Below are 55,617 nucleotides of genomic sequence, written 5' to 3'. Positions count from 1 at the left end.
TTCGTCGACCGTGAACTTGACCGGGAAGCGTCCCGGCACCTGCGGAAAGGCGCCGGTCTGCGGCAGTTGGCCCGACTGAGCCACTTGGCCCTGGCCCTGCGCCCAGATGATGGAATCGACCTTCGCCGAGATGATGCGGCCCGGGTACGTCTTGAGCGTGAACTCCGCCGCATTTCCTGGCTCGACGAGCCGCAGTTCATTCTGGTCGTAGAGGGCGACCACCTGGTAGGTCTCTTCGACGAAGCTCATCGCGGGAGTCAGCGGTATCGAGACCACGTAGGAGCCGGGCCTCAACTGGACGTTGATGGCGTATCCATTGGCCGGTGCGTAGACGGACGTCTGGTCCAGGTTCCACTGCGCGTTGCTGAGGTCCGCACGACTGATGTCGACCTGCGCCTTGGCCGTTGCGAGTTGGGCCCGCGCCTGGGCGACCGAGGCCTGTTCACCGTTGACCCGCCCGGACAGCTTTTGAGCGACCTGTGCTTCATTCGCAGTGGCCGTCGCGATCTGGCCTTGCAGCTCGATCAGGTTGGATTCGGCCTGTTCAAGCGCGAACTTGTCACCGGCGCCGGTGGACACCAGTTCCTTGTTCTGCCGAACCCGCAATCGTGCAAGTTCGATCCTCGGCTGCAGCGACCTGACCTGTCCCGTTGCGGCCTTGAGTTGCTCCTGGAGCTGGCGTGCGCCGGCCGACGCGTCGACCAGGGCCGCCTCCGCCTGCGTGAACTTCGCCTCGTCCGCGACCAGCCGCGCCTTGGCGGCGTCGAGTTCGTTCTGGTACTGGGTCGGGTCGATGCGGAACAGCAGTTCACCCTTCTTCACCAGGCGATTGGGTTCGACTGGCACCTCGAGCACCTGGCCCCGCACCTGCGGAACGACCTGCACCACGTACTTGATGACGCGGACATCCGCCGTCGACGGGGCGACGACGTTGAGCGTGAGGATCAGCGCGGTCAGAAAGACGATCGGGATGATCACCACAATGACTTGCGTCGCGGTGTTCCATGGCAGCCACTTCAGCTTGATGAAGAAGAGCCAGACGAAGAAGGCGTAGATGCCAAGGAGCAGTGCTTCCATCAGGCGCTCGCATCTCTTGCAGCGGCGGCGATGCCCCCGCGGGCCGTGACGGCAGCCAGGTTCTTGCGGAGCACCTTGAGCTCGGCTGTCAGCGCGCCCTTGGCGTCCATCGCATCGAGCTCGTCGCGCAGGTGCTCGATCTCATGCTCCAGGAGTTCGCCCGTCAGCGCCTTTTCGCCCTTCTCGTGGAAGTAGTCCTCGTGCTTCTCGGTGCCATACGCCACCTGATAGCCGACCGGCTTGATGTAGGCCCACAGCCACGCGAGCGGCCAGAGCATGCCCCCGAACACCAGCGACAGCAGGCACAGCGTCTTGATGGCATCGCGCTGGGGATGGTGCCGGTTGTGCGCGATCTTCTCCGGCATGACGTGAACCATCCAGAACAGGACGATCCCGGCGATCGGCACCAGGAAGATGATGAACCAGGCCAGGTACGTTGCAGCCGTGCCCAGGTACTCGTGCGGAATGAACGATGCGTTCGCACTCGTCGGAGCGACCAGACTGGCCACGAAGAGCGCAAGGGACCAGAACCCAAGCCTCGCTGAAGTCCGTTCCCTCGGTGCGAATCGCATAAAGGCTCCTGAACATCCGTGATGATTGGCCGGATGCTAGAGGATGCTAGAGGACTCGTGAAGCGCCAAATTGAGAATCGTCAACTCCCGACAAGGAAGAAACACGCAGACTTGGCCGAAACAATCGTGGGGGAAGAGATGAGATGAATCGCCATGCCGCCGGGGTCGCAGTCGCGCTCGCCCTCGGCGGCGTTGGCGCTGGCACTGCGCATGCGCAGCCCGACGAGCCCCTTGTTCCGGAGGAAGGAAAGCCGGGTTTCGAGTTCTACGGACAGGCCATGCTCGACGCCATCTACGATGGCGGGCGCATGCACCCTGACTGGCGGGCCACGCTCCGGCCATCGCAGATTCCGGTCATCTGTCCGGGTTCACCCGGATGCAGCGGCGACGGAACAACGCTCTTGAGCGTGCGGCAATCCAGCCTGGGCTTCAAGACGTACATCCCGACGACGATCGGCCCGATCAAGACCGACTTCAGCATCGACCTGTTTGGCACCCATGGCAGCACGCAGGCCCACTTGCTCGATGCCTGGGTCGCGTCGCCCATGTTCGGCGTCGGGCAGACGTACTCGAACTTCATGGACATCGATGTGCTCCCGGACATCATCGACTACTGGGGACCGAGCGGCATGGTCTTCGTGCGCACGCCGCAGTTGCGCTACGTGCCATTCGACCCACAGGGAATGCAGGTGGCGATCACGCTGGAGTCACCCAGTTCGGCGATCGACGCCGGGAGGCTGGCCAGGGTCGACCCGGCGCTCGGCGAAGGCATCACCGGCCACAACCGCGTGCCTGACCTCGTCGCCTCGTTCAGGCTCGAGCGGGACTGGGGCCACTTCCGCTCCGCCGCCATCTTGCGCGAGCTGGGCTATCACAACACCGAGTCGATCACGGGGAAGCCGTCCGGCACGCGGACCGGCTACGGCCTGAACCTTGCCGGTGCATTCAAGGTCGCCGGCAAGGATCAGGTGAACTTGCAGCTCGCGGTCGGGCGCGGGATCGCCAGCTACATGAACGACGGCGGCGTGGACCTGGCACCCGGCGCCGACCTGCGGGCCGAGGCCGTCGGATCGGTGGGATGGCTGGCCTACTACAACCACGCCTGGAGCGACAAGTGGAGCAGTTCGATCGGCTACAGCGAGCATCGGCAGAACAACACCGGAGGGCAGATCGCCACCGCCTTCCACAAGGGCGGCTATTCGTCGGTCAACCTGCTCTACACCACGGCCAGGAACCTGACGATCGGTGCCGAGTTGCTCTGGGGCCGACTCGAAGACAAGATCGGTGCGTCGCAGGTCGACAACCGCTTGCAGTTCTCGACGAAGCTGACCTTCTGAAAGATGCCAATGATCAAAATAGTGGACTACCCACTGCTCGTCTTCGTCGCAAGCTTCCTCTTCCTCTCGTTCTGCATATGGTTCGGCGCGCGCGTGCTCAGAAGATGGTCGAGGCCCCAGGAGAGCACGCGGGACAACTTCAGCATCGTCGTCGGGGCCACGCTGACGCTTCTGGGTCTCCTTGTCGGGTTCGGCTTCTCGATGGCCGTCGGCCGCTACGACCAGCGCAAGAATCTCGAGGAAGCGGAGGCCAACGCGATCGGTACCGAGTACCTGCGGGCCCAGCTGCTGCCTGCAGCGGACGCGGAGAAGGTCCGCGCCCTCCTGCGCGACTATTTCGATCAACGCATCCTGTTCTACACGACACGCGATCTGGACCAACTCCGCGAGGTCGATGCACGCACGGCAAAGCTGCAGGCCGAACTGTGGTCGGCTGTGGTGGCCCCGGCGGCAGCGGCGCCGCTGTCGCCGTCGGTCGCACTGGCCGTCTCGGGCATGAACGATGTCCTGAACGCGCAGGGTTATACGCAGGCCGCCTGGTGGAACCGGATTCCCCGTGCGGCATGGCTCCTGATGCTGGGCATTGCCGCCTGTTGCCATCTGCTGGTCGGCTACGGCGTGCGAGATGCGCACGCGGAACGCAGCCAACTGCTCGTGCTGCCGCTGGTCCTGGCCATTGCGTTCTTTCTCATTGCGGACATCGACAGCCCGCGCGGCGGCGTCATCCGCGTGAGTCCGCAGAACCTGGTGAGCCTCGGGGATTCGATGCGCCCGCCCGACAAGAAATGATGCCGCCGCATTGACGTGCGTCATTGCGGGCAGCCTGCACCACGCCGACACTGCGGAAGCCGTGGATCGCGTTCAATGGAAGGGATCGCCATGTACCGACGAATTCTTGTCCCCCTGGACGGCAGCGAGGCGTCCACGCAAGGATTGGACGAAGCCGTCCGCATGGCCCTGTCCAAGGGGGCGACGCTGCGGCTCGTGCATGTCGTCAACCGGTTCAGGAGCACGGTCGGCTTTGCGAGCCACGCGTCGTTCAAGCAGCAGTTGCCCGTCATCAAGGAGGCGGGCGAGCGCCTCTTGCAGCAGGGTCGCGAGCGCGCGGAGCGCGAAGGCTGCCACGTGGAAACGACGCTTCTTTCCTCGTTGTCCGAGGATTTGTCGGACATGATCGCGCAGGAGGCCAAGGCCTGGAACGCCGACCTCATCGTGATCGGGACGCACGGACGCCGAGGCATCGAGCGGATTCTCTGGGGCAGCGACGCGGCACAGGTCATGCGTGTCGCCCCGGTTCCGGTGTTGCTCGTCCAGGAGACGAGCGATGAAGGCGATGCAGCCGCGCAAAACTGACGCGATGGCTGAAAGCAACGCCAACGAAGAGACCGCGCGAGAACCGGTTCTCAGCCCGGTGGACCGTGTCTCGGAGATGCTCTTCGGCCTGTTCATGGCGCTCACATTTGCCGGAGCCGTGTCGGTGGCCGACTCGGGGCGCGAGGATCTCCGGCAGATGTTCATCGCCGCATTGGGCTGCAACCTGGCCTGGGGCCTGGTCGACGCCGTCATGTACCTCGTCCGCACAGTCACCGATCGCGGGCGATGGATCACGCTGGTTCGCTCGGTTCGCGAAGCGGCGAATGCGGAAACCGGTCGCCGGCTTGTTGCCGGCTCCTTGTCGCGGGTCGGGGCGAAGTTCGTCATGACGGCGGAACTCGAAGCCATTCGCGGCCGAATCGTCGCCCTGCCCTCCATCCCGTCGCGCCCCACCCTGCTGTGGCGCGACGTGCTCGCCGCCGCGGCGATCTTCCTGATCGTGGTGACGGCGACATTTCCGGTGGTGCTGCCTTTTGCGCTGATCCAGGATGTCCGGACCGCCATGACCGTGTCCCGCATCGTCGCGCTCGCGATGCTGTTCGTCGGAGGCCTCGCCCTGGGCCGCTACGCGGGGTATGGCAGCTGGAAGGTCGGCCTGATGATGGTCGGGCTCGGCACTGCGCTGGTGGCCGCGATCATGGCGCTCGGCGGCTGAGCGCGCCCCCGTCGGGGCCGTCCGTGGGCGCCCCGATCCAGACTTTCCCTACCCCCCTGCCCCCTCCACCAAGGAGGGGGAGTCGAGGGTGCGCGAATCCCAGAATTCCGCCCGGTCCTTGCTCATAGGCAGGTGAGACCACCCACTCACAAACGAAGAAACTGGAAACACGTGCACCACTCCCACCAAAAGACGGGATCCACCGAAACCCGCTCGTCCTTTCGCCTCGCGGCCGTCGCCGCTGCCACCCTGCTCGTGACGCTGTCTTCGGGCGGCGCGCATGCATTCGAATTCGACACCGGGAAAGAGGACCTCTCGATCCGCTGGGACAACACCCTCCGGTACAACTACGCGAATCGCGTGGCCAACCGCGACCCGAAGATCGGCAATTCGGCGGTCTCGGACGAGGGCACCTACAGCTTCAACAGCGGTGACACGGTGGCGAACCGCCTCGACGTCCTGTCGGAGTTCGACCTCACCTACAAGAAGCGCTACGGTGCAAGAGTGAGTGCCGCTGGGTGGTACGACAACGCGTACGGCAGCACCAGCCAGTCCAATCCGTTCCCGCCGCTGGTCAATATCCCCAGCTACGTCAATCACCAGTACAGCGACTACACCCAGCGCTACTACGCCGGACCTTCGGGCGAGTGGCTCGATGCCTTCCTGTTCGGTGGCGTCGATATCGGCAACGTGCCGGTCAACATGAAGTTCGGGCGCCATTCGCTCTACTGGGGCGAGTCGCTCTTCGTCAACGGCAACCTGAACGGCATCGCTTATTCGCAGAATCCGCTCGACCTGCAAAAGGGATTCGCGACGCCCGGCGTGGAAGCCAAGGAGCTGTTCCGGCCGCTCAACCAGATCTCGATGCAAGCCCAGGTGACCGACACCGTGTCGGTGGCGGCGCAGTACATGCTCCAGTGGGAAGCGTTCCGCTACCCTGAGGGCGGCACGTACCTCGGTCCGGTGGACTTCGCGTTCAACGGACCGGACCGCCAGTTCATCTCGCCCGCGCTCGGCTTTGCCCAGAACGGCGGCGCGGTCAAACCGCCGAATCACGGCGAGGGTGGCCTGTCGACGCGCTGGAGCCCCGAGTGGCTCGACGGCACGATGGGCTTCTACTGGCGCAACTTCGCCGACAAGCTGCCGCAGACCTTCATCACGCGCGTCGGTCCGAACATCAGCCGCTACAACCTGATCTACGCCGACAACATCGACCTGCTCGGCGTGAGCCTGGCGAAGAACATCGGCGGCATCAGCTTCGGCTCCGAGCTCTCGTATCGCCACAACACGCCGCTGAACAGCACGGTGCTTGGCATTTCACCCGGCTTGCCTGCGTCGGGCGACACCAACGGACCGCGCGGAGACACCTTCCACGGCCTGGTCAATGCCGTGGGCGTGATCCCGAAGACCGCTGTGTTCGACACGGCGACCTACGGTGCAGAACTCACCTGGGCCACCTGGTCGAAGGTCACCAGCGGCAAGAACCTCTTCTTCGCCGAGGGCTTCGCGGCCTGTGCCGGCAAGGACAAATGGGACGGTTGCACGACGAAGAACTACTTCGGCGCCGGTCTCAACTTCACGCCCACCTGGTTCCAGGTGTGGCCGGGCGTCGACGTGTCGGCACCCCTCACATACGCCGTGGGACTCTACGGCAACGCGCCAACCGTGTTCGGCGGCAATCAGGCCAACGGCAACTACAGCGTCGGCGTCGGCTTCGACGTCCGGCAGAAATACCGCTTCGATCTGAAATACATCAACTATGTCGGCCGCTACCGCGACAACGGCTACGCCGTGACCAGCCAGAACGGCTTCACGACGCTGCTCGACGACCGCGCTTTCGTGAGCCTGACCTTCAAGACCACCTTCTAAGGACTCCACCATGAAATTCACCTACTCGCTGATTGCAGGCGTCGTCGCCGCAACGGCAAGCCTGGCCGCCCAGGCGGCCATCACCGCCGACGAGGCCAAGGCCCTCGGCACGACCCTGACGCCCGTCGGCGCGGAAAAGGCCGGCAACAAGGACGGCACCATTCCGGCCTATGAAGGCGGCCTGAAGACGGCTCCCGCAGGCTTCAAGGCAGGCGACGGCATCCGCCCGGACCCCTTCGCCGGTGAGAAGCCGCGCCTCGTGATCGACGCCAAGAACATGGCCCAGTACGCCGATCACCTGACCGACGGCACCAAGACGCTGCTGAAGACGTATCCGAGCTTCCGCGTGGATGTCTACCCGACGCATCGCACCGTCGCCTTCCCGAAGTTCGTCACCGACAACACGGCGACCAACGCGACCCAGGCCAAGACCACCAACGACGGCCGTTCGATCGAAGGCGCGCACGCCGGCTTCCCGTTCCCCATTCCGAAGAATGGCTACGAAGCCATGTGGAACCACCTGGTGCGCTTCAACGGCCAGAGCTATGAAGCCAAGTACCGCAACCTGAACGTCGATGCCAGCGGCCACTCGGCCCTGGCCACCGAAGGCGTCAGCGTGCAGGACTTCCCGTTCTGGGACCCCAGCAAGGCCACGGCGGATACCTACTGGCGCATCAAGCTGACCTACACCGGACCGGCACGCCGCGCCGGCGAGGCCCTGCTGATCGTCGACCCGCTCGACATCGGCAACAAGGATCGCCGCGCCTGGATGTACCTGCCCGGCCAGCGCCGCGTCAAGGTGGCTCCGGACCTGTCCTTCGACACGCCCAACCCGGGCACCGCAGGCGCCACGACCTTCGACGACACCTTCATCTTCAACGGCTCCATGGACCGCTTCGACTTCAAGCTGCTCGGCAAGAAGGAGATGTACCTGCCCTACAACGACTACGCCGCGGTATACCAGTCGAAGCAGGACGACCTGCTCAAGCCCAACCACCTGAACCCGGACCTGGTTCGCTGGGAACTCCATCGCGTGTGGGCCGTGGAAGCCACGCTGCGCGAGGGCAAGCGCCACGTCTACAGCAAGCGCACCTTCTACCTCGACGAGGACTCGTGGGCAGCCTTGGCATCGGATAACTATGACGCACGCGGCCAGCTCTACCGCTCGGGCTTTGCCTACATGACGCCCAGCTACGACCTCCCGGCCCCGTACACCGACATGTTCGGCCACTACGACTTCGCCGCGCGGGTCTATTCGCTGACCGGCTACATCGCGGAAACCGGCGGCCTGCGCCAGACCAAGGCGCTGTCCGACCGCGAGTGGACCGCCGACTCGCTCGCCGGTGCGGGCGTTCGCTGAACGAGGCCCATCGATGAACGCGAAGCGATTCACCCTCAGCGGCCTGGCACTCGCCGCGACGCTGGCCGCCACCTCGGCGTGGGCGGTACAGCCCGCCGGATGGCGTGACGTGCTGGACACGCCGGCCATGAAGAGCCCGCTCGCTTCGCGCACGTTGCTCAATGGGCTGGCCAGTGCCGGCAACCGCGTCGTGGCCGTGGGCCAGCGCGGACACATCGTCTATTCCGACGATGCCGGCAAGAACTGGCGGCAGGCCGAAGTGCCTGTCAGCTCGGACCTGGTGGCCGTGACCTTTCCGACCGCGACAAACGGATGGGCCGTGGGGCACGACGGCGTCGTGCTGCGCTCCAACGATGCAGGCCTGAGCTGGACCACCCAGCTCGACGGCCGGCGCGTTGGCGACATCATGGTCCGCTACTACCAGCGCGAAGCCGCCGCCTTGGCGGTCGATGATCCGAAGCGCGCCGGGCTGCTGGTAGACGAAGCCCGGCGCTTCGAGGTGCAAGGGGCGGAGAACCCCTTCCTCGACGTGTGGTTCCGCGATGCATCCGAAGGCTTCGTCGTCGGTGCATTCGGCCTCGTCCTGCACACCAGGGACGGTGGCGCGACCTGGGAGCCTTGGCTGCACGCCGTCGACAACCCGAAGGGCCTGCACCTCTATGCGGTGCGTGGCATCGGCGCCGACACCTACATTGCCGGCGAGCAGGGATTGCTGCTCAAGCTGGAGCACGGCGACACACGTTTCCGCGCACTCGAACTGCCCTACAAGGGCACCCTTTTCGGCATCACGGGCAATGCCCGTTCGCTCATCGCCTACGGCCTGCGCGGCACGGTGCTGCGCAGCACCGACGGCGGACGCAACTGGCAGCAGACGCCGACGGGCCTGCAGGTCGGCATGACCGCCGGCATGCGGCAGGACGACGGACGCATCGTCCTCGTCAGCCAGGCCGGCCACGTCCTGACCAGCACCGACGACGGCGCAAGTTTCAAGGCCGCCTCCGTCGAGCGCACCGTACCCGCCGCGGCAGTGGCGACACCCGCCAAGGGCGCGCTCGTCATCGCAGGGCCGCGCGGCGCCCAATCGCTTCAACTGCCCTGATCGGGCAGACGGATCTCGCACATGCACACCCCCACATCCGCGGACACGTCCGCGCCGAGTTCGCTCGAGCAATTCGACACCCGCTCAGGCTCGCGCCTGGAGCGGTTGATCTTCAATCACAGGTTCGCGGTGATGGTCTTCTGCGGCCTCATCACGCTGCTGCTGGGCTTCATGGCCATGACGCGGCTGACGCTGAATGCCAGCTTCGAGAAGATGCTTCCGCAGGGCCACCCCTACATCCAGAACTACCTGGAGAACCGCACGGAACTGCGCGGGCTGGGCAACTCCCTGCGCATCGTCGTGGAGAACACCAAAGGCGACATCTACGACCCCGCTTACCTCGCCGCGCTGAAGAAGATCCAGGACGAACTCTTTCTCACGCCCGGTGTCGATCGCGCGTGGATGAAGTCCCTCTGGGCACCCGCCGTGCGATGGACGGAAGTGACCGAGGAAGGCTTCCAGGGCGGCCCGGTGATGCCTGACAACTACGACGGCTCGCAGGCCTCCACCGAGCGGCTGCGCGGCAACATCGCGCGCGCCGGACTGGTGGGCAACCTCGTCGGCAATGACTTCAAGTCGAGCATGATCGTCGTGCCGCTGCTCGACTCGGACGCCACGCAGGGCAAGCGCCTCGACTACCGCGGCCTGTCGCAGGCGCTCGATCAGATGCGCGCGCGCTACGAGACCGACGCGCAAGGCAACCCCACCGGCATCCGCGTGCACAGCATCGGCTTCGCGAAGCTGGTCGGAGACCTGATCGAAGGCCTCTACCAGGTGGCGCTGTACTTCGGCCTCGCCGCGCTGGTGGCGACGCTCATCATCTATTTCTACACGCGATGTGTTCGAAGCACCGCGCTGGTGGTCGCGTGCTCGCTGGTGGCCGTGGTCTGGCAGCTGGGGCTGGTGGCCGGTCTCGGCTTCGAACTGGACCCCTACTCCATCCTCGTGCCCTTCCTCGTCTTCGCGATCGGCGTGTCGCACGGTGCGCAGAAGATGAACGGGATCATGCAGGACATCGGCCGCGGCGCGCACCGCCTGGTCGCTGCACGATTCACCTTCCGCCGCCTGTTCCTCGCCGGACTGACCGCGCTGGTCGCCGACGCGGTGGGATTCGCCGTGCTGATGATGATCGACATCCCGGTCATCAAGGACCTCGCGCTCACAGCGAGCATCGGCGTGGCGGTGCTGATCGTCACCAACCTGATCCTGCTGCCGGTGCTGCTTTCGTACATCGGCGTGAGCGCCAAGGCCGCACAACGCAGCCTGCGTGCGGAAAGCGGCGACGAAGCACGCGGCTTCAACCGCGTCTACACCTGGCTCGAACGCTTCACCGAGCGTCGCTGGGCCATCGGCACCGTCGCATCGGCCGCTGTGCTGGTGGCGGTCGGCTTCGCGGTCAGCACCCATCTCAAGATCGGCGACCTCGACCCCGGTGCGCCGGAATTGCGGCCGGACTCGCGCTACAACCGCGACAACGCCTTCATCACAGCCAACTACTCGCTGTCGAGCGACACCTTCGCGGTGATCGTCAAGACCGCCAAGGAAGGCTGCCTGAAGTACGAGACGCTCGTCGAAGCCGACCGCCTGGCCTGGACGCTCCAGCAGGTGCCCGGCGTGCAGACGACGAATTCGCTGGCGAACGCCGTGCGCCAGATCACCGCCGGCAGCAACGAAGGCAGCCCCAAGTGGCTGACCATCGCGCGCAACCAGGACGTGCTGAACTACGGCGCGCAGCAGGCCAGCGTGAACAACCCTGAGCTGTTCAACACCGAGTGCTCGGTCATGCCGGTGATCGCCTACCTGGCCGACCATCGCGCCGAGACGCTCGACCGCGTCGTGCAAGCCAGTGCCGCTTTCGCCGATGCGCACAGCAACGGCGACCGCAAGTTCCTGCTCGCCGCGGGCGGCGCCGGCATCGAGTCGGCCACCAACATCGTGGTCCACAAGGCCTGGACCCAGATGCTGATGCTGGTCTACGCCGCCGTGATCGTGCTGTGCTTCATCACCTTCCGCAGCTGGCGTGCCGTGGTGGTGGCCGTGGTGCCGCTTGTCATCACGTCGGTCCTGTGCGAAGCCCTGATGGTCTGCCTCGGCATCGGCGTCAAGGTGGCCACGCTGCCGGTGATCGCGCTCGGCGTCGGCATCGGCGTGGACTACGCGTTGTACCTGCTGAGTGTGCAACTCGCCCGTCAACGCGCCGGTGCATCGCTCGCGCAGGCTTACCGCGACGCATTGCAATTCACCGGCAAGGTGGTCGTACTCGTCGGCGTGACACTGGCTGCGGGCGTGCTGACCTGGGCGCTCTCGCCCATCAAGTTCCAGGCCGACATGGGCATCCTGCTGGCTTTCATGTTCATCTGGAACATGGTCGGCGCCGTGCTGTTGATCCCCGCCCTGTCGCACTTCCTGCTGCGCCCGCGTGCGCCTGCCGCCTTGTTGGTCGATGCACCCGCGGCCGAGCCTGCAGTGGCTGCCTGATCCGAATCTCCCGAAAGTCTCATGGCTCAACAAGAAACCTATTCCACATCGGCCCTTCCGGACCACGTCGGCCGTGACTTCGGGACGTCCACCGCCATCCTGCTCGACCAGACGCGCATCGATCGCTTTGCGCAATGCACCGGAGACACGCAGTGGATCCATGTGGACGTGGATCGCGCACGCTCGGAAGGACCGTTTCTGGGCACGATCGCGCACGGACTGCTCGTGCTGTCGCTGATTCCGGCAGCGCACTTCGAACTCGGCGTCTATCCGAGCGATGCCGTCAACGTCCTGAACTACGGATTCGACCGGGTGCGTTTTCTCGCGCCGGTGCCTTCGGGCACCCTCGTGCAATTGCGCGTGGAATTGACCGAAGTGACGACGAAGACCGGCGGCTTCCTGGTCCGGTGCAAGAACGCGGCGCACAGCCTCGTCGATCCCTCGCGACCCTTGATGGTGGCCGACTCGCTCGCGATGGTGACGGCATGATCGAAACAGAAAAGCCGGCAAGCACCTCGCGCCTGACCGATTCGCTCGGCGCGCTTTCCATGGGCGCGCTGATGCAGCCGTTCAAGTCGATGGAGGGCCTGCGCCGCGCCACGGCCGAGTTGATCAAGGTCACGACCGGTCAATCCACGATCAGTCCATCGCCGAACGACCGCCGTTTCGACGACCCGGCCTGGCAGGACAACGGCATGTACCGCCGCCTGATGCAGACCCACCTCGCCGTGGTCCGGGAGATCCATCGCATTGCCGGCGAACTGGACCTCCAGCCACGCGACGAGGCCAGGGCAAAGATGATGCTCGGGATGGTGACCGACGCGCTCGCGCCCACCAACACGCTGGTCGGCAATCCGGCGGCGCTCAAGCGCACCATCGAGACGGGCGGACTCAACCTCGCCGACGGTATCCGCCAGATGGCCGCCGACTGGCGCGACAACGGCGGCCTGCCCTCGTCGGTGGATGGCTCCGGCTTCGTCGTCGGCGAGAACCTCGCCGCGACGCCGGGGTCGGTGGTACACCGCGACGACCTGCTGGAGCTCATCCAGTACAGGGCGCAGACCGACACCGTACACGGCACGCCGCTCTTCATCGTCCCGCCGCAGATCAACAAGTACTACGTTTGGGATCTCGCGCCGGGCCGCAGCCTGATCGAGTTCCTCGTGCAGCAAGGCTTCACCGTCAATGTGGTGAGTTGGTTCAACCCCGAGGCCGGCCAGTCGGACTGGGGCCTGGAAACCTACGTGATGGCGCTGGAGCGGGCGATGGACGTCGCGCGCAGCATCTCGCGTTCCGAGCAGCTGCATGTGCTCGGCGCCTGCTCGGGTGGCATCACCTCGGCGGCGCTGCTGGGCCATCTCGCAGCCAAGGGCAGCGACTGGGCCCGCAGCCTGACCTTGCTGGTTTCCATCCTGGACATCGATGGCATTGCCGACAGCTCGATGGGCCTGTTCGCGCACCTGGAGACGCTCGACCTGGCACGCACGCTCAGCGGCGCGAAAGGCGTTCTCGAAGGCAAGGACCTGGCGAAGATCTTCGCCTCCCTGCGGCCGAACGAGCTCATCTGGAACTACTGGGTCAACAACTACCTGATGGGCCGGAAGCCCTCGGCGTTCGACATCCTCTACTGGAACGCGGACACCACGCGCCTGCCTGCCCGGCTGCACGCCGACTTCATCGCGCTGCTGGAATCCAACGCGCTGGCCAAACCCGGCGGACTGTCGATCGGCGAAACGCCGCTTTCGCTCGGCGACGTCAAATGCGACAGCTACATCCTCGCGGGCACGACCGACCACATCACGCCATGGGACGGCTGCTACCAGACGCGTCGCCTGCTCGGCGGCCACAGCGAGTTCGTCCTGAGCTCCAGCGGCCACGTGCAGTCGATCGTCAATCCGCCCGGAGGCAGTCGCAAGAGCGCCTTCCTCACGCATCCCGGAAGCCACGAGACGCCGGAGGAATTCGAAGCCGGCAGCATCCGCCACGAAGGCAGCTGGTGGCCCCACCTGGCCGCATGGCTTGCCAAACGTTCTGATCCGAAACGACGCGCTCCACGCCAGGAAGGATCGCGTGCCCATCCCCCGCTGTGCGCCGCACCCGGCACCTACGTGGGCAGCGGCACCTGATGGCGCCCAAGCATCTCCTGACCACCCAATTCATCGACCTCGACGGCCAGCGCGTGCGGATTGCCATCGGCGGAGCGCCGAAGGCGACCCGCACACTGTTGCTGTTCAACGGCATCGGTGCAAGCATCGAGACCATGGCGCCCTTCATCGAGTGCTTCGAGCGCATGCGCGTCGTTGCCTTCGACGTCCCGGGCGTCGGCGAATCGCCGGTGCCGTGGCTGCCCTATCGCCTGCCCGGCGTCGCGGATCTTGCGGCCCGGCTGCTCGATGCGCTCGGCATCGACCAGGCAGACATCTTCGGCGTCTCCTGGGGCGGCGCGGCGGCGCAGGAGTTCGCGATACGCCATGCGGCGCGCTGCCGCACGCTCACGCTGGCAGCCACCTGTGCCGGGTTCGTCATGGTGCCGGGACGGCCCGGCGTGCTGCTGAAGATGCTGAGCCCACGGCGCTATCTCGACCCGTCATACCTCGTGCGCATCGGCGGCGAACTCTATGGAGGTGCGCTGCGCTTCGAGCGCGACCTGCTGCAAATGCACGCGCAGGCAATGCGCGAACCGAGCCGACTGGGCTACCTCTACCAGTTGATCGCGACGCTGGGTTGGACCAGCTGGCATCGGCTTCACCGCGTCAAGGCGCCCGCGCTGGTGCTGATGGGCGCCGACGATCCCATCGTGCCGCCCGTCAACGGGCGCATCATCGCGAGCAGCCTCCGCGACGCGACGCTGGAAACGATCGATTGCGGCCACCTGTTCGTGCTGACGCAACCGGTTGCCACGGCGCGGCGCATCGAGCGATTCATCGATTCGCATCGTTGAGCCAAGCCATGGCGTTCCACGTACGTGGGAATAGGTAGCACCCGGGATTTGCCCTGCACGCTGACGGATCAAGAATCGAGCGTGCTCGGACACTTCACCCATCAAGGGGGCGAATCATGAACCTGAAGGGCAAAGTCGCCATCGTCACCGGCGGCAACAGCGGCATCGGCCTCGCCATCGTGCTGGAGCTCGCCAGACAAGGGGCCAACATCGTCATCGACTACGTCGTGCATCCCGAAGCGACCGAGGCGACCGAGCAGCAAGTCCGCGCGCTCGGCGACCAGGCGATCGGGGTACAGGCTGACGTGAGCAAGGTCGCCGACTTGCAAAGGCTGGTTACCACCGCCGTCGAGGCGTTCGGCCGCATCGACGTCATGGTCAACAACGCCGGGGTGGAGACGCGCACATCCGTGCTCGACACGTCCGAGGCGGACTACGACAAGGTGCTCGCCATCAATCTCAAGAGCGCGTTCTTCGGCACCCAGATCGCAGCGCGGCAGATGGTCAAGCAAGGCGGCGGCGGACGCATCATCAACGTCAGCTCCGTGCACGAAGACTGGCCGATGCCGGGCAACGCCGCCTACTGCCTGTCGAAGGGTGGAATGCGCATGCTCACGCGCACGGCGGGCGTCGAGCTGGCGCCGCACAACATCCTCGTCGTCGGCGTCGGCCCTGGCGCGGTGGCGACGCCGATCAATCAATCCACCATGAACAATCAGGTGTTGCTGGCGAAACTCGACGCGGCCATTCCGCTGGGCCGCATGGCCCGCCCGGAGGAGATTGCGAGCGTGGTGGCCTTCCTCGCGAGCGACGGTGCGAGCTACCTCACGGCCACGACGATCTTCGCCGACGGCGGAATCATGCAAAGCAGTCCTGGACTGTGATTGCGTCAGCGAAGCTTGGCCAGATCGGCGTAGAGCGATTCAGCGATACGCCTGCCCTTTTCGGTCTCGCCCACCTTGAAAGCCGCGAGCAATTCCTGGATTTTTCCATCCAGGCTCCTCGCGGCGTCCCCCGCGAGATGGGGCCGGATTTCGGACCAGAGTTCACCCGTCGCGGCCATGTGCGCCACGCTGCCGTCACTCCATGACGGGAATTGCTCAGGCGCAACATTCATCGCCACCGCGACGAGCGCCGAAAGCTCTTCCAGTTTTTCCTCGATATTCAAAAGACTTCTCCGCGGCGGCCGCGGACAACCATGTGGCCAGGTCCCATGTTCGAGATGCTTCGTATTGTTCGTGCGCCTAGCATAGCCGCACTTCAAGCTACGCGCGTGTCCGAGCTCGTCGATGAACTGACGATTGGCTGATAACGCCTCGCCCAATCAAGCAGGCACGGCCCAGCCGGGCGCCACCTACGTGGCGTTGCGTGGCGACCGGGATGGACGGGTTACATGTGCGCGCTCATCATCGGCTCGCGGGGCCGGCCGTTCTTGCGCCCGCGAAAGGAATGCCATCTGCAGAACATTGCCGGCGGCATGCGGTGTCGACTCGAAGCCGCCTCGTCAAAACATGCCTAACGTCGTGTATGTCGTCGTCGTTGACCCGCGCGATCGCGCATGGATCGAATCGGCGCTCGGGCGCAGCGTGGAACTGGTATTTCTCGAGGGCGGCTTCGACCTTCTCGCCAGAATGCCGCGCGGACCCGGTCATTGCCTGATCCTCTCGGGCGACGAGGACGAGACGGCCACGCTGCGACTGGTGCGCGATCTCAGGGACTCGGGCAATACCCTCCCGGTGATCGTCCTGGGGCCGCACACCGCGTTTCGCACCGCGGTGGCCATCGCGCGCCTCGATGCCACCGATTTTCTAGAGCGACCGGTCAGCGTACGCCAGTTGCTGACGGCCGTACGCCGGGTCTGCGCATCTGCCTAGGGCAAATACCAACAGGGTCATGACGGCACGATGCGACCCGATTGGGTGTTCAATGCGCAGGACGTCATCACATCAACAAAGGAATTTGCAGCATGAAGCCTGGAAGGATCGTTCTCGGGGCGCTGGCCGTCGTCGCCATTGCCGGTGCAGCGGGCTGGTTCAGTCTCGACAAGGAAACGCGCGGGTTGCTCGCCACGCTGCCGACCAATCGCGACGTGCTGTTCTGGAGCGAGCCGCAGCGCGATGCAGGGTTCCGGGCCCTCGACCGTCTGCCGGTGCTGGCCAAGGCGCGCGTCGTCGCCGCCGGCACCGCGCCATCGCCCTTGCCGCCGGGTCCACCGCTGGCGCTGCCGGTGGACGTCGACGCCTACATGGCGAAGCAAAGGACTGCCGCCCTTCTGATCCTGCACGACGGCAAGCTACGCCTGGAGCGCTACGGCCTGGGCTTCGACCGGGACGGGCGCTGGACGAGTTTCTCCGTGGCGAAGTCCATCACCTCCACGCTGCTCGGCGCCGCCGTCCGTGACGGCCATATCCGCAGCCTCGACGACAAGGTCAGCGACTACATCCAGGAGATGAAGGGCTCGGCCTACGACGTCGTCAGCATTCGCCAGCTCCTGACGATGACATCCGGCGTGCGTTGGAACGAGGACTATGCCGATCCGAATTCGGACGTGGCGCGCTTCAACAACCACAAGCCCGAAGAAGGCGTCGATGCGCTGGTGAGCTACCTTCGCCAGCTGCCGCGGGCAGCGCCGCCCGGGACCCGTTGGAACTACAGCACAGGCGAGACCAACCTGGTGGGCGTACTGGTGACGCGCGCAACGGGCAAGCCGCTGGCAAGCTACCTGTCGGAAAAGATCTGGGTGCCGGCCGGCATGGAGCAGAAGGCCACGTGGATCCTGAGCAGCACCGGCCAGGAAATCAGCGGTTGCTGCATCCAGGCGGCCACGCGCGACTTCGCCCGTTTCGGGCAATTCATCCTCGACGGTGCGCGTGCCGGCGGGCAGCCTGTCGTGGCCGACGGCTGGCTGGCCGAGGCCACCACGCGCCAAGCGGACATCGGGCGGCCGGGCCGCGGTTACGGCTTCCAGTGGTGGACCTACGACGACGGCAGCTTCGCGGCGCGCGGCATCTTCGGCCAGGGCATCTTCATCGACCCGAAGCGCAGGCTGGTGATCGCCTCCAACGGCGACTGGCCCGTGGCCACGGGCCGCGCCGAGATCGAGGCGCGCGAGGACTTCTACAAGGCGGTGCAGAAGTCCATCGACGACGAAGCGGCGCGAAAGCCTGGCGGCTAGCGCCGCGCCCCCTCCTGCCTTAGCCCGGCTGCTCGCCCGCGGCGCGGATTTCGACGCGCCGGTTCGGCTCGAAGCAGGCAATGAGCGCAGTGCGGTTCTTCGCCTTGCCTTGTTCCCTGCACTGGGCTTCAGTGATCTTCAGCTCCGAGAAATTGCGGCCCTCAGTCGTGATGATGTTGGCCGGCACACCTTGGGCTACCAGGTAGTCGCGCACCGAGTTTGCCCGCGCCAGGGACAGGCGCTGGTTGTAGTCGAGGCTGCCTATCGGGTCGGTGTGCCCGACGATGGAGATCGTGCGCAGCCGGATGCCCGAGGATTTGAGTTCCTGGAGCGTGCTGTCGATGCGGGCGCGGCCGGTAGGCGTCAAGTCCGCCTTGGCGAATGCGAACGTGCCATCGGCCTTGAGTTCAAAGTTGCGCGCTGCCGGGGGTGGCGGGGGCGGTGGCGGCGGCATCGCTGCCGGAGGCGCCGGGCGCGCCTGCGCTACAACCGGAGGCGCCCCGAAGGGGATCTGCAGGCCCACGGTGAACAGCCAGTCGTTCATGCTCTGCCGGTTTTGAGTCCTGGTGTTGTTGGCACTGTCGACATAGCGGTAGCGTGCGTCGGCCACCAGGCGCCCCCAGTTGGAAAACGGCCAGACGATGCCGAGGCCCGCGTTGGCCATGAAACTCGTGTGGCTGCTGCTGCTGAACAGCTGATCCACTTTGTTGTCTATGGCGCCAATGCCGCCCACCAGATAGGGCTGCACGGTGTTCGACTGCCAGCGGTTCAGCCCCTGGCGGCCCAGGAAGAACCACTGCGCGTCGAGCGTGCCGCTCCAGTTCTTGTATTTGTTGGTGTTGTTGAAAACGCCAAAGGGGTTCTCACGGGCGCCATCGAGTTCCTCGTACTGGCCGCGCAACTCGATGTTCCAACTGGGGCTGATCGGCTTGCCAATGGCTATGCCTCCGCCCCAGCCGTTGTCGGCGTTGCGGTCCCCGTCCGGGTGGACGTAGACGCCAAAGGGTGTGATGTACCAGCGGTTGTCGTAGTACTGATCCGCTGTCGCGAAAGTCGTCTGCGCAAGGCAGGCGCCATATGGGAGGGCAAGCACGCAGCAAGCTGCGAAGGTGCGTCGGTCGAACATGAAAGCCTCACTTTGTTGATGTTGATGAGTGCCTCAGCCGGATCCAGTCGAGGCCCACGATAGATGCGGCGACGGCCGCCGGTCCGCTTGTACGCAACCGAGTGTGTCGATCACCGGTAGGCGCACGCACTTTCGGTTTCAAATATTTCAGGGGTCGCATCACGGAATTGCGCGTTGGCAACACACAGCAATCGGGTTCAGAGGGGAAAGGACCAGCGAATGAAAATTATCTGGCCCTCACGAATGCGCGCATTGACGTTTGTCAGTTGGTGCACACAAGCAACACCGAAGAACCGAGCCGTGAATGCGCGTCCGGTGGTGTCCAACTGATCGTGTAGCATTCGCCTCCCCCGCGCCATGCCCCAGATCGTCGTCGACCAGTTGCGCAAGAGCTACCGCATCCACGAGCGCGACCCGGGCGTACGCGGTGCGATCCGCGCGCTGGTGCGTCCGCGTCACCGCACGATCGACGCACTGTCCGGTGTGTCCTTCGAACTGGAGCGGGGCGAGTTGCTGGGCTTCATCGGCCCCAACGGCGCGGGCAAGTCAACCACCATCAAGATCCTCGCGGGCATCCTGCGTCCCGACGGCGGCCGCGTCGAGGTCGACGGACGTGACCCTTTTGCCGACCGCGAGCGCCACGTGGGGCGCATCGGTGTCGTGTTCGGGCAGCGCACACAGCTCTGGTGGGACCTGCCGGTCAATGACGGCTTCGCATTGCTGCGCGACATCTACCGCGTCGACCCGGTGCGCTTCGTGCGCACGCGCGATGAACTGGTGGCGCTCTTGCATCTGGAGCGCCTGCTCGATCAGCCCGTGCGCCAGCTCTCGCTGGGGCAGCGCATGCGCGCCGAGATCGCGGCAGCGCTGCTGCACGAGCCTGACATCCTGTTCCTCGACGAACCCACCATCGGGCTCGATGCGCCCTCGAAGCTCGCGGTGCGCGACTTCGTGCTTCGTGCCAACCGCGAACATGGCACCACGGTACTGCTGACCACGCACGACATGCACGACATCGAGGCACTCGCCCAACGCGTGATCGTGATCGGCCATGGCCGCGTGCTGGCCGACAGCCCGGTCGAAGCGCTGCGTGCGCAGGTCATGGCCGCGCGCCGGCTCGACGATGGCCTGCCCGAAGACGCCGAGGACGAGGGCATGACCATCGAGGCCGTGATCGCGCGCTTCTACGCCATGCACGGCGCCGCAGAGGCCTGACCGGGATGGCGCCGCGCGAGCTTTTGCGCCCTTACGTCGCAGCCTTCGCGTCGCGTTTCCTCCAGATGCTGCAATACCGCGCGGCGGCCTACGCGGGCTTCGCCACGCAGTGCTGGTGGGGCGGCATCAAGGTGATGGTGCTGGCAGCGTTCTACGGCAGCGCGGCGGCCACTGGCGCGCCGATGTCACTGGCGCAGGCCATCACCTACACCTGGCTGGCGCAGGGCCTGCTCGCACTGCTGCCGTGGCTGGGAGACCCCGAGGTGGCGCAGGCCGTGCGTACGGGCGCCGTGGCGTACGACCGGTTGCGGCCGGTCGATCCCTATGCGCTGTGGTTCGCGCGCTCGGCCGGTTGGATCGCGGCGCGCGTCCTGCCGCGGCTGGCACTGATGGCGGCATTCGCTGGCGTCGTGCTGCCGCTCGCCGGCTTGGGCGAATGGGCCTGGCAACCGCCGGCAGGCATTGCGGCCGGACTGGGCTTCATCGCATCGGGGTTCCTCGCGCTGCTGCTGTCGACGTCGCTGGTGATGCTGCTCAACATCGCGGCGGCGGCAGCACTCAACGAGCGCGGCATCAACGCACTGGCCGCCCCTGTCGTCATCGTGTTCTCGGGCAACCTGCTGCCGTTGATATTGCTGCCCGATGCCTGGCAACCGATGCTTCTGCTGCAGCCGCTGGCCGGGGTCATGGACATTCCGGCGCGAATCTATTTCGGCCAGCTCGCGGGTGCGCAGGCGCTGGCAGCACTCGGCCTGCAAGGCGTCTGGATCCTGCTGCTGGTGGCAATCGGCCATGCGGCGATGGTCCGGACCATGCGCCGACTCCAAGTGCAGGGAGGATGAAACGCATGGGATCGCTGGCTCTGTGGAGTCGCCTGGTGGCTGCTTCGCTGGGCGGCCAGGCGCGCTATCCCGTCTCGGCACTGATGCTCACGCTGGGCCAGTTCCTGGGCACGGGCATCGAGATGATCGCCGTGTGGGCGTTGTTCCACCGGTTCGGCGACGTGCAGGGCTGGCGGCTTGGCGAGGTCGCGATGTTCTATGGCCTGGTGAACTGCATGTTCGCGATCGCCGACGCGCTGGGGCGCGGCTTCGACGCATTGGGCACGGACTTCCTGCGCACCGGTGCGTTCGATCGCCTGCTGTTGCGGCCCCGGCCGCTGGCGCTGCAGTTGATGGGGCATGACGTGCGCATCAGCCGGCTCGGGCGGCTCCTGCAGGGTCTGGGGGTGATGACATTCGCCACCGTGCAGGCGGACATCGCGTGGACGCCGGCAGCGATCGCGACCGCACTGTTCGCGGTGGCGGGCGGGGTCGCGCTGTTTCTCGGCATCCTCGTGCTGCAGGGCACGTTGTCGTTCTGGACGGTCGAGAGCCTGGAGATCGCCAACGTGCTGACCTATGGCGGCGTGCAAGCAGCGCAGTTTCCGCTGGCCGTGTATGCGCAATGGTTCCGGTACGCGCTGACCTTTGCGGTCCCCCTCGCCTGCGTCGCCTACTACCCTGTGCTTGCGATACTGGGCAGGACGGACCCGATGGGCGCACCCGCGTGGGTAGGGTTCGTCTCGCCACTCGCAGGCTTTGTGTTCCTCGCGCTTGCCTTCGGCGCCTGGCGCATCGGGCTGCGCCGCTACGCATCGACTGGCAGCTAGTTGCACGGCGAGGATGAGCAGATCTGCCCGTTCCCGACGACCGGCGCACAGTCGGTCAAGCTTCTGAAGCACGGGACGCTCAAATCCTATCCGGGGCTGCCGGACTGAGCTTTCCCCAATCGTTGATCGGCTTACCTTGCTATCGCCGTGCCATATGGGCGGCATGCATCTGCAAAAGCCCTGATTCAAATTGCTTGATTACCGGATCATCGCAACGGTATGCACTCATGATTTCGTGAATGCCGGTCTCGGTGCGTGCAACTGGGCTTCCATAACCCATGTCGCTGAGTGCGCCCCCAACCGTATCCGCAATCTCTCCGGTTGCCTTGAACGCTGCCGCGAACTCTGGGTTCACCCGATAAGACGTTTCGTTCATGGTGACGACAGCACCATCTCGATTGGTCATTGACTGCCTGATCGTGAATGACACCGCATCTTTGCGAAGGCACTGCCGGTAGGCGCTCTCATAGTTCTGCACATACGCCCGGATGGCCGCTTCAGCCAGCGTTGCCCTATCTACCTGCATCATGTCCATGATTTTTTTCCAGATTGGGTTGTCTCCGAATCGACCCTTGATATCGGCGACGAGCTTGCCAATGTATTTCTGATCTTGGCGGCGCACTTCTTCGCGATCCCCGTTGTAGATTGCATTGAAATAGTCCCCCATGGTGAAGCGGGTGAAGGGGCCTGATTTCGGCGAAGGCGGTGCGGATGTTGCGGCAGATTGCACCGGCTCGCTTTTCGGCGTCGCAAGCGCGCACTTCACGTTGAGCGCCTTTACCTCCTCGCGAGAAAGACCAAGCGTGCGCATGGTTGCCCAGTAGACGTTCTGATCCCCAGGCAGTTGACGCACCTCGGTAACAGGAAAGTCCCGCGAACCATCAGCGGACTGGCACTTATAGAGGATGCCAGGCAGCTGGCTCATTGGCGGCATGTGCAACTGCCGCCCTTGCGCCAGCACAACTGCTGGAAGCGCGAGAAGGGCGAAGATCAACACGAACAACCCGCGGGCCGGGTTCAAGCCAATCGGGTCAGTTGAAAGCGTCATGGCATTCCCTCGGAGCAGGCTGTCAAATCGAACGCTACGACGCTACAACCCACAATGGTTTCCCTTGGGAAGGGTTTTCCAGCGTGGATCGTCCTTTCGAACCGGGCACCCGCTGCGGCTGGTCGGAAACTGGTCAGAGTTGCTCTGTGTACCGGACGCCTGCCCCGTCGAAAGAGAGGCCGCCGGTGAAGGATTCGAAGGCGCGTGGCCAGGCGTCGGCGCTTGATTCGGAGTGCCCATAGCGTTGACCGCGCCGTTGACTGCATCACTCACCGATTTCTTGGCAGCGTCTCCAATGTCTTTCGCGAGGTCATCGAACGGGTTCGCGGCGAAGACTTGGGTTGCAGCGACACCAAAGATCAGCACGCATGTCAAAGCGATTGCCCATCTGATGGAGATGTGTGGCTGTCCCTGAGGCTGCGGGTCCTGAGCCGCCTGGCTTTGACTTGCGGTTCGCGGTGGATGTGCCTGCTGCGCCGCGACGGACAGAGCGCAGGCGCACAGCGCCAGCAAAGCTCGGCGCGCGATATGAATGACTTTCCGGTCCATGATTGATGATCCCGATCTCCGTGCGGATGCATCCAATCTATGGCCGGCGAGGCCGCTCGTCGTCTCCCAAACGGGAGAGAAACTACCGGGGAGGAGAGATGCCCGCGACGCTGCGGGCAGGGTCCTCTCCGAGACGGAGTTTCATGACGATCTCAAAGCGATCGACGTTCCAGTCCTGGTGATGCACGGACTGCCGGAAGGCGCCGCAGACGGCGGGGGCTGCATTCCCGAGTCGGAAAGCCGCTGGCGCCACGCAATCCAGCCGACGAAAATCGAAAGTGCTCCCACGACGAGTGGAGGTGCCGCGTGCCCATATTCGCCGTGGATCGTGACGGTACCGAGTGCCGCCAACATCACAGCGCAGCCGAGAGCGAAGCCCAGGAGGCGGGTCGGCGCCCGAGCAAGCAGAACGGCAGTGGTGAGTTCCAACGACCCCGTCACAAAATGGAACCAATGCGGATATCCCCACCTCAGGTATTCCTCGTAGATGGATTGAGGGGCAAAGAGATTGCTGAGTGCTCCCACGACGAAAAATGCGGCAAGAGCCAAAGGTGTGACTTGGCGCCAAGTAGTTTTAGACATTGGTCGGTCCTTCGGCCCTACTTCGCGGCGGCATTTTTCGCCGCCGCGAACACATCGCCGGATGCCGTCGTGCCCGCGACGCGCTCCGTACCTTCGACCCCGACGTCCATCAAGCCCAAGTTGACCGCCTCGTACATCGCTTCGGCCTGTCCCGTCTGCCCCTGGGGGATGCCAAACTGCTCTAGCGCTGCGGGCCACCCTGCCCGCGGAACGGCAAAAGCCTTGACGTCCCGCTGAAGGACCTTCCCCAATTGGGCGGCGACTTCATCGGCGCTGACCATCGAACCGAGCTCGATGACACGCTGCCCCGACCACGCAGGACCGGCCAGGAGGTTCGCCACCTCGGCGCCGATGTCGTCCGCCGCGACCATGGTTGATTTTCGATTGGTCGGGTTGTAGAAGACGGGGAGCGTGCCGCTCTGGGCGACGTCCAGGCCGAAGAGAAAGTTTTCGAAAAATCCGCCGGCGCGTACGAAGGCGATCGGCGCTGGCAGATCGCGCAAGCCGTGCTCCAGCAACGACAGCGCCGTGATCAACCCCGTGCCGTGGGTCTTGTGTGCCCCCATCGACGAAAGCGCGACGACACGTGGAGGCGCAATCTCGTTCAGCGCCTTGACATAGTTGGCGATGAAGCCCTTGGCTTCCTTGAAATCCGGCGAAGGGGCCCAGATCGACGGCAGCATGACAAAGGCGCCGCTGACGCCATCAAGCGCCCGCGCGATGGCGTCAGCATCGTGCCAATCACCGTCAACCAGTTCGACGCCTCGGGCCGACCAACTGGCCGCCTTCGCGCGATCTCGAACCAGCGCGCGTACTTTCTTGCCGCTCGCCAGCAGATGCCTTGCCGTTGCGCCACCGACTTTTCCCGTAATTCCCATAACTAGAAACATGAATGAACTCCTGACCCCGTAGGGTTTACGATTGAGGGAAGGTCTACCTTAGAGACCTCGCTCCTGCTGCACAAGGAGGCAGTTTCAAGTAACCAGGGAAGGCAAGAGGAACCCAGATGCGCACTACATCGAACGCGATCGAGAGATTCAGCCGTTTTCAAACGGACGACGCCCAGTCCGTTGACGGGGTGCACTGCCCAGTGCGAGACGTGCTCGACCGCATCGGCGACAAATGGAGCATCCTGATGATCATGACCCTCGCGACGCGGTCGCAGCGCTTCAGCGAGCTTCACCGCGCCGTACGCGACATTTCCAAGCGCATGCTCACCCAGACCCTGCGCGATCTGGAACGCGACGGACTGATTACTCGTCACGTCTTTCCGACCAAGCCCCCGAGCGTTGAATATCGTCTGACACCGCTAGGCCAATCGCTGCTGGACCCGATGGCGAGTCTCATCGATTGGGCCGATCGTCGCCATTCCGATATTCATGAGGCGCGTGCCCGCTTTGACAGCGAGCCCCGGGACATACCGACTTCGTTTGTTCGCAAATCTTGCGGATAGCTCCTGTTTCTGTCTGCTGGTTATTCAATCCGCTCGTAGGTAGTCGTGACGACCATTTCAGCGCCATCCATATTTGCCTTGAATGGAGCCGACACCATGGTCAATGTTTTGTCGGAGACTTCGTATTTGTCGATCTTGAATTTGGTGCCGACCCAACCCTCGTTCCACGCGTCTTCTACGGTGTCGACAATCTTGCCTCCCTCAACCTTGTAGGTCCCGTTGTAGGCGTACATGGTCTTGAACAAGGCAACGCTCTCGGCATCCGTTGGCTCGGCTGCCGCCGGCTTTGGACGCTGATCCTTGAATCCGGTCCACATGAAATGCCCATCCTTGGTATAGATCAGGTAACCGCCGGGATGCTCGCCAAACGGCTTGCCATCCTTGCCCGTGGCAACCTCATGTCGGGTCCAGGAAGTCATTTTCCAGACGCCGGGCAGCTTTGCCGAATCGTCAGCAAAGGCCGAAGTAACGACACCAAAGACGATGGAGGCGACAAGCAATTGGCGCATACGCTCATCCTTTCATGTTGATCGCGCCGGGGGATCCCTATAAGGGGTGGCCTGCGGGGCTGAGCCTGATCGTCTGCTGCTGACTGTCTGCTGACTTGGCAGGTTCTGGGCGATGGCCAACGCAGGCATGGAAGCGGCGCTCTATCCACGCCACTTCGAAACGCTACAGCCGAAGCGGCTCCCGAACCATCGTGAGAACGCGCTCGAGGACGAGAAGCCCAGCAGCGTCGCGACTTCGGACAGAGGGCGATCGCGGCTTTCCACATAGCGCGTCACGAGTTCCGAGCGCACCGTATCGAGGATCGACGAATAGCTTTCGCCGGATTGCGCGAGATGGCGTTGCACGGTCCTGGGTTCCACCCCCAGATGCTGCGCCACCCGTTCCACCGAGCACGCGCCCGATGGAAGGAGCGCCAGGATCAGCTTCCTGACCTGGTCGGACATCGTGGCATTGGACTGCGCCAGCATCGCGTCGAGGAATTGGCGCGTCTGCTGCGCCATGACCGGGTCGTAGGACGGGATCGCGGCGTCCAGGTCCGAGGCGAGGCACACGATGCCGTCGAAGTCCTGGTTGAATGCGATGGCCGAGCCGAAGACCCGCGTGTGTACCGCGAGGCTGGCCGGCGCAGCGTGCGTGAAGCAGATCCTGCGCGGCCTCCAGTCCGCGCCGACGATGATCCTCAGCATCCGGTGCAGAACGCCGAGCATGAGTTGCGTCGCCTGGCGCACCGAGCCGGGAAAGCCACCCAGCATGTCTTCGCGAATGATGGCCAGGCCCTCCGTCTCCTCGACCCTCAGAAAGACCGCCTCGTTCTGTAGCCGAAGGTAGTGCGCGATCGATGCGAGCGTCTTGCGCAGCGTCGGCTCTTCGCGTGCCACGAAGCCAAGGGGTCCGAGGTTGGAGAGTTCGCGGGTTTCGGCCATGCGAAGCCCGAAATCATCGATGCCCGCCGCCTGCGCGGACGCTTCCAGCAGGCGCCCCACCGCCTCGGCCGGAATCTTGATGTCCGGGTCCAGCAGCACCGACCGGTTGATGCCGGCAGCACTCAGTTGTCGATAGGGGTCGAGGCCCACCGATCGCGCTACTTCGACGTAATTGGTCAGGCTCGCGCTGCGAAGCAAGTAGGCCATCCGGGTTCCTGCGGTGTCGCGATATGCAAAACCATTGTCGCGTTTTGTCAAACCGGAATCCATGCGATCTCGATACTTCCCTGGCCCGCACAGCAACCATGCAGCGGGCAAATTCATTCTGAACCGACAACCCGAGAGGACGACAAGCCATGCATTTCCTAGACGACTCCCTGCTGCCTGAAAACCAGGAAAAACTCGTGATCCAGGTCGCGCCCTACGGCCCGCAATGGGTGCCGGGCGACTCGGACGATATTCCCGTGACGCTCGACCAGCAGGTCCAGAAGGCCGTCGATTGCTACAACGCCGGCGCCACCGTGCTCCATGTGCATGTGCGCGAAGAAGATGGCAAGGGCAGCAAGCGGCTGTCCAAGTTCAACGAGATGCTCGCCTGCCTGCGCGAAGCGGTGCCGAAGATGGTGCTGCAGGTCGGCGGCTCGATCTCCTTCGCACCGGAGAGCGAGGGCCAGGCCGCCAAGTGGATGAACGACGACAAGCGCCACATGCTGGCCGAACTGAATCCGCGGCCCGACCAGGTCACCGTCGCGATCAACACCAACCAGATGAACGTGATGGAGTTGATGACCGAGGCCGACATCGCCGGAACCTCGCTCACCAACCCGGCACTGCAGGCCGCCTACCGCGACATGATCGTGCCTTCCAATCCGTCCTGGCATGTCGAACACATCAGGCGCCTGGTCGCCAACGGCATCCAGCCGCATTTCATGCTGGGCAACCTCACCCAATTGGAAACGGTCGAACGCCTGATCCGCCGCGGCGCCTATACCGGCCCGCTGGTCCTCAACTACGTGGCCATCGGCGGCGGCGCAGCCGGGCTGAATCCGGCCGACATGATCGAGTTCGTCCGCCGCACGCCCAACGGCGCCGTGCTCACGCTGGAAACCCTGAACCGCAACGTGGTGCCGATGAACACCATGGCCATCGCGCTGGGCCTGCATGTGCGCGTCGGCATCGAGGACACGCTCTTCGGACCGGACGGCGAACGCGCGACCTCGGTGCAGCAGATCGAGAAGATGGTGCGCATTGCCCGCGAACTCAACCGGGACATCGCGACGGGCGAAGACGCACATCGCATCTATCGGATCGGCACTCAGTGGGAGTCCGCCGACGAGACCCTCGAATGTCTGGGCATGCCGCCCAACCGGGCGCCGGCACAGCGCAGCACGCAGCTGCGCAGGGTCGCCTGAGTCAGCACTCGGGATCGCCAATCCTCCCTGGGAGACACATGATGTTCTGGAAGAAAAGTCCCAACGCGGTCCTTGCATCGCTGCTGGTCATTCACGTGCTCGCCCACGTCGACCGCAACGTGCTGCTGGGCTTTTCGCCGCAGATCATCAGCGATCTCGCGCTCGACAATGCGCAGTACGGGTTTTTGGTCGGCTCTGTCTGGGTGCTCAGCTTCGGCTTCATGGCCATGTTCATGGGCGCGCTGGCCGATCGCTTCAGCCGTACGCGTGTCATCGCCGCGGGCGTGCTGATCTGGAGCGCCTGCACATGGGCTTCCGGACACGCCCGGACCTTCGAGCAAATGGCCGTCGCGCGCTTCTTCGTCGCCAGCGGCGAGGCGGCCCTTGTCCCGGCCGCGGTGGCCTTGCTGGCCGAACTGTTCTCCGAGAAGCGGCGGGGCACGGCGATGGGCGTCTTTTTCGTGGGCATTCCGCTCGGCATCGGATTGAGCTTCCTGTTGGCCGGCACGGTCGGGGCGAGCCTCGGCTGGCGTTCGACCTTCACGGTGCTCGGCATCGTCGGGGCGGCGATCGCCATTCCGTTGGCCTTCCTGCGCGAGGAGCGTGGACAGGGGCGTCACAAGCATGCCGACCCGTCGCGGGGCCAGCCGTTTGTCGCGCAGGTGCGCGCAGTGCTTGGCGTGGTCGGCCACAACCGCGCCTTGCAATTCGCCATCGTCGGCTTCGTGCTGGTGCACATGGTGTTCGCGGGCTTCTCGTTCGCCCAACTGTGGATGGTGCGCGAGCGCGGCTTCGATGCGGCCGGTATTGCCAAGACCATCGGCGCGTTGCAGATCGTGTTTGGCGTGCTCGGCGCGGTGGTCGGCGGCGTGCTGAGCGACCGCTTCGCCAAGCGCCTCCCGGGCGGCCATGCAAGCTTCATGGCGCTGCTGATCGCGCTGTGCGCACCGTTGATGATCGCCTACCGCTTCGCGCCGGCCGGCTCGGTCCTGTTCTATGCAGGCATGTGCGCAGGCTTCTTCCTGCCATTGGCGCTCTACGGGCCGGCCAACACGATGATCCAGGGATTGGCCCCGGCGCAGATGCGCTCGACCATCGCGGGCGTCACGATGCTGTTGATCAATGTGTTCGCCCTCGCGATCGGGACGCTCGCGGTCGGCATGGTGAGCGACCGCCTGGTCGACGCCGGCAGCACTCACGCGTTGACCACGGTGCTGCTCGCGACCGACATCCTGGCCATCGGTGCCGGACTGTTGTTCTGGCTTGCCGCGCGCCAGGTGCGCCTGGGCCGCGCGCGGCTCGACCTGTCGGCACGCCCGACGCTGGCGCACTGAGCCGCCCTATTCGACGATTCGACGATTCGACAATCTGAAGGAAACGATGAAATGAACAACGAGACAAACCGCAGCGCCACGCCGATCTGCGACCAATTGCGCGCGACCGGGAATTGGAATCCGGCCTGGGATGCCTTCGCGGAACTCGACCCGGCATGGGCCGAGAAATTCATGGCAATGGGCATGCACTCGATCATGTCGGGCGTGCTGGAGCCGAAGGTGCTGGAATTCATCGCCATCGCGGTCGATGCGTCGTGCACCCATATGTACGCGCCGGGCACGCGCCGTCACATCCGCAAGGCGCTCGAACTGGGCGCCACCCCGCGAGAGATCACGGCCGTGCTGCAGGCGGTCAGCGTTCTCGGCATCCATACCAGCAGCCTGGGCGCGCCGATCCTACTGGAAGAAATGGCGGCCATCGAGCAGGCCAGGACAGCCTTCAGACACCCATAGCTATACTTCGCCTGTCACGTCAACAAAGCGTGATCGGGATTGGCGTCCCACTGAAGTTTTGCGACGAAAGCCGCAGCCATTACCGCAGTAGTCCTGCGGCTTCGTCGTTCGTGCCACCATTTTTGGCGGCTCGAGCGGGGAGCCGCAAGGCTCGCCGGTTCTCGCAGGAACTTCCCGGTACGCCAACCCGTTCGAGTCGCCGCCCCTGATTGGCGTCGGGCGCGGCGGTTGTTGCAAACCGAAGTTCCTGGAGGCCACTCATGGTCCACCCTATTTGCGCGCCCGCGCGCCCCCCGAACCCTCCCCCACCGCCCCACGAATCCGAGGGCGGTCTCGCCGCGCTGGTCATGCGAGCCACCGCCGAAGTCAACGCATTGAAGCAGGCGTATCACGCCGTGGCATGCGTCCGAAGCCTTCTTCAGACTCAGCGATTGCGCGGGAGCGACGGCCACATCAGCCGCACCGAAGCGGAAGCCACCGTGGCGGTGGTCAGCGCAGAATTCGAGCGCCGCATGCAGGCCGCCAAGGCGACCATTGCGCTGATGCCAGCCGAAGCCGCTCCGATCAGGACATCCAGCGCATCATCACAAGCACGAGCACAATAAGAAACACCGTCTCGCCGACCATCAACGCGACCGGCTTCAGGCCGACGGTGGCCAGGTCGCGCAGTTGCGTCTTCATCCCGATCGCCGCCATCGCCGTCACCAGGCACCATTGCGAAAGATCGGTGCCCAGCTTGGTCAGGCCTGCCGGAATCCAGCCGGTGCTGTTGATCCCGACCAGCACCGCAAAGGCCACGGCAAACCAGGGCAACAACGGCGGCCGGGGTCCGCCGGCGCCCTTGCCGCCAGCGCGGGTGCACATCACCGCGAACACGATCACCGGCAGCAGCATGGCCACGCGCATGAGCTTGACCAAGGTGGCCACATCGCCGGTCTCGCGCGACATGCTGTAGCCCGCGCCGACCACCTGCGCAACGTCGTGGATGGTGCCGCCGAGGAAGATACCCGCCCCATGCGCGTCGAGGCCAAGGAGCTGGGCCAGCATGGGATAGACGATCATCGCCAGCGTGGACAGTGCCGATACGCCGACCACCGTGAACAGCGTGGCACGTTCCTTCCCCGGATGCGCGGGCAGAGCCGCAGCCAGTGCAAGCGCAGCCGATGCACCACAGATGGCCGTGGCGCCTCCGGTGAGCAGGCCGAACAGGCTCTGGAAGCCCATCAACTTCGCGACGATCATCGACACGCAGATCGTGACCACCACGCACACCACCACCAGGATCACAGGATGCCAACCCAGGGCCGCGACCTGCCCCAGGGTGATGCGGAGCCCGAGCAGCGCGACGCCACAGCGCAGCACCTCGCGCGCAGTGAACCCGATGCCGGCCCCGCACGCGCCGTCGCCCGACAGGAAGTTCATCGCCATGCCCAGGATCAGGGCAAACAACATGACGGGCGCGCCGTAGTGTTGCGAGAGGAACGTCGCGGCGACTGCCACCACGAGGCTGGCGAGTACGCCAGGAAAGAGCGTGCGGCCGCGCGTCGGCAGCGCCGCGAGTGTCGAGATCATGGTCGGTCAGGCCGCAGCCAGAAGGTGGTCCTGGAATACGTCCCGCAGCTTGTTCTTCTGAACCTTGCCGGTCGGGCCGAGCGGAATGCTGTCGACGAAGACCACGTCGTCCGGCGTCCACCACTTGGCGATCCTGCCGTCATAGAAGGCGATCAGTTCATCGCGCGTCACAGACTCGCCGGGCTTGCAGGTCACCACCAGCAGCGGGCGCTCGTCCCACTTCGGGTGGCGGGCCGCGATGCACGCGGCCAGTGCCACGGCCGGGTGAGCCATCGCGATGTTTTCCAGGTCGATGGAACCGATCCACTCGCCGCCGGACTTGATCACGTCCTTGCTGCGGTCGGTGATCTGCATGAAGCCGTCGGCGTCGATCGTCGAGACGTCGCCGGTGGGAAACCAGCCGCCCACCAGAGGACCATCGCCCTCCCCCTTGAAGTAGTTGGAGATGATCCACGGACCGCGCACCATCAGTTCGCCGGCGGATACGCCGTCGCGCGGCAGTTCATTGCCGTCTTCGCCGACGATCTTCATGTCGACGCCGAACACCGATCGCCCCTGCTTGGCCTGGATGGCAAGGCGCGCGTCGAGATCGAGCGCTTTCTGCCTGGGCTTGAGCGTGCAGACGGTGCCGACCGGGCTCATCTCGGTCATGCCCCATGCGTGCAACACCTGCACGTCGTAGCGTTCCTGGAAGGTGCGCATCATCGCGGGCGGGCAAGCCGAGCCGCCGATGATGGTGCGGCGCATCGTGCTGAACTCGAGGCCGTTGCCTTCCACGTGCGTCAACAGGCCTTGCCAGACGGTGGGCACGCCCGCCGACACGGTCACGCCTTCGCCCTCGAAGAGGTCGTGGAGCGACTTGCCGTCAAGCCACGGTCCCGGAAACACCAGCTTCGCGCCAACCATGCAGGCGGCGTACGGCAGGCCCCACGCATTGACGTGGAACATCGGGACGACCGGCAGGATGACGTCGTTCGCCGAGCAGTTCAGGGCGTCGGGCAGCGCGGCCGCATACGTGTGCAGCAGGGTCGAACGGTGGCTGTAAAGCGCGCCCTTCGGATTGCCGGTGGTGCCGGACGTGTAGCACAGCGACGAAGCAGCCTTCTCGTCGAACACGGGCCATGCGAACTCGGGCGAATGTTCCTCGACCAGTTCCTCGTAGCACAGCAGATTGGGCACCTTGGACGACGCCGGCATGTGCGCGCGGTCGGTCATCGCGACGAAGGCCTTGATGGTCGACACACGCGAGGCGATCGCCTCGACCAGTGGAAGGAAGGTCAGGTCGAAAAACAGGATTTGGTCTTCGGCATGGTCCGCGATCCACGTCACCTGGTCCGCGTGCAGGCGGGGGTTCAAGGTGTGCAGCACGGCGCCCGAGCCCGAGACCGCGTAGTAGAGCTCCATGTGGCGGTAGCCGTTCCAGGCCAGCGTGCCGACGCGGTCGCCGAAGGCGATGCCGCGCGCCGCCAGGGCGTTGGCAAGGCGCCGCGAGCGCTCTGCGAGTTCACGGTAGGTGTAGCGGTGGAGGTCGCCCTCGACGCGCCGCGAAACAATCTCCTGCTCGCCGTGATGGCGTTCCGCGTGGGTGAGGAGCGTCGAGATCAGCAAGGGCTGATCCATCATCGATCCGTTCATGGATGTCTTCTCTTTCAATTCGTCAATTCGTTGGATGGGGGGTGCAGCGGCTGCTTCAGGCCAATACCTGGCGCGGCTGCGATACGGGTGCGGCGGCCTGCGCATCTTCTTCGGCGATCTCTCCCGCACGCTTGAGATCTGCCTCGAAGGTGCGAGCAGCGATCAGCAAGCACGCGGCTGCCAACAGGCTGAAGGCAGGCACGATCATGAGTGCGGTCTGGAGCGACAAGGCGTCCGACAGGAATCCGGCGATGAGCGGTCCGGCGGCAAGGCCGAACAGGTTCTGGAAAAGCGACAGCACCGATGCGCCAGTGGCGCGAATGCCGGGGTGGATGACTTCAATCACCGCTGCCGCCACCGGACCCACGGTGCAGGTCATCAGGAAGCCGCCCAAGGCGAGCAAGGCGAACTGCGTATTGGCCGCGATCGCGAATCCCATGCTCGTGGCGCCGAAGGCCAGCATCAGAACGATCATGGAAGCGACGCACAACATTGCGGTGGTGTACAGCTTGAACTTCCGGCGACGACGTCCCGAGTAGTCGACCACGGCGCCCCAGACGACGCTGCCCAAGGCACCGCACAGAACGACCAGGGAAGCCTTGATGGCCGCTTGCTCCGGCGCCATGCCGTGAACGCGGTTGAGGAAGCTCGGCAGCCAGGACCAGATCGCCGACACGGCGATCAGCTGCGCCGGCGCGGCGAGGCACAGCCACAGCATGGTTTTCGAGCGAACCAGCGCGTGAACGATGGCGCTGGCAGCGCTGCGCGTCGAGCTGGTCGCACGGTCGAGTCGCGGGGTGAGCTTGACGGTCGGGTAGTCGCGCACCTTCAGGTACAGCAGCGCGAGAACCAGGCCCGGAATGCCGACCGCGCCGAACGCGGCCTTCCAGCCGAATTTGGCTGCGATCACACCGCCGAGCATCACGCCCAGCACGGAGCCGACCGAAGCCGTCGCAAAGAAGCCCGCGAGGACCGCACCGCGCAGCCGCGACGGAAAGTGGCTGGCGATCAGCGCGGCGCCGACGGAGCCGTAGCCCGCTTCGCCCAGCCCGACCATGGAGCGCGCCGCGAGCAAGCTGCCGTAGCCACGGCTGAACATGCAGGAGATCGACGCCAGGCTCCAGACCGTGGCCATCACGACCACGCTCTTGACGCGGCTCGCCCGATCGGCAAACAGCGCGACCGGGATACCGGCCAGGGCGACCGTCACCGACACCGCCGACACGAGCCCGCCGAGCTGCTTGTCGGAGAGGCTCCATTCGCTCTTCAGGTAAGGAAAGAGCGACACGATGACCTGGCGATCGATGTAGTCGAACATCATCAGGCCGACGGTCATGGCAAAGGCGAACCAGGCCTGCCCCCGGGTGAACAGGTAGCCGTCCCGAGCGGGCATTGCTTCTACTGCAGCGGTATTCATGATGTCCCCTTGTTGTTTGTCATGAACCGCATCAGGGCACCAGCACGGTGGCGCCGACGGTCTTGCGGGACTCCAGCGCACGGTGGGCGTCGGCCGCATCGGCCAGCGCGAAAGATTGCTTCGGTTCGCTGACGATGCCGCCGGACAGCACGTGGCCGAACAGCTCATCGGCCATCGAGAGCATGTGCGAGCGCGGCATGATGTAGTGCATCATCGCCGGCCGCGTGAGCCAGATCGATCCCTTGACGGCCAAGGTCATCGAGTCGATGACGACCGGCCCCGACGTCGTGCCGTTGCTGACCAGCACGCCGCGCGGACGCAGGCTGTCGAGCGAGGCTTCTAGCGTGTCCTTGCCCACCGAGTCGTAGACCACCGGCACACCCTTGCCGTCCGTGATTTCGCGCACGCGCTCGGCGATGTTCTCGCGCGAGGTCACGATGGTGTGCGCGCAGCCGTTCGCCTTGGCGATCTCTGCCTTTTCGTCGGAGCTGACGGTGCCGATCATCGTGACGCCCATCGCCCTCGCCCACTGGCAGGCGATCGAGCCCACGCCGCCGGCGGCTGCGTGATAGAGGATCGTCTCGCCGCCGTGCAGGGGGAAGACCTGGCGGAACAGGTACTGCACCGTCATGCCCTTCATCATCAGGGTCGCGGCCGTGCGGTCGGAGACGCCTTCGGGCAGCGGAATCAGCACGTCGGCCGGCATGACGCGAACGTCCGAATAGGCGCCCTGCGGCCCGATCAGGTAGCCCACGCGGTCACCGACCTTGACATCGGTCACGCCCGGGCCGACGGCCTCGACGACGCCCACGGCGTCCGAGCCGAGCCCGTTGGGCTTCGGCAAGGGATAGCGGCCGGTGCGGAAGTAGATGTCGATGAAGTTCACGGCCACGTAGGTGTGGCGCACGCGAGCTTGGCCTGGGCCGGGATTGCCGACTTCGACGTTTTCGAGCTTGAGCACTTCCGGACCACCGGTGTCGTGCAGGCGAATGGCGAGTGCCATGGTTTGTCTCCTTGGATCTTGAATCTGGAACGGGGGGCGCTCAGCCTGCCGTCCGGCCTTGTGCGGCGAGTTCTTCGATGAACTGTTCGGCGCGGGGCCACGGGCCGAAGCCGGAGGCCGGATTGAGGTGACCGACTTCACCGAGATCGACGAGGCGGCTGCCCCAGTCGCGCGCCATGTCGGCGACTCTCTCGTAGTCGGCGAGCGGATCGTTGCGGCTGCCGGCAACGATGCTCGGGAAAGGCAGACGCTCGCGCGGCACGGGCAGCCAGCCGCTGGCATCGAGCTGCTCCACCGTCGGATAGCCTTCGGGCATCGGCCGCTCGAAGTCCGGCGGCGCGGCCAGCAGTGCGCCGAGAACGGGGCGCCGCGTCTGCCGGGCCCAATGGGCCAGCATCACGACGCCGCCGCTGTGCGCGACGATCAACAGCGGGCCTTCGACGGCTTGCGCCTCGCGTTCGATGGCCTCGACGCGCGCTGCGCAATCAAGATCCTCGCGGCCCATCGGCGGCACCGACCTGACGCGCGGCAGCCGGTCCGCGAGCAGCGTCTGCCAGTGCGCGGGCACATGGTCACGCAGGCCGGGAACGATCAGGACGGTGGGAGCCATGGTGGAACTCATGGAAACCTCTGGGCCGCGGGGTGACTCAGGCTGCCTTGCGCAGGAAGCCCTGGTGGGCGCCGTTGCGGTTGGGCGCGAAGCCGTTGGCGAACAGCGACTCCTCGACGGTGTCGTAGAAGACGCCGATCTTGCAGATCTCGCGTGCTTGTTGGGCGGTCGCGATCGGGCGGCCGAACTCGCGAGAGATGCGCACCAGCTGCTCGATCTGCTCGACCGTGCTCGCCTTCTTCGTGCGCGACTGGTTCCAGAGGTTGTCCTCGGTACCGCAGCGAACGTGCAGGCCCATCGCGATGCCCATCATGTTGACCGGCAGCACGTTGCGCATCGAGCTTTCCACCGTCAGGATGGCGCCGTCCGGCGTGGCGCGCACGAAGTTCGCCAGGTTGTAGATGTTCGGCGCGTCCATGCCGCCGCTGATCGCCACCCAGTTCATGACCAGCGGGCCCTTGTAGACACCGCGGCGCATCAGGCGCTCGACCGACTCGAAGCTGTTGATGTTGTAGCACTGGAAGGCGCTCTGGATGCCGGCTTCGTTCAGGCGGCGGATGTGCTCCTCGGCCCAGCCCGGCTGCGCCGGCACCGTCATTTCCTTGTAGGCGTTGAAGACCGCCGGGTCTTCCATCGACGTGCCCTTGTAGTCCTCGTATTCCCAGTGCTCGACCACGTTCATCTGCGAGGTGTTGATGGTCACCGTGACCTGGTCGGGCTTGGGATCCAGTTCGGCCAGCATGTGGCGCGTGTCGTCGGAGAGCCACTTGGCGGCTGCGCCCTCGTTTTCAGGCGCGAAGCTGATCGAGCCGCCCACCTGGATGATCATCTCGGGCACTGCGTTGCGCACGCCGGCGATCAGTTCGTTGAACTTGGACAGGCGCTTGCTGCCCTTGCCGTCGAGTTCACGCACGTGCAGGTGCAGCACGGTGGCGCCTGCGTTGTAGCAATCGACCGCCTTCTGGATCTGCTCTTCCATCGTGACAGCGATGTCCTCCGGGAAGTCGGAGGGCACCCACGACGGCGCGTAGGGCGCGGCGGTGATGATCAGGGGTTGCTGGTTTTCGGGGTAGAGGGAGCCGTCGAGAAAGTTCATGGTGAAGACCTCGTGGAGAAAGTAAGGGGGACAGGAAGAAAAGGTGCTGCCTAGAAGGTCGCTTCACCGACGATGCCGGCGCGCTCCATCTTTCGGTGGCAAGGGGGGTAATCCATCACGGCGTAGTGCTGGGTGCTGCGGTTGTCCCACATGGCCACGCTGTTGGGCTGCCAGCGGAAGCGCACCTGGTATTCAGGGATAGCCGCCTGGCTGATCAGGTACTGCAGCAACTGGCTGGCGCCTGGCGCGTAGTCCTGGCCGTAGCGCACGTTGTCGGCATTGTGGAAATTGGTGAAGTGCGTCGTGAACGCGTTGACGAACAGGATCTTCTCGCCTGTCTCCGGATGCGTGCGCACCACGGGGTGCTCGGCATCCGGGAACTGCGCGTGCAGCGCGAGGCGCTTTTCCACCGGCATTGCGGCGCCGAAGCTGGCCTCGATGCTGTGGCGGGCGCGCAGGGGCGCGATCTGGTCCTTGATGATTTGCGGCAGCCTTTCGTAGGCCAGCGCCATGTTGGCCCACATGGTGTCGCCGCCGACCGGCGGGCATTCCACGCAGCGCAGCACGCAGCCGAAGGGCGGCTTTTCGCGCCAGGTGGCGTCGCAGTGCCAGGAGTTCTCGTAGCGATCGTTGGGGCTGTCCGGCGACTTGTAGATGCGCACCAGGCCCGGGTTCTCCGGGTCGCTGCCGGCCACCGGATGGTCTTCCAGCTCGCCGAAGTGGCGGGCAAAGGCCACGTGCTCGGCGCGCGTCATGTTCTGGTCGCGGAAGAAAAGCACCTTGTGCTTGAGCAGCAGCGCGCGGATTTCCGCCACCAGCGAGGCGTCGCGCGAGGCGGCGCCGAGATCTACATTGCTCAACTGCGCGCCGATGCTGCAGGTGAGTGGCTCGACCTTGATGGAGGTCTTCGGTTGGGTCGTTGAGTTCATGGGCCTGTTGTCTCCGTGTTGAGCCACCGTCATGGGACTGAACTCTTGTCGGTGGAACGGGCCGTGAAGAGGCGGCTCCGTAGGCCGTGAGAATAGGGAGCTGGCCCTCTCGGCGCCCCCTCCTTGCAGCAGGGGCCCCTACCGGTAGGGCCCCGCGGCGGCGTAACCGCTTGTCAGTCTGTCGACTTGATCAGCCCGAGAATCCGGGCGCGGAGGACGACCTGCTTGCGCGTGCCGGCGTCAAGCTTGGCGAAAAGATTCTTCACGTGCCATTTGATGGTGGTTTCGCCCACCTGCATGGCCCGGCCGATTTCCTTGTTCGACAGATTGTGTGCCAGCAGTTCCAGAACTTCGCGCTCCTTGGGCGTGAGCACCATGCCGTAGGGCGCGGCCGGTCGCGGCGCCTCCGGCTCCCTGACGCGCGACTCCGGCGAAGGCGTCGGTTCGGGTGCCCGGCTCTGGCGACCCGATCCCTCCGCGCCAACGTTTCGGACCCAGTCGCCCAGATCCGGATGCGCATCGGCAAACACCCGGCGGAGGCCATAGGTGTCCGCGAGATCCATGGCCTCACGCAACTGCTTCTGCGAATCCTCTCCGCACTGGTCGAGGGCAAAGGCCTGCAGCCCGAGAAGCTCGATCCGGAGGCGCCCCTGCTTGATCGCCCGCGCCAGTTCGCCGGCACGCGCCAGCGGCGCCTGCGCGCCGCGCCAGTCCTTTGCGGCAATCGCAGCGTAGCCGAGGGCGACTTCGCGGAGGACTTCCACGCTCTCTCGCCAGAGTCGCCCCTTGGGCGTCGCATCGTCCTCCAGCAGCGCGTCGATCTCGTCACAAAGCTGGCGGCAGCTCACCGAGCGATATCGCCCGGCATGCAGGCGCACCTGCTCGCACAGGCTGGCGATGCGCAGTCGCGGCAGGCCACGGGCCCTGCCGGCGGCGTCCAGGCCGCCGAGAAGCTCCAGTGCGCGGTTTTCGGCGCCCTCGGCCACCGCGATGCGCGCCATGGTCCGATAGGCCAGCAGCAAGGATTCAGGCAGGCCGCTGTGCTCGAGAACGTCCAGCCGATCAGCCAGCAGCGCCGCCGCTTCGCGGGGCCGGTCGCATTCCCAGGCCGCCGCGGCGAGCAGCCCCGCCAGCGAGCAGGTGAACCTGTTTCGCCGCCCCAGGTCGGCCTCCGCGCGCGCCACCGCCGGCTGCAGAAGGCTCTCGGCGAGCAGGACCTGCCCTTCCCAGATGTAACTGAGCCCGATGATGAATTCGCCCCAGCGCGCGGTGTACCCCACGCCCCCGAAATCGCCACGCGGCGCTTGTTGCTCGCGCAGGCGTGCCAGCGCCGGCTCGCCTGAGAGCAGCGCCCGGTACGCCGTGCGGTTGGCGTGAATCTGCAGCAAGACCGGATCGCGAAGCGCCGGCGCATCCGACCAGGGATCGTGCAGTGCCGCGAACCGATCCGGGTCGTCTGCGAACACTGCTGCTCCGCCGAGGATCAGCGCGCATTCGAAGCGAAGGTCATCGCTGACCTCTGGCTGGGCCAGGATGCGCGCCACCAGGCGCTCGGCTTCCTGGTGGCGCTCACTGACCGCCAAGGTCCACGCGGCAGCGAGCAAAAGGCGGGGCCGCCGATCGAGTTCGTCGGCCGGCACTTGCGAAAGCCATTCGAGCACTGCCCCCTGCCGGCCGTGCCTCATGATGGATTCGTAGAGGCTGCGCTCGGCCAGCCCATAGGCCTTCTGGTGCTCGCCCGCCGTCAATGCGTGCCGGGCCGCGTACTCGAGCAAGCCGTGCTCGGCGAGCCATTCGGCCGCGGATGAATGCAGCTTGGCTTGCTGCGTCGCGTCCAGGCCCGAGAAGAGCTTGCGCAGCACATCGCGCGCCAGCGTATGCATGCGCAGCCAATCACCGCCCTCGGCTTCGGCGAAGACGGGCGTATCCCGGCTCAGGCGCGCCAGTCGCTCGACCGCGTCGTCATAGCCGGTCACCGCGCGGCACAGGTCAGGATGGAGGTGGTCGAGGATCGAGATCCGAACGAGGAAATCGCTGTCGCCGGGATCGAGGTTGGCAAGCAGCAGCTTGACGAAATGGTCATGCAGCCTGCCGTCGAGCATGGCCATGCTCGCGACGTCCGCGTGTGCATCGACCCCGCGCGCGATGATTGTCATCGCGAGCTGCACGCCAAGCGGCCACCCTTCGGTCACTTCGTGCAGGCGGGCGGCGGTGTCGTTGTCGACGCGCGCACCCAGGCGGATGCGCACGAGCTCCATGGTCTCGTCGAGCCGGAACCGAAGCGCGGCGGGTTCGATGACGGTGCATTGCCCGTAGGCAACGAGATCGTCGATGTCCAGGTGGCAATCGGGGCGCGCTGCGACGATCACCCGCAGATTCGGCGGCGCGTTGCGCATGAGGTAGACAAGGGCTTCGCGCGATGCTGTCGGCAGGCGATCGGCCTCGTCGACGAACAGGACGACATCCAGCGCCGTCTGCGTCAGTTCGGCGAGCCAGACCGTGATCCCCTCCAGACCGCCGGGGCCTACGGCTTCGAGCAGGGTGTGTCCGAAAGTCGAGCGCCCGGAGCCGCGCCGGACCGCCAGGGCGAGGCTCTGCGCGAGGCGCTGTGGTTCGTCCTGCCGTTGGGCGAAGAGCCACGCGACCACGGCGCCGCGGGACAAATGCTCGAGCCGCCACTGGGCCAGCAAGGAAGTCTTTCCGAAGCCCGCCGGGGCCTGGACGACGATCGCGGGAATATCCCGGATGCCGCTCGCCGTCGACAAGAGTCGCGCACGGGAAACAAGATCACGCGGGACCCGAGGTGGCGAGACCTTGAGCAGCAAGTCATCGTCGACTTCGGCGGAAGCACGCGTCACAGACGTCCTCTCTTCGAGCATGCAGAGGTATGGAAGTCGGCTGTCCGGTGCGACACGGGTGGCTCGGAAATGCCCAAGCCTGCAACCCAGGTCTGCAGGCTGGAAGATTCTAGCTTTGCCAGTCAGGCCGGCCGGGGGGTGCTAACCCGCGCGATGGACGTCGGCGCACCGCCCGCCCGCCGGCGCTCGCGCGCTGCTACTTCTTGGCAGGCTCGACCGACAGCGCGACCGCCTCGGTGTAGACCGCATGGACCTGATCGCCCACCTTGATCATCTTCAGCTGCTCGGGGTCGCGGATATTCAGATCAACCTCGTACTCCGTCCCGCGCAGCGTGATCATGTGGGTCTTCCGGTTGACCGCAACAACGTTGGCGGTGACCTCGACCTTCTGGCCGATCGCGCCACCGGGGAGTTGACCTGCGTCGGTCCTGTCGCCAGCCGCGGTCTGGACCCTGCTGCGGATCTCGTCGCCGCCCTTCATCAAGGTCAACGTCAGCGCCTGCGCGTAACGGACGTTCACCCGGTCGCCCACCTTGACTTGATCGAAGTTGCGCGCCTCGGGTCCGATCCCGAAGACATGCACCTTGCCATGGGAGTCCTTGAGGGTCACATGACGCTTCTCGAGATCGATCGCCTGCACGACGCCTGTGGCTCGGATGACTTCCTTGACGGTTCCTGTGCCGGGGTTCGTGGAGGCCGTGACCTCATGGGCGGGTTTGTCCTCGGCGACAGCGGGCGCCATCAGCGTACCCAGCGCTGCCAATACTGTGATCGAAGCTGCGATCTTCATGGGAATCCCTTTCGCGGAAATGATGTGCTCAAGCATGGTCCCACGCCGGGCACCTCAGATTGACGATCGTCAAGCGCGCTCGATATAGCCGCCCCTCTGGCGTTGAGCCGAAATGTGCTCCGCCATGGGTTCGCGACACGAGCGCATACACACCAACGGACCTCTGTCCGGACGTGATTGACATTCGTCAACGAGCCCGACGAGCCTTGCGCGCATGCTCGCGTTTTTCAGGGTGGGTTGCTGTTCACATGGCACCAAAAGGAGAACCTATGAAACTCGCAGGACTCGCTTCGGCCGTGCTGGCCTTGTCATTGACGGCGCCGGTCGTTGTCGCGCAAACGGCTCCGGCGGCAGGCACGGCCGCGCCAGCCGCGCCAGCCGCGAATCCCGTCGATCCGGCCTCGATCCAGGCTCTCAAGGACATGGGCACCTACTTGCAGACCCTGGGGCGCTTCCGGACGTCCACGTCGCTGATGGGCGAGCGCGTTCTGGCCGACGGCCAGAAGCTGCTGCACACCGCATCGGCGACGGTCGACGTGCAGCGCCCGGACAGGATCCGCGCGCGAATGTGGAGCGTTCGCTCCGAGCGCGAAATCATCTATGACGGCAAGACGGTCACCCTCTTCTTCCCTGCGCAGAAGTACTACTCGTCGGTCGAGTTCTCGGGGACGAACGGCGAACTTGTGAAGAAGCTGGAAGAGCGCTACGGCTTCGAGGTTCCGCTGTCCGACCTGTTCCTGTGGGGCACGCCGGCCGCGCCGGTCGACAAGATCGAATCGGCCATGAATGCCGGGCAGGATCTGATCGGCAATGACCTCTGCGACCACTACGCCTTTCGCCAGGGAGATTTCGATTGGCAGATATGGATCGCAACCGGTGCCAAGCCCTTGCCGCGCAAACTCGTGATCACCAATCGTGGCGATGAGGCCCGGCCCCAATCGGTCAGCGTCATGGACTGGAACCTGAACCCGGCTTTCAAGGAGGCAACGTTCAGGTTCACGCCGCCCAAGGGGGCGACAAAGATCGAATTTGTCCCGGCGAAGACCAACTAGAGGAGAACGACCATGAAAGGATCATTCACCAGGTTGCTCGCGGTCCCTCTGGCCACACTCATTCTGGCCAGTTTCGCCATGACACCTGCGGCCGAGGCTCGGGAAGGCGGCGGCGGTGGTCGCGGCGGTGGAGGCGGTGGCGGTGCGCGTGCCRGGGGCGGCGGGGGTGGCGGTGCTCGCGCTGGAGCAGCAGGAGGCGGCGGCGGTGCGCGCGCGGGTGCGGCTGCAGGCGGGGGTGCAGCCGCGGCCGGGGGTGCCCGCGCGGGCGCGGGCGGCGGTGGCAGGCAGCAGGCCAACAACAGCAGGGCCGACACACGGACCAATGACGTTCGCAGCTCCAGCGTCAACAACGTCAACAATGCCAGCCGCAACACGAACGTCAACGCCAACCGGAACACCAACGTCAACGCGAACCGCAACACCAACGTCGTCGTGGCCGGCGGCAACAACAATTGCTGTGGCGGCTGGGACAACGACTATCACCCGGTCGCCGGCGCCGTAGCAGTCGGCGCCGCGGTGGCAGTGACGTCGGCTGTGATCGGCTCGATGGTCAATACGGTGCCGGCCAACTGTGCCCCGGTCAACTACGGCGGCATGGTCTACCAACAATGCGGAAGCACGTGGTACCAGCCGCAAGGGTCTCAGTACGTCGTGGTCAATGCCCCGTACTAGCCTCTGGCCTGCCGCCCTCGCCCGCTCACCACTTCCCGTCAGCGGGCTTCTTCGGCCGCATGGCTGCCGTCAGCATCTCCATGGCACCCGCCCGGTTGGCACGCTTCGCGAAGTCGGCGGCCGTCATGCCTTGCTCGTTCTTCATCAGCGGATCGGCGCCCTCGTCGAGCAGCAACTTGACCGCCGCATCGGACCCGTACATCGACGCCATCATCAACGGCGTGGTGCCGTTCGGCGACTGCGCGTTGATGAAGGCATCGTTGTCCAGCAACAGCTTCATGATTTCCAGATGACCGTTGGTCGTCGCATAGTGCAGCGGTGTCCAGCCAGGCTTGTTGACGTCGGCATCGCGCTCGATCAAGCGCGCGACGATGTCCTTCTGGCCCTTGATCGCCGCCAGCATCAGCGGACTTTCGTCCTTCGGATTGCGCGCTTCGACGTCGGTCTTCGGGAAGTCCAGCAGCACCTTGATGACCTTCGGCGAAGGCTCCCGCAGCGCGATCAGCAAGCCGGTCTGGCCGTGTTCGTCGCGGGTATTGGGGTCGAATCCACGGTTCAGGAGGTTCTGGACGCCGCCCGCGTTGTCCGCGCGCACGGCCCTGAAAAAGTCATTGAACGAATCCGCGTTTGCCGAAAAAGATGCAGCAATAACAATAAGATAAATGAGTTTCTTGAAGTAATTCTTCATGTGTTGACCCCAGTGAACAGGGCCTCGAAGTTGTCGCTGGTCACCTTGCCGATGGTCTCGATCGGCAGCTTGCGCAGTTCGGCGATCTGTTTGGCCACGTAGGGCACGTACGACGGATTGTTGGTCTTCCCGCGGTATGGCACCGGGGCCAGGTAGGGGCTGTCGGTTTCGATCAGCATGCGGTCGAGCGGGACGAAGGCCGCCACGTCGCGGAGGTCTTGCGCCTTCTTGAAAGTCAGGATGCCCGAGAAGGAGATGTAGAAGCCGAGGTCGAGGGCAGCGCGCGCCACCTCGGCCGTCTCGGTAAAGCAGTGGAAGACACCGCCGGCTGCCTTGGCACCGCCGTCCTCGCCCTCCTCCTTCAGGATGGCCAAGGTGTCCGCCGAAGCTTCGCGAGTGTGAATGATCAGCGGCTTGCGCGTCTGCTGAGCCGCCCGGATGTGGACTCGGAAGCGGTCTCGCTGCCATTCGAGGTCAGCGATGCTGCGGCCGCCCTTGCGCTCTTCCATCTGGTAGTAATCCAGGCCGGTTTCGCCGATGGCGACGACCTTGGGCAGCGCGGAACGCCGCACCAGATCCTCCACGGTGGGCTCGGCGATGTCTTCATTGTCCGGATGGACGCCTACGGAGGCCCAAAAGTTGTCATAACCAGACGCGAGCGCCTGCACATCGTCGAATTCCTCCAGCGTGGTGCAGATGCAGAGGGCCCGGTCGACCTGCGCGGCGGCCATGGCAGCGCGGATCTGCGGCATCTGGTCCGCGAATTCGGGAAAGGTCAGGTGGCAGTGGGAGTCGGTGAACATCGCGGAATGTTGAAGTGGCGGCGCATGGCGCGCCGCGTACGGTCCGCAGTCCGCGTCCAGCAGGACGGGATTTGGATCAGATGGTCTGGGTCGGCCGGTCGGACGCCATGGTGCCACCGAGCGCCTCTTCGATGCGCAACTTCAGTTGTCGCGACTTGTCGTCGGATGGGAAACGGATGCCCACGCCGGGCGCCCGGTTCCCGGCGGCGCGGGCCGGCGTGATCCAGGCCACCTTGCCGGCGACCGGATAGCGTTGCGGATCGTCGGGCAGCGTGAGGAGGACATAGACATCGTCACCGAGTCGGTATTCGCGCGAGGTGGGAATGAAGATCCCGCCTTCCGCGAACAAGGGAATGTAGGCCGCGTAGAGCGCCCCTTTTTCCTTGATGGCGAGTTGGATGACGCTGGGCCTGACAGGCGCGGACGGGGCGGGTGTGGCTGGTGTGTTCATGGGCGACGGCGTGCCGAGTTTAGGGTGGTTCGCGCTTCGCTCACAAGCGCCTCGATCATGAGTCCCGCATTGAATGGATGTTCTGCGGTTTTTGCCGCATTCGCGAGCGACCGCGACCAGCGGGCCAACGCGCCCCTGGACGGCGGAGGCGGCAGATCGGCAGCATCGAAGAATCGCGGAGCGGCGCCGCTGTCCGCGGCCATCAAATCGTGACAGAGCTTTTGAAGTGCGCCAATCGCCTGGGCCGGCGCGTGGTCGGCCAGCGCGCCGACGTCGCCTCGGGACATGGCCTTGGGAAGCATGCCCCAGGCTTTCGGCGATTGCCCCTGGCTCGCCAACCGCAAAGCGTCGCTGGGGCGACCGCCGGCTGCGCGCAGCAAGGCGACGGCATCGCCAGCAGGAATACCCTGCCCGACCAGCCAGTCACACGCCTCGCCCTCTTCCGGCCACGGCAGCGTGAAGCCCAGGCAGCGGCTGCGGATCGTGGGCAGCAATTGCCACGCTGCCTCGCTCGCGAGGACAAAGCGCACATCGCCGACAGGCTCCTCCAACGTCTTCAACAGCGCGTTGGCGGTGATCGTGTTCATGCGCTCGGCCGGATAGACGAACACCACCTTGCCCCGCCCCCGCGCGCTCGTGCGCTGGGCAAAGCCGACGGCGTCGCGCATGGCTTCGACGCGGATCTCGCGGCTGGGTTTTCGCTTCTTGTCGTCGATGTCGGCCTGCGCCTTTTCGTCCAGCGGCCAGCCCAGTTCCTGCATGGCCACTTCCGGCATGAGCACGCACAGGTCGGCGTGCGTGCGAACCTGGATGGCATGGCAACTCGGGCAGTGGCCGCAGGCACCGTGGCCCTTGGATTCGTCAGGCTGTTCGCACAACCACGCCGCGGCCAGCGCGAGGCCCAGCTCGTATTGACCGAGGCCAGAGGGCCCCTGCAGCAGCCAGGCGTGCCCGCGCTGGCGCAGCAGTTCGGTCAGCGGCTTGCGCAACCATGGAGACAGCGCATCCGCTTTCATTCGGCAACCTCCGCGCTACAGCGCTGCGGTATTCGCCTTGGGGCGGCCCGCCGGCTCATGGCGCGCCTCCGGTTTGCGAGGCGACCAGGCCTCGCTCAGCCAATGCTTCCTCGATCTGTTGCCAGACGCCGTCGCGGGATTGCCCGGCGTCTATGCGAACGAAGCGCGGCGCCCGCTCTGCGCGCTCGGCATAGCCAGCCGCGACACGCCGAAAGAACTCGACCGGCTGCGACTCGAACTTGTCCGGCAGTCGCGCACCAGCCAATCGCTCGGCGGCCGTTTCAGGCGCAAGGTCGAACCAGAGCGTGATGTCGGGCTGCAGCAGCGCGCCGTCGTCCGATGCCGGTTGGGATTGCACCCACTGTTCGAGCACCGACAGCACCGTTGGATCGAATCCGCGCCCCGCTCCCTGGTAGGCAAAGGTCGCGTCGGTGAAGCGATCGCACAGCACGACATCGCCTCGCGCCAGCGCGGGCAAGATCACCCGCACGACATGGTCGCGGCGCGCCGCGAACACCAGCAGCGACTCGGTCAACGCGTCCATCGGCTGTTCGAGGATCTGCGCGCGCAAGGTCTCGGCCAGCGGTGTGCCGCCGGGCTCCCGCGTGCGAGTGACCTGCCGGCCCTGCGCCTTGAACAGCGCTTCGAGCGCATCGATATGACTCGACTTGCCTGCACCGTCAATGCCTTCGAGTGTGAGGAAAAGCCCCTTCATTGCCCACTCCGCTGGTTCGGGTCGGTGGCGCCGCGCTGATAGCGGTTCACTGCCCGGTTGTGCTCATCGAGCGAACTGCTGAACTGGCTCGTTCCGTCCCCGCGAGAAACGAAATACAGCGACTTGCTTTGTGCCGGCTGCACTGCAGCCAGCAACGCGGCCTTGCCCGGCATCGCGATGGGCGTGGGTGGCAGGCCGTTGCGTGTGTAGGTGTTCCAGGGCGTGTCGGTCTGGAGGTCTTTCTTGCCCAACTTGCCGTCGAATCGCTGGCCCATGCCGTAGATGACGCTCGGATCGGTCTGCAGAGGCATTCCGATTCGCAGGCGGTTGTGGAAGACCGCGGCGACCTCGGCGCGGTCCTGGGCCTTGCCTGTCTCCTTTTCGACAATGCTGGCCAGAGTCAGCGCCTCATCGGGCGTCTTGACTGCGATGTCGGGCGCGCGGGCCGCCCAGGCGGCGTCGAGCTTCTTGTCCATGGCGCGCATGGCCCGTTGCAGGAGCGCGAAATCGGTCGAGCCCTTGGAGTAGGTGTAGGTATCCGGGAAGAAGCGCCCCTCCGGATGGACACCCGCCCTGCCGAGCCGGGTCATGATTTCCTCGTCGGACTGCCCCAGCGTGTCGGGTTTCAACTGGTCCGCCTTGGCCAGCGCGGCGCGCACCTGACGGAAGTTCCATCCCTCGACCAGCACCAGGCTGCGGGTCGCCTCCTCGCCGCGCACCAGCACGCCGAGCAGCGTGCGTGGCGTGATGCCGCGCTCCAGTTCGTAGCTGCCGGCACGCATCTGACGGTCCTGTCCCGAAAAACGGAACCACCAATAGAGCAATTGCGGCGGCACGTCCACGCCCGTGTCCGCGACGGCCTGGGCGATGCCGCGTGGCGTGGTGCCGGGCTCGATCGACAGATCGACGTTGGGCGCCGGTAGGCGCAGCGGCTGATTGAGCCACCAGAGGCCCGCCGCGCCGAGACCCAGGACGACAAACGCAGCGAGCAGAAAGAGTGTGAGGAAGAAGCGGCGCACGGATTCCGACGAAGGAAGCGAACAGAGAGAAATATGAGGAAGCCCTGCGGACCGAACGGAACGGAGCAGACCATGATAATTCAGCGATGACCTCTGTCGTTCTGAATGGCGTGACTGCCCTTTCCCACCTCGGTGTGATCCGCGCCGAGGGCCCCGATGCTGCCAGCTTCCTGCATGGCCAGCTCACCCAAGATTTCGCATTGCTCGATGCGTCCGAGGCGCGTCTTGCAGCACTTTGCACGGCCAAGGGGCGCGCGATCGCGAGCTTCATCGGCATCCGGCCGCAGCCCGAACGGGTGCTGCTCATCTGCAGCCGGGACATCCTCGCGGCAACGCTCAAGCGGCTTTCGATGTTCGTGCTGCGTGCGAAGGCAAAGCTGAGCGATGCGAGCGACGATTACGCCCTCTACGGCGTAGCGGGCATGGCCTTGGCCGCCAACGACGTCGATCCGGCCGCGCTTCCGGGCCGCGCCGCTGCCATCGGTGAGGCGCATGCCGTCACGCTCTACCCGTCCGACGGCGTTCCGCGTGCACTGTGGATCGCACCCGCCGGCCAGGCCGCACCCCAAGGCCCGGCGCTCGATCCTGCACTCTGGCAGTGGAGCGAGGTTCGCAGCGGCATCGTGACGCTGACTTCACCGGTGGTCGAGGCTTTCGTGCCGCAGATGATCAATTACGAATCGGTGGGCGGTGTGAACTTCAAGAAAGGCTGCTATCCGGGCCAGGAAGTGGTGGCGCGCAGCCAGTTCCGCGGCACGCTGAAGCGGCGCACCTATCTCGTGCAGGCCAGCGACGAGATTGCCGTCGGCCAGGAGGTGTTCGCCGCCAGCGATCCGGAACAACCGGTCGGCACCGTGGCTCAGGCGGCGCCAGCGCCGAACGGCGGCTGGGCCGCGCTGATCTCGATTCAGATCGCGGCCATCGACGCCGGTGGTCTGCATGCGCGATCGGCCGACGGCCCGGCGCTCACGGTCGAGCCCCTGCCCTATCCGTTGCTCGAAGACATCTAGGCCTGCCTGCCACGGCGATTGCCGAGGGAACGGGATTCACGCTGCAACCTTTACGTCTTCATGCAAGTGCCGCGCGCAATGTAGTACTAAGCTACTCGTCCCTTCACGGATCCGAGGAGCGAGGCCATGGGAAAACCAACTGAAGTCGCCAAGCAAGCCTATTCAGCCTTCGCGAGCCGAAACATACCCGCGCTTCTCGAAATGCTTGCCGATGACGTGGAGTGGCGCTTCCTCGCCAGCCCGGAGACCGGCACGCCTTATGGCGGAACCTTCAAGGGCAGGCAGCAGGTTGCAGGGTTCTTCATGAAGCTGGCGGAGTCGGTCGAGATTCTCGAATTCGAGCAGCGCGAATTCCTGGAGGGGCCCGATCACGTCACGGTCCTCGGCCGCACAAAAGCCCGGGCCCTCCCCGATGGCAAGGTTCACGACACGGAGTGGGTGCAAGTCTCTGTCGTGGACAGCAACTCCAAGATCAGCCGCTGGTTCGGCACCGAGGACAGCGCGGCGAGACTCGACAAGTAAGCCACGGCGACGGGCTGCGATTGCTGGGGGCCTGCAAAAAAACTTCAACACTGAATCCGCCTGCTCGTTCGGTGAGCATCGCAGCGGAAGCCAAGCAGGATGCGGCTCCGGCGAGATGCTCAGTCGGTTATCCACAGAGTCATGCACCGGCCAAGGGGAAAACAATCCCTTGACTTTCGTATTTTGGTGCAGCGCACAAGTCTCTTTTCTCATTGGGAGCGGCACGTTTTTCGTGCGCCGGCGCAGCGCAGTGCAGCACGCCAAATTGGTGCGGTGCACCCCATCTTTTCCACAGTGAGACGCGAGCGGTAACTCACTTGCCCATGGGTCGCGGACTGTCCGGGCGCGTTGATCAATGGAGCCCGCTGGCAGGGTTCGTCAAAACGTCGCGCGGCCTTCGTCGATTGGTCGGCCAACGATCGGCAGCGAGGCGGTGCGAAGGCGCGCGAGGCGACAAAAAGGGAACAGAATCCGCTCCAGCGGCCGCGCACGAATGGCCGAAGGCTTGATGCCGAGGTGGAGGGGTGAGAAATCCAACAGCGGACCGGGGCGCAGCCACGCACGAATCGTCCGGGGCCTTGTCCGGTGGCGGTACTACGAGATCGAGACAGCACGGGCCCGGCTCCCAGGCCACGAGAAGGACCCCCGGTGGACGCCATCGCACTCGGCATTCGTGACCTGGATCAAGGGAGCACCAAGGGAGATTTCGAGCGGGCCCGCCAACGGTTCGAGTTTGCGGCAAGCGCCGATCCGAATTCAGTCGAGGCGTCCGTCGGCTTGGGGGCGGCGCACCTGACGGAGTTCTATTCCCTCCAGAGCGAATCGCCGCGCGACGAGTTGGATATCGCCGAGAAAGCGCTTCGGCGAGCGCTCGACCTGGGACCGGACAATCCGCAGAACCTCGCGGCGTGGGCAGAGATGCTCCTGCTGCGGGGCCAGCCGGACGAGGCGTTCTGGCTATGGCGAAAGACACTCGACATCAGCCCCGACGACCAGATCGGGCACCTGCGCCTCGCCAACGCACTCATCAGGCAGGGGCGCTTCGCCGAGGCGCAGCAGCACCTCGACAAGGTCACCGACCTGCGGCCCTACCAGACGCGGCGGCGACAGATTCTCAACCAGAGCCTGGCCGATACCGCGTTTGCGCAGGGGCGGGACGATGAGGCCTACGACATCCTGAAGAAGTGGTCTGCCGAGTTTCCGAACAACGGCAAGCCCTACCTCATGCTCGCCGCGATCGATGCGCTGCACGGCAGGGACGCCGCCGCTGCGGCCAACATGGCGAGGCATCGTCGGATGCTGCCCTTGAGCAACATCGCCTACGTCGTTCTCACCTATCCGTCGAACGACCCGGCCTTTCTCGCACAGCGTGCGAGGCTGGTGGACGGCCTTCGAAAAGCGGGACTTCCGGAGGGCGGCAAATGAAAAAAACTCGAGCGATCGCAGTGCTTGGCGCGGCGCTTTTCGCCGTTGCTGCACACGCGCAGCCACAAATGCCGCCCGCCCCGGGGGGGTTTGCGTCGATGGTGTTTGCGCGCGACCTCTATGACGCACCCAAAGGCGGTGAGGCGGTGAGTGTCCGATCTCGCCAAGCGGGATCGACGGATCTCTTGATCCCGGCCATTCTCTTCAAGCCCGCCGGCACGCCCCTGGGCGCCGTGGTCATCGTCAATTCGCCGAGTGGATGGAGTGACGCGCGTGAGGGCCATTACGCCCGATCGCTGAGTTCGGCGGGATATGCAGCCCTCGCCATAGACACCTACGGCCCGCGCGGCATCGCGAACACGCAAGCCGACAACACGCAACTCAGCACCTCCGCACAGATGCGGGACGCCTTCGCTGCACGCAGATACCTGATCTCCATCGGCTACCCGGCCGACCGAGTGGCCATCATGGGGACCGGACGCGGCGGAACGATCGCGCTCCTGACTGCCGATCGAACTTTTCTCCAGGACGAAAAGGAGCGCTTCGCCGCGGCAATGGCCGTCAGCGCGGGATGCCTCTTTCACCCGCGGGAACCTCGGGCCGGCGCACCGATATTCATGGCGCTCGCGGAGAAGGACGACATCACGGGCGTCAAGTCCTGCGAAAAGCTGGCGAGCGAGTACGCCGCGGCGGGCGGCACCGTCGTCGTCAAGGTCTACAGCGGTGCATCGAACGGCTTCGACGGCCACCCGGTGATGAATCGCATGATTCACGATCCCGTCGTGGAAACCTTCGTGAACTGCTATGTCCCGGTCGAGCCTGACGGGCGATCGACCTACAACGGCAAGACCTTCGCCGAAAACGACTCCGGTTCGTTGATCATGGAGATGCGCAAGTCCTGCATCCAGCACGGCGGATCGGGGTGGACCAATGTCACGCGCAAGGCCAACGTCACGCTCGACCTGATCGAGTTCCTGGACGCCAACTTCCGCAAGTAGCCGCGACGGTCCGATCGTCGAATCTTCGTCATCGATCGGCCAAACCTCGTCCCCTGATCGGCGCGCGGACGTGCCGTACCGGGCCGGCACACATACCTTGAGCGGGTCGGCAACCAGGCGCTCCTGCATGGCCCGATGTCTTGACCCAGCAAAGGCCATCACCATGAAAACACTGCCCTACGTTGTCGGCACCGCCGTGCTCGTATTCGCCAGCAGCGGCCTGCGCGCCCAGAACGCACCCGCCGGAAGAAGCGCCGCAGAGGTTCAGGCCGAGGCCATCGCGGCGGCCCATGCCCCGGACCAGAACGGCGCGGCCGGAACACGCGGCTTCGGTCCTTTCACATCGACCGTCGATCCTGAAAAGGTGCGTCAGGACGCTGTCAATACGGCCAATGCACCCGACCAGAACGGCGCGGCCGGCACGCGCGGCTTCGGCGAATTCAAGGGGGCGACAGACCCGGCGGCCGTGGCTGCAGCGGCCAAGGAAGCCGCAGCCGCGCCCGACCAGAACGTGGCGAGCGGATCCAAGTTCAACAGCAAGGTGCCGCCCTCGACCCTTCCCAATCCCGCCACCGTGAGCGTGGGCAAATAGCGGCATCAAGCACCTCAGCCCGTTCACCCGGAGATGAACATGAAGAAAACATGGACTGCTGCCGCATTGGCAATCTGCGCGATGGCCTGGTGCGCGCCGGGCATGGCGCAACATGGGAATGCCGATCCGCCGAAATGCAACCTGCGGACCTTGAGTGGTTCTTATGTGCTGGCCGCGAGCGGCTTCGTGATCGTGGCTGGCGTGCCTCAGCCCAAGGCCCTCATCGAGCAGATCGACTTCAATGGCGACGGCTCCGCAGTCTCGCCCAATGCCGCGCTGGCCCTGAACGGCAACGCGCTCGCGTTCAGCTCGGGCGGCGCCGCGAGCTATGAATTCGATGGCGATAGTTGCTCGGGCAAGATCTCCTTTGCGAACGGGCCGACCCACAAGGTCTACATGGATCCGGACGGCGACAAGGGATGGACCCTCGTGTGGATGCCCGTCGGCAATGTGTTCCAGGGAACCCTCACCCGGGTCTGGCCCCCGAAGGGCCGCGACGAGCGGCACTGACGTTGCGGCGACGTATGCAGAGCTCGCACCATGATCACGGTTTCCTGGCGGATGGCCGTGATCATGGCCCGTCTTGCGGCGATGGCGTTGATGCCGTTCGCCCAAAGCTGCGGTGATGGAGGTCGCAACCCGCCGATACAGATCCTGAACGGCCTTTGGGAGAGATCCGTCCCCTCCTTGAAGAAGGGTCCGTTCGGCGCAATCAAGGTACACCATCGACGCATGAACCCCATCCTCCCTACGCTTGCCATCGATGTCAGCTTCGATCTGATCTGCCCCTGGTGCCTGATCGGCAAGCGACATCTGGACACTGCCATCGGCATGCTGCGCGAGCAGCGTCCCGAAGTGGCGGTCGAAATCACTTGGCGCTCGCATCCCCTGATCCCCGACATCCCGAAGCAGGGTGTGTCTTACGTCCAGTTCTATCTGCAAAGGCTCGGCAGTGCGGAGGCCGTGGCGTCACGCCAGGCACAGGTGCGCGAGGCGGCGCGCGCCGCCGGGGCCGAGATTGCATTCGACCGCATCAAGGTGTTTCCCAACAGCCTGGACGCTCACCGGTTGGTCGCCCAGGCGCAAAGCCAGGGTGGCTCGGCCCTGGCTGGCGCGGTGATCGACGCGCTGTTCGAGCGCTACTTCGTTCGCGGCGAGAACATCGGGGACGCCGGCGTGCTCGCCGAACTACGGGCCGAATGCGGGATCTCGCCTTCTGATGTTGCCGGGTCAGGTGTGCCGGCAGCGGCGCGCGGCATGCACGGCGTGCCGTATTTTCTGTTCAACGAAGCGGTCGCCGTCGAAGGCGCGCAGCGTCCTGCCTGGCTGATGGAAGCGATGCTTCACGCGCTCTCGCCTTCGGCCTGAACGTCTTATTCATCAACCCGAACGCCTGATTGCGCGACGGTGGCCGCCCATTTCTTCTGCTCTTCCTGAATCAGGTCGGCAAATTCCTTCGGCGTGCTGCTGGCGGGATCAAAGCCGCGGCTCGCCAGGCGTTGACGCACTTCCGGCATCTTGAGGATCTTCACGATCTCGCCGTTGAGCTTCGTCACGATCTTGTCGGGTGTGCCTGCAGGAACCACCACGCCATACCACTCGGTGAAATCGATATTCGGCACGCCCGCTTCAGCCAGCGTCGGCACGTTGGGCAGCAGCGCCAGCCGACGCTTGCTCACCACCGCGAGCGCCTTGAGTTGGCCGGACTTGAGCAGTGGATCCACCACAGGAAGGCCTGGGAACATCAATTGAACATGGCCGCCGGCCAGGTCTGCCAGCGCCGGCGGTGCTCCCTTGTACGGCACATGAACAATGTCGATGCCGGCCTGTCGCTTGAAGCCTTCGCCGATGAGGTGGAGTTGCGTTCCGGGTCCCGATGACGCATAGCTGATCTGCCCTGGACTCGCCTTGGCCTTCGCAATCAGTTCCTGCACTGAACTGGCTACCGAGGGATTGGCGACCAGGACGTAGCTCAGCGTGACGAGTTGACTGACCGGCGTGAAATCTCGCGACAGATCGAACGGCAGATTGCTGTAGAGACTGCGATTGATGATCATCGGCGTCGTCGCCATCAACAACGTGTATCCGTCGGGGGCAGCTTTGGCTACCGCGGCCGCCCCAATGTTCCCGGCTGCGCCGGGTCGGTTGTCCACGATCACAGGCTGCCCCAGATTGACAGACAACTGCTCGGCAATGACACGCGCAGCGATGTCCACGCTGCCGCCCGCCGGCCATGGCACGATCAATTTGACCGCGTGCTGCGGATACACGTCTTGTGCGAAGACGCCCGCACCGGCGACTGCCAGGCAGAGTGCGGCCAATGCCAGCCGCGCACAACGCATTGGGTTTCTCATGAAGTTGTCCCTTGTCTCTTGATCGTTGGTCTGCGCGTGGGCGTGCTCACTCGATCGCCTTGCCCATGTCCTCGACCACCTTCTTGGCGTCGCCGAAGACCATCATGGTCTTGTCCATGTAGAACAGCTCGTTGTCCAGCCCCGCGTAGCCCGCGGCCATGCTTCGCTTGTTCACGATCACCGTCTTGGCCTTGTAG

General features: G+C 65.0%; 57 protein-coding genes and 1 pseudogene (1 of these 58 only partly in view). 31 read left to right on the top strand and 27 right to left on the bottom strand.

Annotated elements, in window-relative coordinates; genetic code table 11:
- Both AC1DHL_RS18185 and AC1DHL_RS18180 read right to left on the bottom strand, forming a co-directional pair.
- Positions 1–1,077, bottom strand: the 5' portion of a protein-coding gene (locus AC1DHL_RS18185) for an HlyD family secretion protein (protein ID WP_478162865.1). The gene continues 144 nt to the left of window position 1, outside the view; only the first 1,077 of its 1,221 coding nucleotides appear in the window; it begins with the start codon at positions 1,075–1,077; its stop codon lies off the left edge, out of view.
- Positions 1,077–1,586 (bottom strand): DUF3302 domain-containing protein, encoded by a 510-nt coding sequence (locus AC1DHL_RS18180; RefSeq protein ID WP_478162864.1) that lies wholly within the window; start codon positions 1,584–1,586, stop codon positions 1,077–1,079. Before AC1DHL_RS18180 ends, AC1DHL_RS18185 begins: the two co-directional genes overlap by 1 nt.
- Before the next feature lie 206 nt (positions 1,587–1,792).
- Between AC1DHL_RS18180 and AC1DHL_RS18175 the strand changes: the two genes are divergently transcribed.
- From AC1DHL_RS18175 to AC1DHL_RS18120, 12 genes are all read left to right on the top strand, one after another.
- Positions 1,793–2,986, top strand: a complete 1,194-nt coding sequence (locus AC1DHL_RS18175) for a porin (protein WP_478162863.1) — start codon at positions 1,793–1,795, stop codon at positions 2,984–2,986.
- 9 nt (positions 2,987–2,995) lie between these two features.
- Positions 2,996–3,775, top strand: a complete 780-nt coding sequence (locus tag AC1DHL_RS18170; RefSeq protein ID WP_478103016.1) for a bestrophin-like domain — start codon at positions 2,996–2,998, stop codon at positions 3,773–3,775.
- Positions 3,776–3,865: 90 nt separating this feature from the next.
- Complete coding sequence (locus AC1DHL_RS18165; protein ID WP_478162862.1) at positions 3,866–4,339, top strand: universal stress protein; 474 nt, start codon at positions 3,866–3,868, stop codon at positions 4,337–4,339.
- The gene (locus tag AC1DHL_RS18160; RefSeq protein WP_478162861.1) at positions 4,311–5,015 is read left to right on the top strand and encodes a hypothetical protein; all 705 of its coding nucleotides are present in this window, start codon (positions 4,311–4,313) and stop codon (positions 5,013–5,015) included. The genes AC1DHL_RS18165 and AC1DHL_RS18160 overlap by 29 nt, the downstream gene beginning before the upstream one ends.
- Positions 5,016–5,186: 171 nt before the next feature.
- Positions 5,187–6,884, top strand: a complete 1,698-nt coding sequence (locus AC1DHL_RS18155; RefSeq protein ID WP_478162860.1) for a DUF1302 domain-containing protein — start codon at positions 5,187–5,189, stop codon at positions 6,882–6,884.
- A gap of 10 nt (positions 6,885–6,894) precedes the next feature.
- On the top strand, positions 6,895–8,244 hold the full coding sequence (locus AC1DHL_RS18150; RefSeq protein WP_478103021.1) for a DUF1329 domain-containing protein: 1,350 nt from the start codon (positions 6,895–6,897) through the stop codon (positions 8,242–8,244).
- Between the two features lie 13 nt (positions 8,245–8,257).
- Positions 8,258–9,343 carry a WD40/YVTN/BNR-like repeat-containing protein gene (locus AC1DHL_RS18145; RefSeq protein WP_478162859.1) on the top strand — a complete coding sequence of 362 codons (1,086 nt, stop codon included), beginning with the start codon at positions 8,258–8,260 and terminating at the stop codon, positions 9,341–9,343.
- A gap of 21 nt (positions 9,344–9,364) precedes the next feature.
- The gene (locus AC1DHL_RS18140; RefSeq protein ID WP_478162858.1) at positions 9,365–11,821 is read left to right on the top strand and encodes an efflux RND transporter permease subunit; all 2,457 of its coding nucleotides are present in this window, start codon (positions 9,365–9,367) and stop codon (positions 11,819–11,821) included.
- Between the two features lie 21 nt (positions 11,822–11,842).
- On the top strand, positions 11,843–12,310 hold the full coding sequence (locus AC1DHL_RS18135) for a MaoC family dehydratase (protein ID WP_478103026.1): 468 nt from the start codon (positions 11,843–11,845) through the stop codon (positions 12,308–12,310).
- A complete protein-coding gene (locus AC1DHL_RS18130; protein ID WP_478162857.1) occupies positions 12,307–13,947 on the top strand; it encodes an alpha/beta fold hydrolase in 1,641 nt (546 codons plus the stop codon). Before AC1DHL_RS18135 ends, AC1DHL_RS18130 begins: the two co-directional genes overlap by 4 nt.
- Positions 13,947–14,762, top strand: a complete 816-nt coding sequence (gene phaZ / locus AC1DHL_RS18125) for a poly(3-hydroxyalkanoate) depolymerase (RefSeq protein ID WP_478103028.1) — start codon at positions 13,947–13,949, stop codon at positions 14,760–14,762. Before AC1DHL_RS18130 ends, phaZ begins: the two co-directional genes overlap by 1 nt.
- A gap of 116 nt (positions 14,763–14,878) precedes the next feature.
- Positions 14,879–15,646 (top strand): SDR family NAD(P)-dependent oxidoreductase, encoded by a 768-nt coding sequence (locus AC1DHL_RS18120; RefSeq protein WP_478103030.1) that lies wholly within the window; start codon positions 14,879–14,881, stop codon positions 15,644–15,646.
- A gap of 5 nt (positions 15,647–15,651) precedes the next feature.
- Here AC1DHL_RS18120 and AC1DHL_RS18115 read toward each other — a convergent pair whose 3' ends face one another.
- Positions 15,652–15,930, bottom strand: coding sequence for a hypothetical protein (locus AC1DHL_RS18115; RefSeq protein ID WP_478103031.1), 279 nt, complete (start codon positions 15,928–15,930; stop codon positions 15,652–15,654).
- Positions 15,931–16,273: 343 nt separating this feature from the next.
- On the opposite strand from AC1DHL_RS18115, the gene AC1DHL_RS18110 reads away from it, so the two are divergent.
- Both AC1DHL_RS18110 and AC1DHL_RS18105 read left to right on the top strand, forming a co-directional pair.
- The gene (locus AC1DHL_RS18110) at positions 16,274–16,636 is read left to right on the top strand and encodes a hypothetical protein (protein WP_478162856.1); all 363 of its coding nucleotides are present in this window, start codon (positions 16,274–16,276) and stop codon (positions 16,634–16,636) included.
- A 92-nt stretch (positions 16,637–16,728) separates the two neighbouring features.
- Complete coding sequence (locus tag AC1DHL_RS18105) at positions 16,729–17,937, top strand: serine hydrolase domain-containing protein (protein WP_478162855.1); 1,209 nt, start codon at positions 16,729–16,731, stop codon at positions 17,935–17,937.
- Positions 17,938–17,956: 19 nt separating this feature from the next.
- On the opposite strand, the gene AC1DHL_RS18100 is transcribed toward AC1DHL_RS18105, so the two are convergent.
- Positions 17,957–19,063 carry an OmpA family protein gene (locus tag AC1DHL_RS18100; protein ID WP_478162854.1) on the bottom strand — a complete coding sequence of 369 codons (1,107 nt, stop codon included), beginning with the start codon at positions 19,061–19,063 and terminating at the stop codon, positions 17,957–17,959.
- Between the two features lie 357 nt (positions 19,064–19,420).
- Here AC1DHL_RS18100 and AC1DHL_RS18095 point away from each other — a divergent pair, with 357 nt between their 5' ends.
- The 4 genes and pseudogenes from AC1DHL_RS18095 to AC1DHL_RS18080 all read left to right on the top strand — a co-directional run.
- On the top strand, positions 19,421–20,278 hold the full coding sequence (locus AC1DHL_RS18095) for an ABC transporter ATP-binding protein (protein WP_478105469.1): 858 nt from the start codon (positions 19,421–19,423) through the stop codon (positions 20,276–20,278).
- A 5-nt stretch (positions 20,279–20,283) separates the two neighbouring features.
- Positions 20,284–21,120, top strand: coding sequence for an ABC transporter permease (locus tag AC1DHL_RS18090; RefSeq protein WP_478105471.1), 837 nt, complete (start codon positions 20,284–20,286; stop codon positions 21,118–21,120).
- A gap of 5 nt (positions 21,121–21,125) precedes the next feature.
- Positions 21,126–21,929 (top strand): ABC transporter permease, encoded by an 804-nt coding sequence (locus AC1DHL_RS18085; RefSeq protein WP_478162853.1) that lies wholly within the window; start codon positions 21,126–21,128, stop codon positions 21,927–21,929.
- Positions 21,930–22,025: pseudogene (locus AC1DHL_RS18080) on the top strand (alpha/beta fold hydrolase); the annotation flags it as partial.
- A gap of 43 nt (positions 22,026–22,068) precedes the next feature.
- On the opposite strand, the gene AC1DHL_RS18075 reads toward AC1DHL_RS18080, so the two are convergent.
- From AC1DHL_RS18075 to AC1DHL_RS18060, 4 genes are all read right to left on the bottom strand, one after another.
- Entirely contained in the window at positions 22,069–22,977 is a 909-nt protein-coding gene (locus AC1DHL_RS18075; protein ID WP_478105475.1) for a hypothetical protein, read from the bottom strand.
- A gap of 42 nt (positions 22,978–23,019) precedes the next feature.
- On the bottom strand, positions 23,020–23,526 hold the full coding sequence (locus tag AC1DHL_RS18070) for a hypothetical protein (protein ID WP_478162852.1): 507 nt from the start codon (positions 23,524–23,526) through the stop codon (positions 23,020–23,022).
- A gap of 141 nt (positions 23,527–23,667) precedes the next feature.
- Complete coding sequence (locus tag AC1DHL_RS18065; protein ID WP_478162851.1) at positions 23,668–24,108, bottom strand: DoxX family protein; 441 nt, start codon at positions 24,106–24,108, stop codon at positions 23,668–23,670.
- A 17-nt stretch (positions 24,109–24,125) separates the two neighbouring features.
- Positions 24,126–24,998: an NmrA family NAD(P)-binding protein gene (locus tag AC1DHL_RS18060; RefSeq protein WP_478162850.1), complete on the bottom strand. Its 873-nt coding sequence runs from the start codon at positions 24,996–24,998 to the stop codon at positions 24,126–24,128.
- Positions 24,999–25,114: 116 nt separating this feature from the next.
- Between AC1DHL_RS18060 and AC1DHL_RS18055 the strand changes: the two genes are divergently transcribed.
- Complete coding sequence (locus AC1DHL_RS18055; RefSeq protein WP_478105483.1) at positions 25,115–25,561, top strand: winged helix-turn-helix transcriptional regulator; 447 nt, start codon at positions 25,115–25,117, stop codon at positions 25,559–25,561.
- A 20-nt stretch (positions 25,562–25,581) separates the two neighbouring features.
- Here AC1DHL_RS18055 and AC1DHL_RS18050 read toward each other — a convergent pair whose 3' ends face one another.
- Positions 25,582–26,070, bottom strand: coding sequence for a lipocalin-like domain-containing protein (locus AC1DHL_RS18050; protein WP_478162849.1), 489 nt, complete (start codon positions 26,068–26,070; stop codon positions 25,582–25,584).
- A 141-nt stretch (positions 26,071–26,211) separates the two neighbouring features.
- Positions 26,212–27,201 (bottom strand): AraC family transcriptional regulator, encoded by a 990-nt coding sequence (locus AC1DHL_RS18045; protein WP_478162848.1) that lies wholly within the window; start codon positions 27,199–27,201, stop codon positions 26,212–26,214.
- 149 nt (positions 27,202–27,350) lie between these two features.
- On the opposite strand from AC1DHL_RS18045, the gene AC1DHL_RS18040 reads away from it, so the two are divergent.
- Genes AC1DHL_RS18040 through AC1DHL_RS18030 form a run of 3 tightly spaced genes read left to right on the top strand, consistent with a single transcriptional unit; the run spans position 27,351 to position 30,193 of the window.
- Positions 27,351–28,406, top strand: coding sequence for a beta-keto acid cleavage family enzyme (locus AC1DHL_RS18040; RefSeq protein ID WP_478162847.1), 1,056 nt, complete (start codon positions 27,351–27,353; stop codon positions 28,404–28,406).
- A 41-nt stretch (positions 28,407–28,447) separates the two neighbouring features.
- Positions 28,448–29,740, top strand: a complete 1,293-nt coding sequence (locus AC1DHL_RS18035) for an MFS transporter (protein ID WP_478162846.1) — start codon at positions 28,448–28,450, stop codon at positions 29,738–29,740.
- 51 nt (positions 29,741–29,791) lie between these two features.
- Complete coding sequence (locus tag AC1DHL_RS18030) at positions 29,792–30,193, top strand: carboxymuconolactone decarboxylase family protein (RefSeq protein WP_478162845.1); 402 nt, start codon at positions 29,792–29,794, stop codon at positions 30,191–30,193.
- Between the two features lie 564 nt (positions 30,194–30,757).
- On the opposite strand, the gene AC1DHL_RS18025 is transcribed toward AC1DHL_RS18030, so the two are convergent.
- The 9 genes from AC1DHL_RS18025 to AC1DHL_RS17985 form a co-directional block, all read right to left on the bottom strand.
- Positions 30,758–31,765, bottom strand: coding sequence for a YeiH family protein (locus AC1DHL_RS18025; RefSeq protein ID WP_478162844.1), 1,008 nt, complete (start codon positions 31,763–31,765; stop codon positions 30,758–30,760).
- 6 nt (positions 31,766–31,771) lie between these two features.
- Positions 31,772–33,400, bottom strand: a complete 1,629-nt coding sequence (locus tag AC1DHL_RS18020; RefSeq protein ID WP_478105500.1) for a 3-(methylthio)propionyl-CoA ligase — start codon at positions 33,398–33,400, stop codon at positions 31,772–31,774.
- 55 nt (positions 33,401–33,455) lie between these two features.
- On the bottom strand, positions 33,456–34,817 hold the full coding sequence (locus tag AC1DHL_RS18015; protein ID WP_478162843.1) for an MFS transporter: 1,362 nt from the start codon (positions 34,815–34,817) through the stop codon (positions 33,456–33,458).
- 31 nt (positions 34,818–34,848) lie between these two features.
- Positions 34,849–35,820 carry a quinone oxidoreductase family protein gene (locus AC1DHL_RS18010; RefSeq protein WP_478162842.1) on the bottom strand — a complete coding sequence of 324 codons (972 nt, stop codon included), beginning with the start codon at positions 35,818–35,820 and terminating at the stop codon, positions 34,849–34,851.
- Between the two features lie 40 nt (positions 35,821–35,860).
- A complete protein-coding gene (locus AC1DHL_RS18005) occupies positions 35,861–36,442 on the bottom strand; it encodes an RBBP9/YdeN family alpha/beta hydrolase (RefSeq protein WP_478162841.1) in 582 nt (193 codons plus the stop codon).
- A gap of 25 nt (positions 36,443–36,467) precedes the next feature.
- Entirely contained in the window at positions 36,468–37,526 is a 1,059-nt protein-coding gene (locus AC1DHL_RS18000; protein WP_478105509.1) for a beta-keto acid cleavage family enzyme, read from the bottom strand.
- Between the two features lie 50 nt (positions 37,527–37,576).
- Positions 37,577–38,425 carry a TauD/TfdA dioxygenase family protein gene (locus tag AC1DHL_RS17995; protein WP_478162971.1) on the bottom strand — a complete coding sequence of 283 codons (849 nt, stop codon included), beginning with the start codon at positions 38,423–38,425 and terminating at the stop codon, positions 37,577–37,579.
- A 203-nt stretch (positions 38,426–38,628) separates the two neighbouring features.
- Positions 38,629–41,313 (bottom strand): helix-turn-helix transcriptional regulator, encoded by a 2,685-nt coding sequence (locus AC1DHL_RS17990; RefSeq protein WP_478162840.1) that lies wholly within the window; start codon positions 41,311–41,313, stop codon positions 38,629–38,631.
- Between the two features lie 196 nt (positions 41,314–41,509).
- Positions 41,510–42,103, bottom strand: a complete 594-nt coding sequence (locus AC1DHL_RS17985; RefSeq protein ID WP_478162839.1) for a hypothetical protein — start codon at positions 42,101–42,103, stop codon at positions 41,510–41,512.
- A 269-nt stretch (positions 42,104–42,372) separates the two neighbouring features.
- Here AC1DHL_RS17985 and AC1DHL_RS17980 point away from each other — a divergent pair, with 269 nt between their 5' ends.
- Together AC1DHL_RS17980 and AC1DHL_RS17975 are read left to right on the top strand one after the other, a co-directional pair.
- Positions 42,373–43,155: a DUF2092 domain-containing protein gene (locus tag AC1DHL_RS17980; protein WP_478162838.1), complete on the top strand. Its 783-nt coding sequence runs from the start codon at positions 42,373–42,375 to the stop codon at positions 43,153–43,155.
- A 12-nt stretch (positions 43,156–43,167) separates the two neighbouring features.
- Positions 43,168–43,827 (top strand): hypothetical protein, encoded by a 660-nt coding sequence (locus tag AC1DHL_RS17975; RefSeq protein WP_478162837.1) that lies wholly within the window; start codon positions 43,168–43,170, stop codon positions 43,825–43,827.
- Between the two features lie 25 nt (positions 43,828–43,852).
- On the opposite strand, the gene AC1DHL_RS17970 is transcribed toward AC1DHL_RS17975, so the two are convergent.
- From AC1DHL_RS17970 to mltG, 6 genes are all read right to left on the bottom strand, one after another.
- The gene (locus AC1DHL_RS17970) at positions 43,853–44,515 is read right to left on the bottom strand and encodes an ankyrin repeat domain-containing protein (RefSeq protein ID WP_478162836.1); all 663 of its coding nucleotides are present in this window, start codon (positions 44,513–44,515) and stop codon (positions 43,853–43,855) included.
- Positions 44,512–45,318, bottom strand: a complete 807-nt coding sequence (locus AC1DHL_RS17965; RefSeq protein WP_478162835.1) for a TatD family hydrolase — start codon at positions 45,316–45,318, stop codon at positions 44,512–44,514. Before AC1DHL_RS17965 ends, AC1DHL_RS17970 begins: the two co-directional genes overlap by 4 nt.
- A 76-nt stretch (positions 45,319–45,394) precedes the next feature.
- A complete protein-coding gene (locus AC1DHL_RS17960; RefSeq protein ID WP_478105523.1) occupies positions 45,395–45,769 on the bottom strand; it encodes a PilZ domain-containing protein in 375 nt (124 codons plus the stop codon).
- On the bottom strand, positions 45,766–46,785 hold the full coding sequence (locus AC1DHL_RS17955) for a DNA polymerase III subunit delta' (RefSeq protein ID WP_478162834.1): 1,020 nt from the start codon (positions 46,783–46,785) through the stop codon (positions 45,766–45,768). Before AC1DHL_RS17955 ends, AC1DHL_RS17960 begins: the two co-directional genes overlap by 4 nt.
- Before the next feature lie 55 nt (positions 46,786–46,840).
- Complete coding sequence (gene tmk / locus AC1DHL_RS17950) at positions 46,841–47,500, bottom strand: dTMP kinase (protein WP_478162833.1); 660 nt, start codon at positions 47,498–47,500, stop codon at positions 46,841–46,843.
- Positions 47,497–48,519, bottom strand: a complete 1,023-nt coding sequence (gene mltG / locus AC1DHL_RS17945) for an endolytic transglycosylase MltG (protein WP_478105529.1) — start codon at positions 48,517–48,519, stop codon at positions 47,497–47,499. Before mltG ends, tmk begins: the two co-directional genes overlap by 4 nt.
- Positions 48,520–48,605: 86 nt before the next feature.
- On the opposite strand from mltG, the gene ygfZ reads away from it, so the two are divergent.
- From ygfZ to AC1DHL_RS17910, 7 genes are all read left to right on the top strand, one after another.
- Positions 48,606–49,529, top strand: a complete 924-nt coding sequence (ygfZ, locus tag AC1DHL_RS17940; RefSeq protein WP_478162832.1) for a CAF17-like 4Fe-4S cluster assembly/insertion protein YgfZ — start codon at positions 48,606–48,608, stop codon at positions 49,527–49,529.
- Positions 49,530–49,655: 126 nt separating this feature from the next.
- Positions 49,656–50,051 (top strand): nuclear transport factor 2 family protein, encoded by a 396-nt coding sequence (locus AC1DHL_RS17935; protein WP_478162831.1) that lies wholly within the window; start codon positions 49,656–49,658, stop codon positions 50,049–50,051.
- 648 nt (positions 50,052–50,699) lie between these two features.
- A complete protein-coding gene (locus tag AC1DHL_RS17930; protein ID WP_478162830.1) occupies positions 50,700–51,476 on the top strand; it encodes a tetratricopeptide repeat protein in 777 nt (258 codons plus the stop codon).
- A complete protein-coding gene (locus tag AC1DHL_RS17925) occupies positions 51,473–52,474 on the top strand; it encodes a dienelactone hydrolase family protein (protein WP_478162829.1) in 1,002 nt (333 codons plus the stop codon). The genes AC1DHL_RS17930 and AC1DHL_RS17925 overlap by 4 nt, the downstream gene beginning before the upstream one ends.
- Before the next feature lie 163 nt (positions 52,475–52,637).
- Positions 52,638–53,066, top strand: coding sequence for a hypothetical protein (locus tag AC1DHL_RS17920; RefSeq protein ID WP_478162828.1), 429 nt, complete (start codon positions 52,638–52,640; stop codon positions 53,064–53,066).
- Between the two features lie 39 nt (positions 53,067–53,105).
- The gene (locus tag AC1DHL_RS17915; protein WP_478162827.1) at positions 53,106–53,576 is read left to right on the top strand and encodes a hypothetical protein; all 471 of its coding nucleotides are present in this window, start codon (positions 53,106–53,108) and stop codon (positions 53,574–53,576) included.
- A 30-nt stretch (positions 53,577–53,606) separates the two neighbouring features.
- Positions 53,607–54,434: a DsbA family oxidoreductase gene (locus AC1DHL_RS17910; protein ID WP_478162826.1), complete on the top strand. Its 828-nt coding sequence runs from the start codon at positions 53,607–53,609 to the stop codon at positions 54,432–54,434.
- Between the two features lie 5 nt (positions 54,435–54,439).
- Here the strand turns inward: AC1DHL_RS17910 and AC1DHL_RS17905 are convergent, their stop codons facing one another.
- The gene (locus AC1DHL_RS17905) at positions 54,440–55,420 is read right to left on the bottom strand and encodes a Bug family tripartite tricarboxylate transporter substrate binding protein (RefSeq protein WP_478162825.1); all 981 of its coding nucleotides are present in this window, start codon (positions 55,418–55,420) and stop codon (positions 54,440–54,442) included.
- A 46-nt stretch (positions 55,421–55,466) separates the two neighbouring features.
- Positions 55,467–55,617 (bottom strand): NAD(P)(+) transhydrogenase (Re/Si-specific) subunit beta (locus AC1DHL_RS17900; RefSeq protein ID WP_235507861.1); only part of this gene is annotated, 151 nt, incomplete at its 5' end.

The organism is Variovorax sp. 10L426 (assembly GCF_056395305.1).
This window is presented reverse-complemented; position numbering and strand designations above follow the sequence as displayed.

Excerpts from the sequence above, each read along its gene's own strand:
- AC1DHL_RS18175 (WP_478162863.1), top strand. The coding sequence starts at position 1,793 with ATGAATCGCCATGCCGCCGGGGTCGCAGTCGCGCTCGCCCTCGGCGGC.
- AC1DHL_RS18170 (WP_478103016.1), top strand. The coding sequence starts at position 2,996 with ATGATCAAAATAGTGGACTACCCACTGCTCGTCTTCGTCGCAAGCTTC.
- AC1DHL_RS18165 (WP_478162862.1), top strand. The coding sequence starts at position 3,866 with ATGTACCGACGAATTCTTGTCCCCCTGGACGGCAGCGAGGCGTCCACG.
- AC1DHL_RS18160 (WP_478162861.1), top strand. The coding sequence starts at position 4,311 with ATGAAGGCGATGCAGCCGCGCAAAACTGACGCGATGGCTGAAAGCAAC.
- AC1DHL_RS18150 (WP_478103021.1), top strand. The coding sequence starts at position 6,895 with ATGAAATTCACCTACTCGCTGATTGCAGGCGTCGTCGCCGCAACGGCA.
- AC1DHL_RS18145 (WP_478162859.1), top strand. The coding sequence starts at position 8,258 with ATGAACGCGAAGCGATTCACCCTCAGCGGCCTGGCACTCGCCGCGACG.
- AC1DHL_RS18140 (WP_478162858.1), top strand. The coding sequence starts at position 9,365 with ATGCACACCCCCACATCCGCGGACACGTCCGCGCCGAGTTCGCTCGAG.
- AC1DHL_RS18135 (WP_478103026.1), top strand. The coding sequence starts at position 11,843 with ATGGCTCAACAAGAAACCTATTCCACATCGGCCCTTCCGGACCACGTC.
- AC1DHL_RS18130 (WP_478162857.1), top strand. The coding sequence starts at position 12,307 with ATGATCGAAACAGAAAAGCCGGCAAGCACCTCGCGCCTGACCGATTCG.
- phaZ (WP_478103028.1), top strand. The coding sequence starts at position 13,947 with ATGGCGCCCAAGCATCTCCTGACCACCCAATTCATCGACCTCGACGGC.
- AC1DHL_RS18120 (WP_478103030.1), top strand. The coding sequence starts at position 14,879 with ATGAACCTGAAGGGCAAAGTCGCCATCGTCACCGGCGGCAACAGCGGC.
- AC1DHL_RS18110 (WP_478162856.1), top strand. The coding sequence starts at position 16,274 with ATGCCTAACGTCGTGTATGTCGTCGTCGTTGACCCGCGCGATCGCGCA.
- AC1DHL_RS18105 (WP_478162855.1), top strand. The coding sequence starts at position 16,729 with ATGAAGCCTGGAAGGATCGTTCTCGGGGCGCTGGCCGTCGTCGCCATT.
- AC1DHL_RS18100 (WP_478162854.1), bottom strand. The coding sequence starts at position 19,063 with ATGTTCGACCGACGCACCTTCGCAGCTTGCTGCGTGCTTGCCCTCCCA.
- AC1DHL_RS18095 (WP_478105469.1), top strand. The coding sequence starts at position 19,421 with ATGCCCCAGATCGTCGTCGACCAGTTGCGCAAGAGCTACCGCATCCAC.
- AC1DHL_RS18090 (WP_478105471.1), top strand. The coding sequence starts at position 20,284 with ATGGCGCCGCGCGAGCTTTTGCGCCCTTACGTCGCAGCCTTCGCGTCG.
- AC1DHL_RS18085 (WP_478162853.1), top strand. The coding sequence starts at position 21,126 with ATGGGATCGCTGGCTCTGTGGAGTCGCCTGGTGGCTGCTTCGCTGGGC.
- AC1DHL_RS18075 (WP_478105475.1), bottom strand. The coding sequence starts at position 22,977 with ATGACGCTTTCAACTGACCCGATTGGCTTGAACCCGGCCCGCGGGTTG.
- AC1DHL_RS18070 (WP_478162852.1), bottom strand. The coding sequence starts at position 23,526 with ATGGACCGGAAAGTCATTCATATCGCGCGCCGAGCTTTGCTGGCGCTG.
- AC1DHL_RS18065 (WP_478162851.1), bottom strand. The coding sequence starts at position 24,108 with ATGTCTAAAACTACTTGGCGCCAAGTCACACCTTTGGCTCTTGCCGCA.
- AC1DHL_RS18060 (WP_478162850.1), bottom strand. The coding sequence starts at position 24,998 with ATGTTTCTAGTTATGGGAATTACGGGAAAAGTCGGTGGCGCAACGGCA.
- AC1DHL_RS18055 (WP_478105483.1), top strand. The coding sequence starts at position 25,115 with ATGCGCACTACATCGAACGCGATCGAGAGATTCAGCCGTTTTCAAACG.
- AC1DHL_RS18050 (WP_478162849.1), bottom strand. The coding sequence starts at position 26,070 with ATGCGCCAATTGCTTGTCGCCTCCATCGTCTTTGGTGTCGTTACTTCG.
- AC1DHL_RS18045 (WP_478162848.1), bottom strand. The coding sequence starts at position 27,201 with ATGGCCTACTTGCTTCGCAGCGCGAGCCTGACCAATTACGTCGAAGTA.
- AC1DHL_RS18040 (WP_478162847.1), top strand. The coding sequence starts at position 27,351 with ATGCATTTCCTAGACGACTCCCTGCTGCCTGAAAACCAGGAAAAACTC.
- AC1DHL_RS18035 (WP_478162846.1), top strand. The coding sequence starts at position 28,448 with ATGTTCTGGAAGAAAAGTCCCAACGCGGTCCTTGCATCGCTGCTGGTC.
- AC1DHL_RS18030 (WP_478162845.1), top strand. The coding sequence starts at position 29,792 with ATGAACAACGAGACAAACCGCAGCGCCACGCCGATCTGCGACCAATTG.
- AC1DHL_RS18025 (WP_478162844.1), bottom strand. The coding sequence starts at position 31,765 with ATGATCTCGACACTCGCGGCGCTGCCGACGCGCGGCCGCACGCTCTTT.
- AC1DHL_RS18020 (WP_478105500.1), bottom strand. The coding sequence starts at position 33,400 with ATGAACGGATCGATGATGGATCAGCCCTTGCTGATCTCGACGCTCCTC.
- AC1DHL_RS18015 (WP_478162843.1), bottom strand. The coding sequence starts at position 34,817 with ATGAATACCGCTGCAGTAGAAGCAATGCCCGCTCGGGACGGCTACCTG.
- AC1DHL_RS18010 (WP_478162842.1), bottom strand. The coding sequence starts at position 35,820 with ATGGCACTCGCCATTCGCCTGCACGACACCGGTGGTCCGGAAGTGCTC.
- AC1DHL_RS18005 (WP_478162841.1), bottom strand. The coding sequence starts at position 36,442 with ATGAGTTCCACCATGGCTCCCACCGTCCTGATCGTTCCCGGCCTGCGT.
- AC1DHL_RS18000 (WP_478105509.1), bottom strand. The coding sequence starts at position 37,526 with ATGAACTTTCTCGACGGCTCCCTCTACCCCGAAAACCAGCAACCCCTG.
- AC1DHL_RS17985 (WP_478162839.1), bottom strand. The coding sequence starts at position 42,103 with ATGAAGATCGCAGCTTCGATCACAGTATTGGCAGCGCTGGGTACGCTG.
- AC1DHL_RS17980 (WP_478162838.1), top strand. The coding sequence starts at position 42,373 with ATGAAACTCGCAGGACTCGCTTCGGCCGTGCTGGCCTTGTCATTGACG.
- AC1DHL_RS17970 (WP_478162836.1), bottom strand. The coding sequence starts at position 44,515 with ATGAAGAATTACTTCAAGAAACTCATTTATCTTATTGTTATTGCTGCA.
- AC1DHL_RS17965 (WP_478162835.1), bottom strand. The coding sequence starts at position 45,318 with ATGTTCACCGACTCCCACTGCCACCTGACCTTTCCCGAATTCGCGGAC.
- AC1DHL_RS17960 (WP_478105523.1), bottom strand. The coding sequence starts at position 45,769 with ATGAACACACCAGCCACACCCGCCCCGTCCGCGCCTGTCAGGCCCAGC.
- AC1DHL_RS17955 (WP_478162834.1), bottom strand. The coding sequence starts at position 46,785 with ATGAAAGCGGATGCGCTGTCTCCATGGTTGCGCAAGCCGCTGACCGAA.
- tmk (WP_478162833.1), bottom strand. The coding sequence starts at position 47,500 with ATGAAGGGGCTTTTCCTCACACTCGAAGGCATTGACGGTGCAGGCAAG.
- ygfZ (WP_478162832.1), top strand. The coding sequence starts at position 48,606 with ATGACCTCTGTCGTTCTGAATGGCGTGACTGCCCTTTCCCACCTCGGT.
- AC1DHL_RS17935 (WP_478162831.1), top strand. The coding sequence starts at position 49,656 with ATGGGAAAACCAACTGAAGTCGCCAAGCAAGCCTATTCAGCCTTCGCG.
- AC1DHL_RS17925 (WP_478162829.1), top strand. The coding sequence starts at position 51,473 with ATGAAAAAAACTCGAGCGATCGCAGTGCTTGGCGCGGCGCTTTTCGCC.
- AC1DHL_RS17920 (WP_478162828.1), top strand. The coding sequence starts at position 52,638 with ATGAAAACACTGCCCTACGTTGTCGGCACCGCCGTGCTCGTATTCGCC.
- AC1DHL_RS17915 (WP_478162827.1), top strand. The coding sequence starts at position 53,106 with ATGAAGAAAACATGGACTGCTGCCGCATTGGCAATCTGCGCGATGGCC.
- AC1DHL_RS17910 (WP_478162826.1), top strand. The coding sequence starts at position 53,607 with ATGATCACGGTTTCCTGGCGGATGGCCGTGATCATGGCCCGTCTTGCG.
- AC1DHL_RS17905 (WP_478162825.1), bottom strand. The coding sequence starts at position 55,420 with ATGAGAAACCCAATGCGTTGTGCGCGGCTGGCATTGGCCGCACTCTGC.